At 49.9% G+C, this 56831-nt stretch carries 62 protein-coding genes and 3 pseudogenes (1 of these 65 cut by a window edge); 59 read left to right on the top strand and 6 right to left on the bottom strand.

The genetic code is table 11. The features are described from left to right. Positions 1-1121, top strand: the 3' portion of a protein-coding gene (locus tag BLA28_RS07575) for a relaxase/mobilization nuclease domain-containing protein (protein WP_071698954.1). It extends 292 nt beyond the left edge of the window; the window shows 1121 of its 1413 coding nt (coding positions 293-1413); the start codon falls outside the window, past its left edge; the stop codon is at positions 1119-1121. A 188-nt stretch (positions 1122-1309) separates the two neighbouring features. Here the strand turns inward: BLA28_RS07575 and BLA28_RS07570 are convergent, their stop codons facing one another. After that, on the bottom strand, positions 1310-1624 hold the full coding sequence (locus tag BLA28_RS07570; RefSeq protein ID WP_002576937.1) for a helix-turn-helix domain-containing protein: 315 nt from the start codon (positions 1622-1624) through the stop codon (positions 1310-1312). A 157-nt stretch (positions 1625-1781) separates the two neighbouring features. On the opposite strand from BLA28_RS07570, the gene BLA28_RS07565 reads away from it, so the two are divergent. The 14 genes from BLA28_RS07565 (at position 1782) to BLA28_RS07510 (ending at position 11936) form a co-directional block, all read left to right on the top strand. Then, positions 1782-2324: an SLOG family protein gene (locus BLA28_RS07565; RefSeq protein WP_002588984.1), complete on the top strand. Its 543-nt coding sequence runs from the start codon at positions 1782-1784 to the stop codon at positions 2322-2324. Positions 2325-2431: 107 nt separating this feature from the next. Further along, on the top strand, positions 2432-2602 hold the full coding sequence (locus BLA28_RS33680; RefSeq protein WP_166434156.1) for a hypothetical protein: 171 nt from the start codon (positions 2432-2434) through the stop codon (positions 2600-2602). Between the two features lie 53 nt (positions 2603-2655). After that, on the top strand, positions 2656-2889 hold the full coding sequence (locus BLA28_RS07560) for an immunity 17 family protein (RefSeq protein WP_002576934.1): 234 nt from the start codon (positions 2656-2658) through the stop codon (positions 2887-2889). Positions 2890-2900: 11 nt separating this feature from the next. Beyond that, a complete protein-coding gene (locus BLA28_RS07555; protein WP_002588985.1) occupies positions 2901-3404 on the top strand; it encodes a DUF2004 domain-containing protein in 504 nt (167 codons plus the stop codon). Between the two features lie 36 nt (positions 3405-3440). Continuing rightward, positions 3441-3767, top strand: a complete 327-nt coding sequence (locus tag BLA28_RS07550; RefSeq protein WP_002588986.1) for a DUF5713 family protein — start codon at positions 3441-3443, stop codon at positions 3765-3767. A gap of 5 nt (positions 3768-3772) precedes the next feature. Next, a complete protein-coding gene (locus BLA28_RS33675) occupies positions 3773-3922 on the top strand; it encodes a hypothetical protein (protein WP_006059601.1) in 150 nt (49 codons plus the stop codon). 65 nt (positions 3923-3987) lie between these two features. Beyond that, positions 3988-4719 (top strand): DUF4241 domain-containing protein, encoded by a 732-nt coding sequence (locus BLA28_RS07545; protein ID WP_007862369.1) that lies wholly within the window; start codon positions 3988-3990, stop codon positions 4717-4719. A 27-nt stretch (positions 4720-4746) separates the two neighbouring features. After that, entirely contained in the window at positions 4747-5190 is a 444-nt protein-coding gene (locus BLA28_RS07540; protein ID WP_002588988.1) for an Imm51 family immunity protein, read from the top strand. 10 nt (positions 5191-5200) lie between these two features. Beyond that, positions 5201-5509 (top strand): hypothetical protein, encoded by a 309-nt coding sequence (locus BLA28_RS07535; RefSeq protein ID WP_007862366.1) that lies wholly within the window; start codon positions 5201-5203, stop codon positions 5507-5509. Positions 5510-5527: 18 nt separating this feature from the next. Continuing rightward, complete coding sequence (locus tag BLA28_RS07530; RefSeq protein ID WP_002588990.1) at positions 5528-5827, top strand: DUF6881 domain-containing protein; 300 nt, start codon at positions 5528-5530, stop codon at positions 5825-5827. 15 nt (positions 5828-5842) lie between these two features. Further along, positions 5843-6793: a hypothetical protein gene (locus BLA28_RS07525; RefSeq protein WP_002588991.1), complete on the top strand. Its 951-nt coding sequence runs from the start codon at positions 5843-5845 to the stop codon at positions 6791-6793. Beyond that, positions 6790-7200, top strand: a complete 411-nt coding sequence (locus BLA28_RS07520; protein WP_002588992.1) for a DUF6966 domain-containing protein — start codon at positions 6790-6792, stop codon at positions 7198-7200. Before BLA28_RS07525 ends, BLA28_RS07520 begins: the two co-directional genes overlap by 4 nt. Positions 7201-7433: 233 nt before the next feature. Next, positions 7434-8180 carry a formylglycine-generating enzyme family protein gene (locus BLA28_RS07515; RefSeq protein ID WP_242880231.1) on the top strand — a complete coding sequence of 249 codons (747 nt, stop codon included), beginning with the start codon at positions 7434-7436 and terminating at the stop codon, positions 8178-8180. 42 nt (positions 8181-8222) lie between these two features. Then, on the top strand, positions 8223-11936 hold the full coding sequence (locus BLA28_RS07510) for an immunity protein Imm33 domain-containing protein (RefSeq protein ID WP_016360067.1): 3714 nt from the start codon (positions 8223-8225) through the stop codon (positions 11934-11936). Here BLA28_RS07510 and BLA28_RS34640 read toward each other — a convergent pair. After that, positions 11912-12013, bottom strand: a pseudogene (locus BLA28_RS34640) (MurR/RpiR family transcriptional regulator); the annotation flags it as partial. The gene BLA28_RS07510 and the pseudogene BLA28_RS34640 overlap by 25 nt on opposite strands. A gap of 337 nt (positions 12014-12350) precedes the next feature. Here BLA28_RS34640 and BLA28_RS07500 point away from each other — a divergent pair. The 8 genes from BLA28_RS07500 to BLA28_RS07465 all read left to right on the top strand — a co-directional run bounded on the left by BLA28_RS07500 (position 12351) and on the right by BLA28_RS07465 (position 19747). Then, the gene (locus BLA28_RS07500) at positions 12351-13772 is read left to right on the top strand and encodes an extracellular solute-binding protein (protein ID WP_009255099.1); all 1422 of its coding nucleotides are present in this window, start codon (positions 12351-12353) and stop codon (positions 13770-13772) included. Positions 13773-13865: 93 nt separating this feature from the next. Beyond that, entirely contained in the window at positions 13866-14786 is a 921-nt protein-coding gene (locus tag BLA28_RS07495; protein ID WP_025482055.1) for a carbohydrate ABC transporter permease, read from the top strand. Positions 14787-14800: 14 nt separating this feature from the next. Beyond that, on the top strand, positions 14801-15736 hold the full coding sequence (locus BLA28_RS07490) for a carbohydrate ABC transporter permease (protein WP_009255097.1): 936 nt from the start codon (positions 14801-14803) through the stop codon (positions 15734-15736). Positions 15737-15792: 56 nt separating this feature from the next. Then, positions 15793-16722 carry a dihydrodipicolinate synthase family protein gene (locus tag BLA28_RS07485; protein ID WP_009255096.1) on the top strand — a complete coding sequence of 310 codons (930 nt, stop codon included), beginning with the start codon at positions 15793-15795 and terminating at the stop codon, positions 16720-16722. A gap of 14 nt (positions 16723-16736) precedes the next feature. Further along, the gene (locus tag BLA28_RS07480) at positions 16737-17186 is read left to right on the top strand and encodes a YhcH/YjgK/YiaL family protein (RefSeq protein ID WP_009255095.1); all 450 of its coding nucleotides are present in this window, start codon (positions 16737-16739) and stop codon (positions 17184-17186) included. Positions 17187-17406: 220 nt separating this feature from the next. Beyond that, entirely contained in the window at positions 17407-18102 is a 696-nt protein-coding gene (locus BLA28_RS07475; RefSeq protein WP_009255094.1) for an N-acetylmannosamine-6-phosphate 2-epimerase, read from the top strand. A gap of 14 nt (positions 18103-18116) precedes the next feature. Beyond that, a complete protein-coding gene (locus BLA28_RS07470; protein ID WP_016360066.1) occupies positions 18117-19004 on the top strand; it encodes an ROK family protein in 888 nt (295 codons plus the stop codon). Positions 19005-19105: 101 nt separating this feature from the next. Then, the gene (locus tag BLA28_RS07465) at positions 19106-19747 is read left to right on the top strand and encodes a GDSL-type esterase/lipase family protein (protein WP_009255091.1); all 642 of its coding nucleotides are present in this window, start codon (positions 19106-19108) and stop codon (positions 19745-19747) included. A gap of 58 nt (positions 19748-19805) precedes the next feature. On the opposite strand, the gene BLA28_RS07460 is transcribed toward BLA28_RS07465, so the two are convergent. Then, complete coding sequence (locus BLA28_RS07460; RefSeq protein ID WP_009255090.1) at positions 19806-20282, bottom strand: acyl-CoA thioesterase; 477 nt, start codon at positions 20280-20282, stop codon at positions 19806-19808. A gap of 142 nt (positions 20283-20424) precedes the next feature. After that, positions 20425-20691 (bottom strand): response regulator, encoded by a 267-nt coding sequence (locus BLA28_RS33075; protein WP_330385486.1) that lies wholly within the window; start codon positions 20689-20691, stop codon positions 20425-20427. An 89-nt stretch (positions 20692-20780) separates the two neighbouring features. Here BLA28_RS33075 and BLA28_RS07450 point away from each other — a divergent pair, with 89 nt between their 5' ends. Further along, positions 20781-21560: a hypothetical protein gene (locus BLA28_RS07450; RefSeq protein WP_009255089.1), complete on the top strand. Its 780-nt coding sequence runs from the start codon at positions 20781-20783 to the stop codon at positions 21558-21560. Positions 21561-21998: 438 nt separating this feature from the next. Here the strand turns inward: BLA28_RS07450 and BLA28_RS34085 are convergent, their stop codons facing one another. Further along, positions 21999-22187 (bottom strand): hypothetical protein, encoded by a 189-nt coding sequence (locus BLA28_RS34085; protein ID WP_025487931.1) that lies wholly within the window; start codon positions 22185-22187, stop codon positions 21999-22001. Next, positions 22184-22687 carry an acyl-CoA thioester hydrolase/BAAT C-terminal domain-containing protein gene (locus tag BLA28_RS07440; protein ID WP_009255088.1) on the bottom strand — a complete coding sequence of 168 codons (504 nt, stop codon included), beginning with the start codon at positions 22685-22687 and terminating at the stop codon, positions 22184-22186. Before BLA28_RS07440 ends, BLA28_RS34085 begins: the two co-directional genes overlap by 4 nt. A gap of 430 nt (positions 22688-23117) precedes the next feature. Between BLA28_RS07440 and pnuC the strand changes: the two genes are divergently transcribed. The 35 genes and pseudogenes from pnuC (at position 23118) to BLA28_RS07265 (ending at position 56754) form a co-directional block, all read left to right on the top strand. Next, on the top strand, positions 23118-23798 hold the full coding sequence (pnuC, locus tag BLA28_RS07435; protein ID WP_009255087.1) for a nicotinamide riboside transporter PnuC: 681 nt from the start codon (positions 23118-23120) through the stop codon (positions 23796-23798). 54 nt (positions 23799-23852) lie between these two features. Further along, positions 23853-24062: pseudogene (locus BLA28_RS07430) on the top strand (ImpB/MucB/SamB domain protein); the annotation flags it as partial. Then, positions 24050-26272: pseudogene (locus BLA28_RS07425) on the top strand (DUF7832 domain-containing protein); the annotation flags it as partial. The pseudogenes BLA28_RS07430 and BLA28_RS07425, both read left to right, overlap by 13 nt. A 15-nt stretch (positions 26273-26287) precedes the next feature. Continuing rightward, on the top strand, positions 26288-27151 hold the full coding sequence (locus BLA28_RS07420) for a CbrC family protein (RefSeq protein WP_007862360.1): 864 nt from the start codon (positions 26288-26290) through the stop codon (positions 27149-27151). Positions 27152-27166: 15 nt separating this feature from the next. Beyond that, positions 27167-27946: a hypothetical protein gene (locus tag BLA28_RS07415; RefSeq protein WP_009255084.1), complete on the top strand. Its 780-nt coding sequence runs from the start codon at positions 27167-27169 to the stop codon at positions 27944-27946. A gap of 26 nt (positions 27947-27972) precedes the next feature. Continuing rightward, complete coding sequence (locus tag BLA28_RS07410) at positions 27973-28848, top strand: hypothetical protein (protein WP_007862356.1); 876 nt, start codon at positions 27973-27975, stop codon at positions 28846-28848. Beyond that, positions 28845-29723: a DUF4261 domain-containing protein gene (locus BLA28_RS07405; RefSeq protein ID WP_007862355.1), complete on the top strand. Its 879-nt coding sequence runs from the start codon at positions 28845-28847 to the stop codon at positions 29721-29723. Before BLA28_RS07410 ends, BLA28_RS07405 begins: the two co-directional genes overlap by 4 nt. Beyond that, on the top strand, positions 29724-29864 hold the full coding sequence (locus BLA28_RS33670) for a hypothetical protein (RefSeq protein ID WP_007862354.1): 141 nt from the start codon (positions 29724-29726) through the stop codon (positions 29862-29864). Between the two features lie 28 nt (positions 29865-29892). Next, positions 29893-30855 (top strand): helix-turn-helix transcriptional regulator, encoded by a 963-nt coding sequence (locus BLA28_RS07400; protein ID WP_007862353.1) that lies wholly within the window; start codon positions 29893-29895, stop codon positions 30853-30855. Positions 30856-30986: 131 nt separating this feature from the next. Beyond that, complete coding sequence (locus tag BLA28_RS07395; RefSeq protein ID WP_002569119.1) at positions 30987-31355, top strand: helix-turn-helix domain-containing protein; 369 nt, start codon at positions 30987-30989, stop codon at positions 31353-31355. A gap of 11 nt (positions 31356-31366) precedes the next feature. Then, positions 31367-31981, top strand: a complete 615-nt coding sequence (locus BLA28_RS07390) for an ImmA/IrrE family metallo-endopeptidase (RefSeq protein ID WP_002592912.1) — start codon at positions 31367-31369, stop codon at positions 31979-31981. A 104-nt stretch (positions 31982-32085) separates the two neighbouring features. Further along, positions 32086-32622, top strand: coding sequence for a hypothetical protein (locus tag BLA28_RS07385; RefSeq protein ID WP_002592913.1), 537 nt, complete (start codon positions 32086-32088; stop codon positions 32620-32622). Between the two features lie 300 nt (positions 32623-32922). Then, on the top strand, positions 32923-33471 hold the full coding sequence (locus BLA28_RS07380) for a sigma-70 family RNA polymerase sigma factor (RefSeq protein ID WP_006059623.1): 549 nt from the start codon (positions 32923-32925) through the stop codon (positions 33469-33471). A gap of 487 nt (positions 33472-33958) precedes the next feature. Then, on the top strand, positions 33959-34339 hold the full coding sequence (locus tag BLA28_RS07370) for a type II toxin-antitoxin system PemK/MazF family toxin (RefSeq protein WP_002569115.1): 381 nt from the start codon (positions 33959-33961) through the stop codon (positions 34337-34339). A 30-nt stretch (positions 34340-34369) separates the two neighbouring features. After that, positions 34370-34597 carry a helix-turn-helix domain-containing protein gene (locus BLA28_RS07365; protein ID WP_002569114.1) on the top strand — a complete coding sequence of 76 codons (228 nt, stop codon included), beginning with the start codon at positions 34370-34372 and terminating at the stop codon, positions 34595-34597. Between the two features lie 104 nt (positions 34598-34701). Next, the gene (locus BLA28_RS07360; protein WP_007862347.1) at positions 34702-35139 is read left to right on the top strand and encodes a helix-turn-helix domain-containing protein; all 438 of its coding nucleotides are present in this window, start codon (positions 34702-34704) and stop codon (positions 35137-35139) included. Continuing rightward, on the top strand, positions 35117-36508 hold the full coding sequence (locus BLA28_RS07355; protein ID WP_007862346.1) for a tyrosine-type recombinase/integrase: 1392 nt from the start codon (positions 35117-35119) through the stop codon (positions 36506-36508). Before BLA28_RS07360 ends, BLA28_RS07355 begins: the two co-directional genes overlap by 23 nt. Before the next feature lie 697 nt (positions 36509-37205). Further along, a complete protein-coding gene (locus BLA28_RS07350; RefSeq protein ID WP_009258069.1) occupies positions 37206-38342 on the top strand; it encodes a MarR family transcriptional regulator in 1137 nt (378 codons plus the stop codon). A gap of 16 nt (positions 38343-38358) precedes the next feature. Beyond that, entirely contained in the window at positions 38359-38910 is a 552-nt protein-coding gene (locus BLA28_RS07345) for a hypothetical protein (RefSeq protein WP_009258068.1), read from the top strand. A 333-nt stretch (positions 38911-39243) separates the two neighbouring features. Next, entirely contained in the window at positions 39244-39555 is a 312-nt protein-coding gene (locus BLA28_RS07340; RefSeq protein WP_227123557.1) for a fimbrial protein, read from the top strand. A 40-nt stretch (positions 39556-39595) separates the two neighbouring features. After that, entirely contained in the window at positions 39596-40306 is a 711-nt protein-coding gene (locus BLA28_RS07335; protein WP_009258066.1) for a hypothetical protein, read from the top strand. Between the two features lie 11 nt (positions 40307-40317). Further along, on the top strand, positions 40318-41310 hold the full coding sequence (locus BLA28_RS07330) for a hypothetical protein (protein WP_009258065.1): 993 nt from the start codon (positions 40318-40320) through the stop codon (positions 41308-41310). Continuing rightward, positions 41310-42686, top strand: a complete 1377-nt coding sequence (locus BLA28_RS07325; RefSeq protein WP_071698952.1) for a C39 family peptidase — start codon at positions 41310-41312, stop codon at positions 42684-42686. The genes BLA28_RS07330 and BLA28_RS07325 overlap by 1 nt, the downstream gene beginning before the upstream one ends. 36 nt (positions 42687-42722) lie before the next feature. Next, a complete protein-coding gene (locus tag BLA28_RS07320; RefSeq protein WP_071698951.1) occupies positions 42723-45788 on the top strand; it encodes a VirB4 family type IV secretion system protein in 3066 nt (1021 codons plus the stop codon). Positions 45789-46106: 318 nt separating this feature from the next. Beyond that, a complete protein-coding gene (locus BLA28_RS07315; RefSeq protein ID WP_242955403.1) occupies positions 46107-46733 on the top strand; it encodes a radical SAM family protein in 627 nt (208 codons plus the stop codon). A 238-nt stretch (positions 46734-46971) separates the two neighbouring features. Further along, positions 46972-47499: a DUF5697 family protein gene (locus tag BLA28_RS07310; RefSeq protein ID WP_009258061.1), complete on the top strand. Its 528-nt coding sequence runs from the start codon at positions 46972-46974 to the stop codon at positions 47497-47499. Next, positions 47500-48162, top strand: coding sequence for a DUF6100 family protein (locus BLA28_RS07305; RefSeq protein ID WP_009258060.1), 663 nt, complete (start codon positions 47500-47502; stop codon positions 48160-48162). Positions 48163-48447: 285 nt separating this feature from the next. Then, complete coding sequence (locus BLA28_RS07300; protein ID WP_009258059.1) at positions 48448-49434, top strand: hypothetical protein; 987 nt, start codon at positions 48448-48450, stop codon at positions 49432-49434. 23 nt (positions 49435-49457) lie between these two features. Further along, on the top strand, positions 49458-51368 hold the full coding sequence (locus tag BLA28_RS07295) for a VirD4-like conjugal transfer protein, CD1115 family (protein ID WP_071698950.1): 1911 nt from the start codon (positions 49458-49460) through the stop codon (positions 51366-51368). A 24-nt stretch (positions 51369-51392) separates the two neighbouring features. Beyond that, positions 51393-52973, top strand: coding sequence for a S1 RNA-binding domain-containing protein (locus BLA28_RS07290; protein WP_009258057.1), 1581 nt, complete (start codon positions 51393-51395; stop codon positions 52971-52973). A 180-nt stretch (positions 52974-53153) separates the two neighbouring features. Continuing rightward, positions 53154-54350, top strand: coding sequence for an AAA family ATPase (locus tag BLA28_RS07285; RefSeq protein ID WP_009258056.1), 1197 nt, complete (start codon positions 53154-53156; stop codon positions 54348-54350). Between the two features lie 142 nt (positions 54351-54492). After that, the gene (locus BLA28_RS07280) at positions 54493-54999 is read left to right on the top strand and encodes an RloB family protein (protein ID WP_242955400.1); all 507 of its coding nucleotides are present in this window, start codon (positions 54493-54495) and stop codon (positions 54997-54999) included. Between the two features lie 136 nt (positions 55000-55135). After that, positions 55136-55603 carry a DUF4320 family protein gene (locus BLA28_RS07275; protein ID WP_009258054.1) on the top strand — a complete coding sequence of 156 codons (468 nt, stop codon included), beginning with the start codon at positions 55136-55138 and terminating at the stop codon, positions 55601-55603. 8 nt (positions 55604-55611) lie between these two features. Continuing rightward, positions 55612-56112: a hypothetical protein gene (locus BLA28_RS07270; RefSeq protein WP_009258053.1), complete on the top strand. Its 501-nt coding sequence runs from the start codon at positions 55612-55614 to the stop codon at positions 56110-56112. A gap of 72 nt (positions 56113-56184) precedes the next feature. Continuing rightward, the gene (locus BLA28_RS07265) at positions 56185-56754 is read left to right on the top strand and encodes a DUF6550 family protein (RefSeq protein ID WP_009258052.1); all 570 of its coding nucleotides are present in this window, start codon (positions 56185-56187) and stop codon (positions 56752-56754) included. The last annotated feature ends 77 nt before the right edge of the window (positions 56755-56831 follow it).

Genomic DNA, 56831 nt, shown 5'->3' with positions numbered 1-56831 from the left:
TGGAATTTGCCAAGCGTTTTACCAAGGGCAATCATGCCTTTGTGGTCTGCACTCATATAGACAAATCGCACATTCATAATCACATTATCTGGTCATCGGTCAGCTTAGAATATGACCGGAAATTCCGAAACTTTTGGGGCAGCACCAAGGCAGTCCGACAGTTAAGTGACACCATCTGCATCGAAAACGGACTGTCCATTGTGGAGAATCCGAAACCTCACGGAAAGAGCTATAACAAATGGCTGGGCGATCAGGCAAAGCCCTCTCACCGAGAGCTGCTGCGTGTAGCGATTGACAACGCATTATCACAAAGTCCTGCTAATTTTGAGGAGCTGCTGAGGCTGCTGCAAGAGTCCGGCTGTGAGGTATCAAAGCGCGGGAAATCGTATCGCCTGAAGCTCCCCGGTTGGGAGAAAGCCGCCCGAATGGACAGCCTGGGCGAAGGATATGGATTAGATGATTTGCAGGCGGTTCTCTCCGGGAAGAAAGCGCATACCCCACGAAAGAAAATAGTTACACAGGCAGAGACGCAGAAGGTCAATCTGCTGGTGGACATTCAGGCAAAATTGCAGGCAGGAAAAGGTGCTGGCTATGCTCGATGGGCTAAGGTTTTCAATCTGAAACAAATGGCACAGACCATGAATTACCTGTCAGAGAATAACCTGTTGGAGTATGCGATTTTAGAAGAAAAGGCTGCGGCTGCCACGGCACATCACAATGAGCTTTCGGCGCAGATCAAAGCGGCTGAAAAGCGCATGGCAGAGATTGCTGTTCTGCGTACTCACATTGTAAATTATGCCAAGACCCGTGAGGTCTATGTGGCATACCGCAAGGCCGGCTACTCTAAGAAATTCCGGGAAGAACATGAGGAAGAAATTCTGCTCCACCAGGCTGCCAAGAATGCCTTTGATGAAATGGGAGTCAAGAAGCTGCCTAAGGTCAAAGAGTTGCAGACGGAGTATGCGAAATTGCTGGAAGAAAAGAAAAAGACCTATGCCGAGTACCGGCGTTCTCGTGAGGAAATGCGGGAGCTTTTAACTGCAAAGGCCAATGTGGATCGGGTGCTGAAAATGGAGGTAGAACAGGATGTTGAAAAAGAAAAAGACCACGGCCAGCGATAAGCTGGTCCTGGTCAAAAGCGTTCGCAGAACGCGCAGCCACAGAATGAAATTCTGTGTTCAAAGGGGCTTGGGGGCACTGCCCTCAACAAGCAGTTTGTGGCGAAATGGATAGCCACAAGCATTGCTTGCCACAATATGCTGCGCATAAAATGAAAAACTAACGACGGGACGCTTACTGCCTCCTATCGTTAGTTTTCTGTGTTTAAGCGACTTATAAAACCAATCAGCATAATCAAATCGTCATCTGACATCTTTCTCATTCCGTCCAAAGCCTTCTTGATAAGCTGAGGGTTATTTTCCTGTGCATCAAAAAATTGAAGCGGTGTGATTTCAAAATACTCACAGATGTTGAGGAACTGCTTCATAGACGGCATAGAACGCCCAGAGGAAATCGCCTGAATATAGCTTCTGTTCTGCCCTAACTCCATGCTCATCTGATATTCTGAAACACCTTTTTTCAATCGCAATTCTGTGATCCGATTGCGGATAAATTCTTCGTCCATACGCTCACCTCTCTGCTCTTTTAGCATAGCAGAAAGCAATTCTTGATACTTCGTATGTATTGTGTTATAATTTTATAATACAACCTTTATACGCATTATTATTTGCGTTATTTTTGCTTTATATGCGTAATCAAGGCAGTTATCAAGGGTGATTTATATGAATCAGTATGCCTGCGCCATTACCGGCCACCGACCAACAAGATTTTGCTTTGGATATAATGAGGAAGATCCCCTATGCCAAAAATTAAAAGAATGTCTCCTGGAGCAGTTTCGGATACTTCATGACGAGAAATTTGTCCGTACTTTTTTTGTCGGCGGTGCTCTTGGTGTGGATATGTGGGCTGGAGAACAGCTGCTGACATTGAGGGCACAAACGGGATACGAAGATATTAAAATTGTCGTTGTAGTTCCCTTCATCGGTTATGACTCTAAATGGCCGGATCAGAGTAGACATAGATTGAAAAAGCTGATCCAAAACGCAAACGATTCCATTGTTATTTCACATTCTGCGGATGTTTCCAGTTATAAAAAAAGGAATTACTATATGGTCGATCATGCAGAGTACCTTATCGGTGTGTTTGATAATCAGAAAAAGCTGCGCTCAGGTACATCACAGACAGTCAACTATGCCTTGCATCAGGGAAAAGTAATCACTCTGATCCATCCAGACACTATGGAGATAACAGCCCCTGCGCCTTAACAAATTCACAAAAATTTTTCATTAGCATTTCCAACAAAATATTTTCATTGAAGGGGTGCTGTGATATAATAAGATATAAAACTACGCTCAGAACAAATGGTGCCGCTATGAACAAATATATTGGACAGCAATTTGCTGCTTTAAGATACGAAAAAAATATTTTGGTTGTTGAAGAAACTACATCTGCTGGTGGATGCGGCTCCTTCAACGCGGCTTCTTCATGTCCTGCGTCAGCCTGTCTTTATGACAGTGCGGCGTGGGGCTTTTTTATTGTTTGAAAAGAGTATGAAAAGAGAAATACCAGCAGGTATTTGCGTGAGGAGGAAGTAGAATGAACAGTGAACAGATCACAGCATTTTTGCAAGAGCATTGGTACATTGCCTCGGTGCTCATCGGGGCCGTGATTTTAATTGGGGCGATCCGCAACTGGAACTGGCTCTGCGACCCCACTGGTACGCGGGATGCCCACCGCCACAGCAGAGGATACCGGCGGGTGGTGTTCTTCCTGCTGGGCGTCCTTTTGATCGTGGTGAGCATCTGGGGATTTGTGCTGAAATTGAAATAAGAGGTATATCTATGAAACTGAATTGTAAACGCATTGATTTTACATATACACCCGGTGAGGAAATCTTCAACTTTCCCGAGGAATCGGGACTACCCTTTATCTTCGATGTAGAGGAAGAACTGACCGGCGATCCTGCTGTCATGGATGCGGTGGGAGAAATGCTGGATGAGGCGGAGAAATTGGCGGAGAAGGCCAAAGCCGCCATCAAAGCGGCGCTGGCAGACGAGGACAGCCGCTACCATAGCGTTGTGACATTTTTCATGGAGTTCCATCGGGACGATGTAGGCCCGGATATTGTGGCGGAACTTTTTCCGGGAACCGACCCAGCCAAACTGTCCTTTGCTGAGATGGTTGACTTTTTGAAGCTCAAGCGGTTCGGCAGTCTGGTGGATAGCGAGATGAACCAGCAAGTTTTCATTCTGGATCTGTCCTTTAACCCGGAGATTACCGACGAACTGATGGTAATCTACTTTGATTTGAACAAGGAGATTTTCTGTATCACACATGAGAGCTGAGCGTGACTGACATACACGAGGAAAGGAGCAATCCCTATGAAAGCATTTGACCCCAATTACAAGCTGCTGGACGAGATGTATCAGGACGATTACTATCCTGCTTTTCTGGTGGACAAGGTAAAGGACGAGCTTCAGAAGGTCATCGCCCTGCTGGAGAGTGGCGAAACCGACACCGAAGTGGTGCAGGAAACGCTGGACGAGGCGGTCTGCGGCATCAATGATCTCCAGGAGGAGTTTGACGAGAACGACAGCGAGATCGAAACGGTGGCGCGGGAATGTATTGCGGCAACCGTGGCCTACATTCTGGAGTGGTTTGGCATCCCCATTGACACCGAGGAGGCCATCCGGGAACGGGACTGGTGAACCCTATGGCAGAAAAAGAACTGGCCCTTTGTGATGAGTGCGGAAGCCTGTTTTTCAAAGGCTCCTCACAGATGATGGGGCTGTGCCAGAATGTGCCCATGTTCTCTATGGCTACCCGAATTGTGACCATCATTTTCAGGATGGCCGGTGTGTGAACTGCTATTGGGACGGCTCAAAGAGTGTGTACATCAAGAAGCAGAATCAACAGGAGGAAACTGATATGCCTACAACTGAATGGCTGAACAAATACGAAGCAATCAAGGATAAATTGACCTGTAAAGATGACTTGGAGGCCCATTTCACAGAGAAAGTGATTGGGAACATGGCGGTGGATGTGCTGGACATCGGCACCGTCCATTTCCCCACCGGGCAGATTTTCGCCTGTGATCCGCTGGTGGAACTGGAGGACACTCTGCCGTTCCTTCAAACGATCCCCGCCGGAACTTATCCCGTAAAAATCTGCGTGGTGCCCAGCGAACAATACGGCGACCGCTACGCCTGCGTCAAGGTAGAGGTCAACCAGGAAAAACCTGTCCGCTATGAGCTGGGCATGGTGGGCAACGAGGATCTGGACGAGGAACTGGGCGAGGACGAGTATTTTGGCTTTGGCGTAGACGCCGGGATGGGCTGCGTTGCGGACATCCAGACCCAGGCGGCCTTCAAGGCATACTGGGCCAAGCGGCTGGAGGAGGACCCTGACATTGACCCCTATAACAACCTGTTCTGCGACTTGCTGGAGGAAAACGCCAAAGCTCACCCCAAATATCAGGGGGACTGCGGCGACTGGCTCAACTGGACAGTGCCGGACACGGACTGCAACCTGCCCATCTTTGCCTCTGGCTGGGGTGACGGCTACTATCCCGTCTACTTTGGGTATGACGCAAAGGGCGAAGTCTGCGCCGTGTATGTGCGGTTCATCGACATTGAAGCCAGTTATCAAGAACAGGATTAAAAATGTGACAGAACAAAGGAGAACACTATGAAAGACCTTTGCCAATACGGAAACCGACCGGAGGACGAATGGGAAATCTTGCCCTGGATACCTGACCCGCGCCCGCCCTTCAAAATTTGGGTGAAGCTGGAGCAGATCGCGCCATTCTTTCTCATTCCCCACCACCCCTATGCAATCTCCCTTCTGCTGAAAATCAGCGATGGGTTTCGGGCAGAAGAATTCTGCCGGCTGGGACTGACCGGCAGCAGCGGAGACTGGGAACGGCTGGTCCGGGGCGTGATCCGGGAGTTTGAGGAAAATAACAGCGGCGTGGATCTGTTTCACTTCGACTCCGACGAAGATGTGTTCTGCGTGTACTCCCAATACATCGACGATTTGATGCTACTGTCCAAAATGATCCGGGCGGCCTGTGACAATGAAAAAACGATGGGGACTTATCTGGGTATAGGTGAGGTGGAAGATGAGAAATAAGGAGCAGGAGATGGCATGGCGAAAAGTAATAGAAGCCTGCATGGAGGATGTGAAACACCACTTCGATGACATCCAGCAGGCCATTGAGTTTGGCTGCTACATCCAGCCGGACAACTACTTTGTGTCCTACATCTTTGCCACGGACTCGCAATTAGAGACGGCGCGGCAGAGCGGCCTGACGGAACAGATCAATTCCTATCACAGAGAGCAGCTGATAAAGAGTCATTACCCCATTGAGGGAATCAAGGACTGCACCTTTGCCTCACAGGAGGAATGTGACCGGGAATTTGGCGGGAATTGGTATTACTATTTCAAATGATACGATGAAGGGATCGAGATGATCGAGTACATCAAGCTCTTTTGGGCGGGCGCACCAGAGGGTGAACCATCGGTCATCCTCTATGAAGTGGATACCGAAAATGAGCGGCTGGCCCTCCGCTCCATTGACATCTTTGCGGATGGCCGCACCCGCAACATCCCTGACCTTTACGACGGTGTCATCGAGATCACGCCGATCCCCACCGTGGAGGAATTGAACGCCCATGTCTGGGGCGAGGAATTCCACGCCTGCATCATAGAGCAGGCGGAATTTGAGGCCATCTGGGAAACTCACACCTATGATGGAGCGTTAAAGTAGCCAGGAGGAGACACTATGAACAAACCTATAAAAGCCAAAAATCTGCCGTTGTTCTCCATCATTGACCTGAACCAGCTGCGCCGGGAAAACCATCTGGAGGGCACAGAAGTGACAGACTTTTTCACGGAAAGGGATGGAAAAGTCTATCTTCTCATGGAACAGCCGTCCGAAACACAGGGTAAGGACTGGCTCAGCACTCCTTCCACCTATACCGCAGTGGAAATCCAGCTGGATTGGGCGGAACAGCGGGTGCTGGAAACGACGCTGTTTCCTCTTGGCCTCTTGAAGTTCCAGTTCCATTATTTGCGGCCCGCAGGTGACCACTTCCTCCTGCTGGGGGCAAGATGCGCCTATCGGGAAAACGGCCCCGACCAGAACGCCTGGATCGTCAGCCGGGACGGAGCTGTGCTGTCCCGTTTCTGCCTGGGGGATGGCATTCAAGACTGTGTGGTAAAAAAAGATGGCACCATCATTACCAGCTACTTTGACGAAGGTGTATTTGGTAATTACGGTTGGGATGAACCTCTGGGTGCTTGCGGTCTGATTGCATGGACATCGGAGGGAACTCCTCTCTGGAAGAATGAGAACTATTCCATCTATGACTGCTACGCCATCAGCCTGGACGAAGAAGAAAACCTGTGGTTTTATTATTACGATGAATTCCGGCTGGTGCGGACGAACTTCAAAGAGGACTTTGTATTTGAACTGCCAATCGAAGGAAGCGGAGCTTTTTCTGTTGCCCCGTCCGGCAATACCTTCCTGTTTCAAGGCGGATACCAGCAACGGGATAAATTCTACTTCCTTACCGCTCATGGTGATCACCTTGGGAAAAAACAGGAGGCTATTCCCACCTGTGACGGAAACAAGGTCGCTGTGGAGCAGTGCAGCCTGCTTCGCAGCCGGATGTTGTTCCTTGGAAAAGATGGTGTGCTCTATGGAGGTATTTGGGGGAGCGATGGCCAATGAAACAGTCTGATATTTATACCGAGGCTCTGACCTGTCTGCGCTCCATCCTTCTGGCAGACCATCCAGAGTTCCAAAACTGGATCGACTGGTTGGAGCGGGACATTCAGGACTGGAACCAGCGGCGGGAGGTTGCCCACCATCTTCGGGCATACGGAGGTATGGGCTCGTTCAACGACCTGCCCAGTATGCGTGGAAATCACGACTATATTTTCGACTTTCTCAAGTCCGTGTGCTATGCCTTCGGCCATCTTTATGGCAAACGGGAAGGCATTTCTCCGGAGGCATTGATGGAGGAGTGCCTGCACGATGTAGAGCAGGCAGCCTATCACCCCCATAAGGCACTGAACCAAGCCATTGCCCAGCACTTGATGCAGGGCGATTTACAGGAAAACCTGGATAGGCTGTAGGAGGACTTGTTATGAACAAAAGACTATTCCGCACCCAATTCAATCAAATGGAAAACATCGAGAAGCAGGTGCTGATGGAGAGCCTGGCTGCCCGTTATGATATGACCTTTCTCGGTCTACATACTTTTGACCGCTGGGGCCAGAGCTGCACCACCGGCATCTTCAAGAAAGATGGTCGGGAGTTCGTCTTTGTCCCCGGCGATACCGTCACCCTGGGCTGGGAGCAGTTTGCCGTGGGACTGAATCAGGAGAGCTGGGAGGAATTGGAGTATCTGTTCCGGGAATGGGAAATGGAGCGGGACCCGGAGGAGATGATTCGGGAAAGCATGGCTCCTGTTCGGCAGGTGGCCATTGGACCCATGCTGGTGGGCCGGGAGCTGGAGGAAATTAACTGGGAGCCAGTCAAACTGGAGGACCCACGACTGCGCTCGGAATGGTTGGAAGATTTTCGCCAATTCGCTTTGACCGACAGGGACAGTCTTACTCTGGCAGGTCGTGCCCGTTTCGAACGGGATAGTGACAGCTGGCAGGTCAGCCTCTATCACGAGGTGGACTATCTGGACTTTCAAAACCGGCTGCAAAAACAGGGCTTCTCCCTGCCCACGGCGGACGAGTGGGCCTACTTGTGTGGCGGCGAGTGCCGGACCCTGTTCCCATGGGGAGATGGGTTAGACTACTCCATGCGTCTGCGCTGGTTTGAGGATATGGATGAGGATGAGAACCGGCCTTATGACATGGAGGAACCCAACTTCTTCGGCCTGTCTATCGCCTACGATCCCTATATGCGGGAAGTGGTGCAGGCTGATAGACTTACCACCTGCGGCGGTGACGGCGGGTGCAATATCTGCGGCGGGCTGGGCCCATTTCTCGGTTTCCTACCCTGTTCGCCCCACTGTAAGCCGGAAGTGCAGGAGGACAAGGAACTAAACGGAGATTATGACTTCTACCGGCCCATTATCCGGGTGGAGAACCATGATTGACAATAGAAGCTTGATACGAAATAAAGAAAGAGAGGTGCCGACATGGGAGCATGGGGTATAAAAGCATTAGAGCGTGACGAAGGGCTGGATGTACTGGACATCCTCAAAAATGAATATGTACCGGAGCATCCGGTAATGGATCTGGGCGAGATGATTGAACTGATGAAAGAGGAAGTCATGCTGGGATCTGACTTCTCACAAATCGACTTTCTCTTTGACAATACTGCGATGGCTCTGGCGGAGCTGTATTTTCAATGGAAGGATAACGGCAAGCTGGACTACGATCATGAAGAAGCTATATGGGATAAAGTCACCGGTTTCACAGCATCCAAAGAAGCACTTGCTTTCCTGCTGCGGCAGCTCACCGACATCAAAAACGAGGTGCCGGACGAGGACGGCATCCGTGAGATTATGGATCTTTGGAAGAACGAGGATAGCGGTGAGATCGCTCCTGCGTGGTTGGAACACTTGAATCAGCTCATTGATCGACTGGATTCAGAACAGGAGGCACGACAAATGTATATCAAAAAATACTGGGGCAACTTTATTGGCGGTTCCGATGACAGTCTGAACCTTGTGGCATTTTTAGAGGATCAGAAAAAGGAGGAGATCCCCCTCAGCGAGATTTTCGCCAAGATCGGTCTGGACAAGCAGAACTGGGACTTTCGCCAAACCGTGGAGTACCTGGAGTTTACACATTCCGATGGCGTGGAAATGGACTTCCACTTCGCCATTGATGTGGTCACCGACCTGGCCGCCATCCTGCTGGAGTGCAGCGTCAGTGGCAGTGTAAACCTTCAGGATCTGGACGAGTACAACACCCCCATCCGCCGTATCCGCATCACTGCTACGCCGGAGGAGCACGAGGCCATGGACAAGGCCCTGGCGGACTTTGCCCAATCCCCCCTGACCTATGACCTCCATGAAATGATGGACGACGAGGAGATTCAGGAGATGGCACATCATGTGGAGGCGCTGCGGAAGGAACTGTACGAGGCCGCTGGCCGCAACCGGGACTACCATGTGAAAGCGGAGGATGTGAAATCTCTGCTCCCTGACTGGAAGGGTGCCGATGGCTGCATCGCCACCAACCGCATCACAGTAGAGGGCCGCAAGGTGGGTTACTGCTATCGTGAGATTCCAGACGGTAACTGGGACAGCGGCTGGCGCTTCACTGCCGGTGACGAGAGCGATGAGTACATGGACGACCCCAACAATGCCGGGATTTACAAGCTGAACACAATTTGCAACGACGATCCCGACATCATTTCTCTGCTGAACACCCCCGCCCCCTGCGCCTTTGAGCGGGATGAGAACGGTGTGTTCCAGCAGATCAAAGACTGGAAACCGGATGAGGACGAGGAGGACCCTGATATGGACATTTTGAAGCAGTGCCAGAAGTGGCATGAGGAGAGCAAACAACATAAAATTATTGATGCGCTGGAGGCCATCCCCGCCGAGGAGCGTACCCCTGAGATGGACAGTGAGTTAGCCCGTGCCTATAACAATCTGGCAGACCCACATAAGCCAACTTGCAAAGAAATGCTCAAAAAGGCCCTCGCTCTGCTAAAGCCCCATGAGGAATACTTCGAGGACGATTATTACTGGAACTTCCGCATGGGTTACTCCTACTTTTATCTGGATCAGGAGGGCCGGGCTCTGCGATATTTTGAAAAGGCATTGGAAGTCCGCCCTGGTGACGATGACACCAAAGAGTTTATCGACCGGTGCAAGCAGGGTATTTCTCTGCCGCAGTTCTGGGAGTGCTTCCGAGAGCGGACAGAGAACTGGTGGGAAACCTTTGCCGAGATGGAAGCAGAATTGCGCCAGATGATGGATGAGGACAAAGATCATACCCGCGGCGCAGAACTCGTGGCCCAAATGGAGGACACCCTGAATCTGGTTTTTGATGAAATTTCCTTCGAGCTGGGCTTCAATGGCGAAAAGCATGAGCTGATCCTCACCCCGGAGGGTAATAAGGTCAAGCTGTTTGAGCTGGTCTACTTCCAGAAACACGCCCCAAAGGAGGTGCTGGAGCACTGGAACATCCTTGTGGGCCGTCAGCCCTCCCAGAATATCGGCCTGCGTACCGACGACAGCTGGGACATCTCCGGTGAGGATGTGCAGATCTGGCTGGAGGAACAGGGCGAAAACAGTTTCAACATCTCCGCCTACTGTGAAAAGCTGCTGCCTATGCTCCGGGAGGCGGAAGGCCGAGTCTGGTGGATGCTCACCACCCTCACCGATCAGATACTGGGCGAGATCCCCCACATGAGATACATAGACAGTTTTGATGTGCTGGAGGAACCCAAGGCAGAGCCGTCCTTCCTCCTGTCCCAGCTGCCCGACAAACTGCGGGAGCAGGGCCTGGAGCTCTCCACCGATCCGGAGGCCTATCTGGAGAGCTATCTTGGCTACGAAATGAAACCCAATGAAGACCCCAACGCCGATTGGCGGCTGGATGTAATGGCCGGTTCCACCTGCTGTGTGCCGCTCATCAACGGCTATCTGAATGCCGACAACGACTTTATGGACGATCTCCATGCCGACGGAGCGGTAGCGGGCTTTTTCTGCTATCCCCTGGATACCTTGCGGGAGGAGGAAGGATCGGAAAAGATTTTCGACTTCCGGGACAAGCTGGAGGAATTGTTCACCACCGTGGACGGATCGGAGATGCTCGCCCTCATCGGCGGGGCCACCGGCCTCTACTGTGGCTATGTGGACTTCATCGCCTGGGACATCCGAGAGGCGCTGAACATGGCGAAAGAGTTCTTTGAAGGCACGGATATCCCATGGGCCATCTTCCACACCTTCCGCCGTGAAGCCGGTTCTGTACCTCTAAAGCAACAAGATGATGGGACAGAAACTGAAAATCAGGATGACGAGTTGGATGAAACGCTTACGGGCATGGACTATATTCCTTATACCCAACAGGACGCCGAAGCATTCTTCGCTCAGCTGGAGCAGTGGAACGACGAGGACGAGTACACCCGCTGCATCCAGGCACTCAATGCCATCCCAGAGGACTGGAGGAACTATCGCACCGCCTACGCCCTGGCACGGGCGCTGGAGAACTACGCCATCATCGGGGACCATGATGAGGGTACTTTGAAATTCAAGAGAGACAAAGCCCTCCAGAGGGCCATTGAGGTGCTGGAGTCCGTCCGGGAGGAAGGTCAGGACAAGGCGGAGTGGAATATGCGGATGGCCTACGGCTATCAGTATCTCTATGGTCAGGAGGAAAAGGCCATTCCCTACGCCCAGCGGTGGGCAGAGCTGGACCCGGAGGATGAAAATGCCCCGGCGGTAATTCGGGAGTGTAAGGCGGAGATCCGGAAACGCCAGCGCAGCCGGAAGAAGAAGGCCAAATTCGTGCCCGGTGATACCCCATTTGAGGGTTTCGACCTCACCAACTTCTGGGATGATAATTGGTATGCACTGAAAGAATATGTCAGTGATCCGCCTTCCGATGAGCTGATTGCCAGCGTGGAGGAGGAACTGGGCTACAAGCTGCCCGCCGCCTACATCTGGCTGATGAAGCAGCACAACGGCGGCATTCCGGTGAACACCTGCTATCCCTGCGATGAGCCTACCTGTTGGTCAGATGATCATGTGGCCATCACCGGCATTTTCGGAATCGGACGGGAAAAGAGCTGCTCCCTCTGTGGAGAAATAGTAGCCTCTGCCATATTACACTCTTTTGCCAGCGATGATATGGAAAGAAACTGTGCCTCCTCCGCGTGTCTGGTGAGGTAGTCAGCAATAATCGTGCCGGACTTTGTCAGGGTGCCCTGTTTTTCCCGTAACAAATCCCAGAAGTTCTTGTTTACCATAGTAAATACCCTTTTTGAAATACTTTCTCTTTTTATTTTGAAAAATTCCTTCTATTTATATAGAAAGAATAAATCAAAATGACAGTGTTTGCAAGCAGAATCTATATTTGCGAAAATATTTTTCACGCCAATAAAATCCAGGAAAGCACATGACTTTGCAAATCCTTTTCCCCGATTTCAACTACTTGTTTGGTATCGAACATTTTTTCTTCATTACTTTGTGCAACTCTAACAAATTTTTATTTAAAAACATATACACTACTGCCATAGACAAGATGAAAAATATTTTCTAAAATGAAATTACTCTAACAAATACTTGATAAAAAGGAGAGAGAATATGAAAAAGAAAGTAATTGCAGCTTTACTGACAAGTGCAATGGCTGTCAGCTTACTGGCAGGCTGTGGCACAACTGTAGAAAGCACCGGAAGCAGCCAGTCTACTTCCACCACTGAAACTAAAGAAACCGCAGCTCCCGCTGAGACCGAGACTGCTGCTGTTGAGACTGAAGTTGCTGAGGAAGACAACACCGATCTTTCCGCTAACATTACCTTATGGACTTATCCTATTGGTAAATGGGGCGATTCCGCAACTGTTGATTCCCTGATCACCAGTTTCAATGCAAAATATCCCAACATCAACGTAACCGTTGAGTATCTGGACTACACCAACGGTGATGACCAGGTCAACACCGCAATCGAAGGTGGGCAGGCTCCCGACCTTGTAATGGAAGGACCTGAGCGTCTGGTTGCTAACTGGGGTGCTAAGGGACTGATGGTTGACTTATCCGACATTATGGATGACGAAGACCAGTCCGAGATTTACGGCTCCGTATTAGCTGCCTGCATGACAAAAGAGGGTGCGGTTTATGAGTATCCTCTGTGTATGACCGCTCACTGTATGGCAATCAACAAAACTGTATTTGAGGCTGCCGGCGCAATGCAGTATGTTGATGAAGATTCCCATACATGGACAACCGAAGATTTCTTTAAGGCAATCGATGCTGTTTACGCTCATACCGGTTCTACTGTAGGTGCTGTTTACTGTAGTGGACAGGGTGGTGACCAGGGTACAAGAGCTCTGATTAACAACCTGTACGGCGGTACCTTTACCGATGATTTACACACCAAATATACCGCTGATTCCGCAGAGAACGTAAAAGCAATCCAGGCACTGGCTGATACCGATGGAAAAATCGCTTTCGATGCCTCCATCGCCGGTGGTGATGAAATCAACCTGTTCCGTCAGGGCGTTTTAAATGTAGCTTTCTGCTGGAACATTGCACAGCAGTTAAACTCCGATAACAACGATGCCGGTCTGACCAACAACGGCGACGAAATCGTATTCATGGCTTTCCCCGCTGAGAAGGCTGATGCTACACAGCTCTGTGGTGGTATCTGGGGCTTTGGTGTATTCGATAACGGCGATGCCGATAGAATCGCAGCATCCAAACTGTTCATCAAATACATGGCTGACAGCGCAGATGGAACCGCTGATGCAGTTCTGTCCTCCACCTACTTCCCTGTACGTGACACCGTTGAAGGCACAGATTTAACCGGTCTTTACAACGATGTTCCTACCATGCAGGAGTACAGCAAACTGATGCAGTTCCTTGGTGACTACTATCAGGTAACTCCCGGCTGGACCGAGGCTCGTACCGCATGGTGGAATATGCTTCAGCAGGTTGGCAGCGGCGCAGATGTTCAGACTGCAGTTGATGAGTTCGTTTCTACTGCAAACGCAGCAGCAGCAGCTCAATAAGTCTACAACTAGTTGAACCCTATAACTATACCAGAAAACCCTCCTCAGGATTTCCGGAGGAGGGTTTTCTTATCAAAAAAAGTAACTGAAAGGATGGTGCTTTCCGTGAAATCAGCAGTGAAACCATCAAAACGCAGCCGTGTATTAGTGCGTAAGGAGACGACTGCCGCATACCTTTTTCTGCTCCCCAGCTTAATCTTCTTCCTGGGATTCGTTATCTACCCCATCGTTTTATGCGTGTGGACCAGCTTCTTTGACTCCACTATGAACGCCAAAGATGTATTTGTTGGATTTGCCAACTATAAAGAGTTATTCCAAGACAAAGTTTTCCTCGGAGCGTTGAAAAACACCTTCATTATTGTTGTCGTTTCCGTTCCGATTACCGGTGCTTTTTCCCTGTGGGTATCTTCTATTATTGTAGATTTAAAGGGATGGGCAACTTCTTTATTCCGAATCATCTTCTATCTTCCTGTTGTAACCGGTTCCGTAGCCGTTACCGTTGTATGGAAGTGGATGTTTAACAACTACTACGGAATTTTCAATTACTTAGGGACTACTACCGGTCTTATCGAAAAGAACATTAACTGGCTGGGTGACGAGCGTTATGCCCTTGCCTGCATCATTATCATCCTGCTTACCACTTCCGTAGGTCAGCCCATTGTCTTATATGTATCTGCCCTCGGCAACGTGGACGCATCTCTGGTCGAGGCTGCCAATGTAGACGGCGCCACCAGATTTCAGGCTTTCTGGAAAGTTAAATGGCCGCAGATTATGCCGACCACTTTATATATTCTCGTTATTACTACCATTAACAGTTTCCAGTGTTTCGCACTGATTCAGCTGCTGACATCCGGCGGACCGAATCACAGCACCGACACTATCATGTACTACATTTACTATTCTGCATTTAAACTGTACCGTTACGGTTACGGCGATGCAATGGGCGTTGTTCTTGCCATCATGATTGCTATCCTTTCCGCTATACAGTTTAAACTCGGAAACAGCAACGATTAGAAGGAGGAGAGAAAATGAAAAAAGAGAAAAAATTAAATCATCCTTCTGTCTATAGAATTATCAGTATTATCATCATTGCCATTTTAGCGGTTTTATTTACCTTCCCGTTATACTGGATTATTACAGGTTCCTTTAAAACCAACGCAGCTATCAACTCTACTACCCCGATTTGGTGGCCCCAGGAGTGGACTCTGGCAAACTACCAGAAGCTGTTCAGCCGTCAGACTGCACCGCTGTTCCAGTTTACCATCCCCTTCAGCAGCCTGTTTACCGGCAGCAGCGACTTGAAACTGATTGTATCCGGTCCCTCCGTGCCCGCTGCAATCCGTTGGTTAATCAACACTGTGGTAATGGCTGTACTGTCCATGATTCTTACCTGTATCACTGCTTCCATGGCTGGATACGCTCTGGCAAAGAAAAGATTCGTAGGACGTCAGTTCCTGTTCACCATGATTGTATGTGCAATGGCTTTACCGAAACAGGTTATCTTAGTCCCCCTGCTGCGTGAAATGTCCAATTTAGATCTGTACAATACCATCTGGGCAGTTGTATTCCCCATCGTTGGCTGGCCTTTCGGTGTGTTTCTGATGAAACAGTTCTCCGAGGGTGTTCCTTCCGAGATGATTGAGGCAGCATCCATTGATGGTGCAAGTGAGGCAAAGACCTTTGTCCGAATCATTGTACCTATGATTAAGCCCGGTATCGGTGCGCTGGCTATCTTTACCTTCATCAACAGCTGGAACGATTACTTCATGCAGTTAATTATGTTATCCAGCACAAGCAACCTGACCATCTCCCTTGGTATCGCGAAGTTACAGGCAGAGAACGCTACGGACTTCGGTCTGATTATGGCAGGTGCTGCTCTGGCCGCTGTACCTATCATCATCGTATTCCTGATTTTCCAGAAATACTTTACAAAGGGTATTGCAATGGGAGCTGTAAAGGGTTAATTATTTCTATATAGAAGGATATGCGCCGTTGAAGGCGTGGAAATGAGGCAAAATAAATGAAAGACATTACAAAGTATCAAGGCGTCATCCCGGCATTTTATGCCTGCTATGACAAAGATGGAAATATTTCTGTAGAAGGTGTAAAGGCTTTAACCCGCCATCTGATTTCCAAAGGTGTGAAGGGTGTGTATGTGGGCGGTTCTTCCGGCGAGTGCATTTACCAGCACGTGGATGAGCGCAAAAAAGTCCTGGAAGCTGTTATGGAGGAGGCAAAGGGAAAGCTTACCGTCATTGCTCATGTAGGCTGTAACAACACCGCAGACAGCGTGGAGCTGGCTGCCCATGCCCAGAGCGTTGGTGCTGATGCCATCGCATCCATCCCTCCCATTTACTTCCACTTACCGGAATATGCCATCGCAGAATATTGGAACGCTATGAGTGCTGCTGCACCTGATCTGGATTTCGTTATTTATAACATTCCTCAGCTGGCAGGCACCGCTTTATCCATGAATTTATTAAAAGAAATGCTGAAAAACCCCAACGTTATCGCTGTTAAGAACTCTTCCATGCCCACTCAGGATATCCAGCTGTTCAAGGCAGAGGGTGTACATCAGCGTGGCGAAAATGGATTCGTAGTGTTCAACGGCCCCGATGAGCAGTTTGTTTCCGGACGCGCTATCGGTGCTGACGGCGGAATCGGTGGAACCTATGCGGTTATGCCGGAGCTGTTCGTAACCATGGATAAGCTGATTCGTGAGAACAATTTTGCGGATGCCATGAAAATCCAGTACAAGGCTGATGCTATCATCTACAAAATGTGCGAGGCAAAGGGTAATCTGTATGCCGTAATGAAGGAAATCCTCCACAGAATGTACGGTCTGGAGCTTGGCAGCGTAAGACTTCCTCTCGCTCCTCTGGCACCGGAGGATGAGGCTGTTGTTGTAGAGGCACAGAAAATGATTGAGGCAGCGATCGCTGAACTTTAATCCGAGGAAATACTATGATTGCAGATTCTATCAAACACATAACCCTCTATCGCGGGATGCAGCCCTATCTGGACACAGCGATTGACTTTTTGCTGAAAACAGATTTAAGCACACTCCCCGATGGAAAAACCGTGATTGACGGCGACCACGTTTTCGTCAATGTCATGGAGGCAGATTTGCGTGAGGCAGAGGGTGCCACCTTTGAATATCACAAAAAATATGCAGACTTACAGATTAACATAACCGGAGGTGAATATTGGGAATGTACTCTTTCCGGTGAAACCGCAGAGGAATACAGTGAGGAAAGGGATTGCGGTCTTATGACCGGAACTCCCACCTGTACCGGAACTCTGGGCAATGGAAGGTTTACTGTCTTTTTCCCCATGGAATACCACAAGCCCAGTTGTATCAACGGAGACTGTACCCATGTACGGAAAGCGGTCATTAAAATTGAAGTTTCCTAAAATCCCTCATAAACTTTTTATTTCGTAGGGAAAATTTCCTATGAAATAAGGAAAATCCCAAGGCAGAAAACCTTGGGATTTCTCCAATTATAATTACGATTCAGAGCCAGGCAGATTTGTCTTCTGTAAATGCTGGCATTTAGACAGAAGGGCAGATTTATATGGCGTATGGTGTCTGGATAGTTATTCCATTATTTAAAAAGAAAGGCAGGACTACATTATGGACAAAGAGGCAATATTTAAACAGATTAAGGGAGGACTCATCGTCTCCTGTCAGGCACTGGAGCATGAGCCTTTGTATACAAAAGAAGGCGGCGTTATGCCTTTGATGGCAAAAGCGGCTGCACAGTCCGGCGCAGTGGGCATCCGCGCCAACACTGTCCGGGATATTACCCAGATTAAAGAGGCAGTTGACCTTCCCGTTATCGGTATCATCAAAAAGGATTACGAGGGAACTCCCATGTACATCACGGTTACCATGAAAGAGGTAGATGAGCTGGTGGCATGTGGCGTGGATATCCTGGCAGTTCAGGGAACCAGCGCACTGCGTCCCGACGGCAGCACGGCTCCCCAGTTTATCGCAGCCATTAAAGAGAAGTATCCTGACCAGCTTGTGATGGCAGACTGCGCTACCCTGGAAGAGGGTATCGCCTGTGCCGGGGCTGGGGCTGATTTCGTAGGCACCACCATGCGGGGTTACACTCCCGAAACCAAGGGCATTGACGATATCGACTTTGATTTTATCCATGAGCTTTCCGAAAAATGTCCTGCAAAGATTATCGCAGAGGGACACATCCACTACCCGGAGCAGGCAAAGAAGGCTTTAGAGGCTGGTGCCTTTGCACTGGTTGTGGGCGGCGCTATTACCAGACCCGCTGAGATTACCGCAAGATTTGTCTCCGCAATCCAGAAATAAAGGAGTAACTTCTTATGAAAATTGTCGCAGTGGATATTGGCGGTACTGCCATCAAAGCAGGTCTTTGGGACGGAACAGAACTGACCGACATGAAAGAATGGGACACCGAGGCATCCCAGGGCGGTGCCCATCTGATGGAGCGGGTAATGCAGCTCCTCCACACTTATTCCGGTTTTGATGCCATCGGTATCAGCACCGCCGGAGAAGTGAACACTAACAATGGCACGATTTTTTATGCCAACAGCAATATTCCCGGTTATACCGGCATGCCGGTACGGGACATTATAAAAAATGAATTCCATGTCCCCGTGGCAGTGGAAAATGATGTAAACTCCGCTGCTCTGGGTGAACTCCATTCCGGAGCAGGCGTGGGCTATCCGGATTTTCTCTGCCTCACCTACGGAACCGGCGTGGGAGGCTGTATCATCATCAACGGACAGGTTTACTCCGGTGCATCCTTCTCTGCCGGCAGCTTCGGCGGCATTGTGATTCACCCGGAAGTCAAGAATGGCACGGATACCCTGGAGGGCTGTTACGAGCGCTGCGCCTCCACCACCGCACTGGTGAAACGGGCAAAGGCTGTGGACGAAACCCTGGACAACGGCAGAAAGATTTTTGACGCCATGGAGCGCCCTGAAATCAAAGCCGTGATTGACGACTGGATTGGGGACATCTGCACCGGTCTGGTTACCTTAACCAGCGTCTTTAACCCTTCCCGCATCATTCTGGGAGGCGGTGTCATGGCACAAAGTTACGTGCTTGCCCAGATAAAAAGCCGGGTAAAGGCACAGCTTTCCCCGGGACTTTCCCATGTGGAAATCGTTCCTGCAAAGCTGGGAAATACCGCAGGTCTGATGGGTGCTGTCAGTCTGGCTGAGAAATTATTAGACAAGGAGAAGTAAGCAGATTGAAAAATAAAATTTTTCAATCGCGAGTTTGTGTCTGTGCGCACTTGACACAAACTCGTTATGCGCAGAAAACGTGCGCAGAAATGTGGAAAAACATGCAGAAGAATATTTTATGTTTCGGAGATTCCAATACTCATGGATATAATTCCAAAACCGGCGGTCGTTTCGATGTGAACGAGCGTTGGACCAAGCTTTTACAGAAAAATCTGGGGGATGATTACTATATCATTGAAGAAGGACTCAGCGGAAGAACCACTTCCTTTGAGGATCCGGTTTTCGAGGGACTGTGTGGCTTAAATGTCATCTATCCCTGCATGATGTCCCATGAGCCTCTGGATTTAGTCATTATCATGCTGGGCACCAATGATACCAAGGATCGCTTTAATGCCAATTCCTTTATCATCGGGAAAGGTCTGGAGCGTCTGGCACAGAAAACCATTGACACCCACGCTGCCTGGAGAGGCGCGCCTAATGTGCTGTTGATTGCTCCGCCTCCCATCCATCCCGATTATGCCAAAACCGCGGTTGCCGGTGAGATGGGAGACAAATGCGTAGAGCGTTCCCGGGGTCTGGCAAAGGAGTTTAAGGATGTGGCAGACCGTCTGCATTGCCATTTTCTGGATGCAGGCTCCATTCCCGGCATTGAGATGTACCCCTACGACTGGATGCACTTGAGCCTGGAAAGTCACAAACTTCTGGCAGACGAGCTGACAAAAGTAATGAAAGAGATACTCTAGGGATTTTGTTGTATACAAAAGCCAGTGGGTGTTTTGCCCACTGGCTTTTGTCATGGTTTTAAAACCCTTCTTTCCGTCTCATCAGCCGCAGTTCCCGGCGTTTGAGTGCGTTGTCCCACTCCATCTGCTCTGCCGGGTCGTCGGGGTTTAGCAGAAGGGGCGGCGCTTCCGTGGGCTTGCCGTCCTCTCCCATGTTGACCATGACGAAATACGCACGGTTAATGGGATGACGGGTGCCGTCCGGGTTCTCTTTATAAGTGTCAACCCGTACCTCCATGGAGGTTTTCCCCACATAGGTTACCCGCCCGGTAAGTACCAGCACATCGTTGATAAAGGCACCTGCCTTAAACTGCAGATTATCGATGGCTGCGGTGGTAGCATTATTCCCACAGTGGCGTCTGGCGGTAGCACCTGCCACTTCATCAATCCACTTTAACAGTTGTCCTCCAAACAGCCGTCCGAATCCGTTAATGTCCGGATAAATTACTACATGAATCTGTTCCGTCAGAGAGTCTGTCACTTTTTTCGGTTCCATTTATTTTCCCCGCTTTCTTTGCTTTCTTTTGCTTAAATCTCTATTCCCATCATACCACCCCGGTCAATGCCCGGTTTTGAACTATAGCACATGCTGCTCCAGGCGGCGCAGTGCCTCCTCTACCCGGCTTTTGGGCAGATAATCATCTGCTCCGGCTAAAGCCTGCAATGCGGTCATCCGTCTGTCCTTTTGCGGTAAGCATCATAATGGGAACCTGGACGCCTTCCTTGCGGAGCCGCTGTAACACCTCGATGCCGTTCATTTTGGGCATCATCACATTCAGAATGATGGCATCATAGCCCCCGGAAAGGGCATAGTCGTAGGCGTCCTGTCCGTTGTGTACCGCAGCCACACTGAACTGGTTTTTTTCAAAAAAGACGGTAAGCGCCTCCGGAAAATCTAATGAGATTTTCCACGATTCTTTCCTTATAGTATAGGAGGAAACGCGGAAGAAATCAATATTTGCAAATTTTTTCCTGTCTTTAGGCAGGCTTTAGGATGGGGCGCTACAATACGTTTGACAACAGAAAAACAACAGACTTTGGAAAGGAGAAAACTTATGAAAAAATCACTTTGTATTTTATGTTCCACCGCAACCGCGTTATCTCTGTCTGCCTGCGGAACTGCACAGGTTTACTCCAGCGAGGCTGCGGAGACAACCACTGTTTCTACCGAAGAATTGACCACCGTTACCGGAAAGGTAACAGAAATTGGGGCGCCAGCGTCACACTGGCACTGGGAGAGGTTTCGGAAAATTCTGATGGGAACACCGCACCGGACAACAGCAATAATTCCGACAGTACTCCGGAGATGCCCAGTGGCAGCGCTCCTGATGGAAACGGCGGTTTTGGGGGCAGCAGCGAGGTAACCCAGGGTGACAGTGCCAACACCATCACCGAGGATGGCACTTACACCGGCACCACCTACACCTCCACCGGGGATGATGAAAACGCTCTCCGGGTGGATGGAGCAACCGTCACCATTAAAAACGCAACCTTGACCGCCAACAATTCTGAGGCGCTGGTTATCGAGGGACAAAACTCCATCGCACTGGAAAACTGCGATGTCATTGGAAACATGAGCGACACCAAAGGCTCCAGTGGAAGTAACGGCGCACAGGTGGAATTTACCGCAGACAGCCAGACCATCAATGGAGACATCATCGTGGACAACATTTCCACTCTGGATTTCTCCTTAACCAATGGCATTGTCCTCAACGGCACCATCAATTTTAACGGCTACACCATCACCCTTGCTGATGGTACGGTTCTGAAATAAATATAGGTCAACAGAAGAAGAGCCCTTCCACGGCTATAGGGAAAGGCTCTTTCTCTTTATCAATCTCTGAAACACTTTGAGTTTACATAATTTTCATTTTTACCCATAAACATGATTGAATTCATACCTTATAGGTGGTTTTTTAGAGCTTTCATAGTAGTCCAACCCATAAGCAGCACCAAATCAAGTTCTTATATGTCTGATTTCAAGAAAATTTGACATTTTCCAGCTTACAAGGCTTACAAAAGACCCATAAAGGATTACAAAAAGTATATTCTATGGGTTGATATCCCGCACGCAGTGCTTTCAGAAGCCTATAGGAATCACAGTAAATCCGCTCTTATGGGTTAGAGGCTTGCATGCCTTTCTCCCGGTAACCCATAGACAGCAACGCAAATTTCTCCTTATAGGTTGCCAGTCAGTACACGCCGTCATTTTTTACTGCCTCCACTCCTCAAGGACTTTGCTTATCCGGCGGTCAATGTCCTCTCTGGTGGTTTTGCACTCTTTTGGATATTCTCTGGCGGCATGTAAAGCAAGTTTCACAAAAAGTCCGGAGCCGATGGGCAGCATGGTCTTTATCATGCTCTCCAGGAAAACAAAATGGGTTCCGTGCTGGTAGGTCAAGGCCTCCACTTCGCAGACGTGAGTCTTTGCGCTAATCGGTTTTTCATGCGGCGAACATATTTTGCAGCATCCCATAGCCCGTCATCCTCTGCACCGATGGCAAGCAGTTTTCCCTTGATGTTTTCCACTGGAATCATTTCTTCCTCCTGTAGGGGATGTGCCGCCTCGGAGTCATCGAAAAGTTTTCTGGAATTCAGCATGTCCCCAGCGCGTTTCGATTCCGCCTGAACCACTTGCCAATACTTAGGATGCTGGTACACAAAGGGCATATAGGGCAGGGGCTTGCCCAGGTAAGAAAACAGGGACTCTCCCTCGATGGGCCACTCTTTACAGCCGTCCTTTTCTCCCTGCATAAAGCCCTGCCAGATAAAATCACTGGGAGTCATGGCAATGGTGAGGGTAATGTCCGGGAAGTAAGCTGCCGCTGTCAACGCCAGGGTTCCGGTGGTGGAGGCTCCGTAAAATCCCTCTGTTTCCACATCAAAATGAATCCGTTTCATGTTCCGTTACCTCGTATAGTCTCAAGTTACCAAGATTAGATACATCTAACTTTCATATTACCTTCATTGTAATGCGGTAAATTTCCTCTATCAAGGAGTAGAACACTCTTGCAAAATTGAGATTTTTCCATTAAAATAACCGCATATTTGTATCTGAAACAGAAATGTTTCACACGACTGCCACCGGGTAGGAATGCACAGAGCATTCGCTACACATCGTTAGGTCTCAGAAGATGTGTGCGGATGCTTTTTTATGCTATGCATACCGCTGGCGCACACAAAGATCCGGCAATGGACTCTTTGTTCCCGGAAAAATTTAAAGGATGTTCATAAATGATACGAGATAAGCGCACACTACCACTATTGGATCCTTGGACTTCTTCTTTTTGTCATAAACAAATTACCAGATAAGAAAAAGGAGTTTATAATCATGAGTAATCCCGTAAAAGATTTTACAAAGAAAGAATGGAGCCTGTGGCTTGGCTCCCTGTTGATTGTTGTTGTTTCCAATTTATTTTCCGGGGATGTGGATCTGCCGACCCTGGTGGCGGCACTGGTGGGCGTAACTTCCCTGATTTTTGCCGCAAAGGGAAATGTGTGGGCACAGATCCTTATGGTGGTGTTCAGCATCCTCTACGGCATCATCTCCTGGCGGTTCCGCTACTGGGGTGAGATGATGACCTATCTGGGTATGACCCTGCCCATGGCGGTGTGGTCTACCATTACCTGGCTGAAAAATCCTTCGGAGACAAACGGCAGCGAAGTGGCGATCCAGCAGTTGAATCGATGTCACGTTTTCGGTCTGTTTGTTTCCGGCATCATTGTAACCGTTATTTTTTGTTATTTTTTGTGGGTTTTAAAAACCCCCAATCTTCTGTTCAGCACGATTTCCATTACCACCAGCTTTGTGGCGGCGGCACTGACCATGCTGCGTTCTTCCTATTATGCGGTGGGGTATGCTGCCAATGACCTGGTGCTGATTGTGTTGTGGTCACTGGCTGCCATGGAGAATCCGGCGTATATTCCGGTAATTGTGAATTTTGTAATTTTCTTCTTTAATGATATGTACGGCTTTATCAGTTGGCGCAGACGGGAGGCTGTTCAGGGCTGACCTGTTGAGAATTGCACGTTATTTTTCCAGAAAGGAGACAGGGAACCGTTGTCTATTGCCGAAGAACATACCTATATCGCTATCGACCTAAAATCTTTCTATGCCTCCGTGGAGTGCCTGGGGTTAGGGCTTGACCCCCTGGACACCAATCTTGTGGTTGCAGACGAGATCCGCACGGACAAAACCATCTGTCTGGCGGTGACTCCTTCCTTAAAAGCCTATGGAATTTCCGGACGTGCCCGTCTTTTTGAGGTGCGGCAGAGGTAGTCCATGTGGATCAGGAAAATGACTATAAAATTACCCATCTGGCAGACAGCTTTGAGGAATTTATCCGCGGACTGGAGCATGAATCCCTCTATGATCCGGATGAAGATGCAGAGGATCTTGAAGATGACGCCGACGAGGAGGAAACCGACCATAAGGGTTCCTTTGCCGGATCTGTGCTCCTCTCCAAAGCAGAGTGGGACAAGGAGCAGTTGATTCGAGATCTGCGGGAAGAATGGGGTATCGTAGATGAGGAGCCGGATGAGGGCGACGAAGATGTTGAGAACAGCGATGACGCTGTGGTAATGCGGGTCGGCAATATGATGCTGATTGTGACACTATTCCACGGTCACATCCCGGACAATGAAGCAGAGATCAACGCCGAAAACAACTATATGTGGCCAGAGGCCGTAGAAGTGGCCAAAGCGCACAAGGCCCATATCATGGTGGCTGTGTTGGGCGAGGAGGAAAAACTGCTGGAACGAGGTAAGCTGTTCACCAAGGCGATGGCAGTGTGCTGCAAGCAGAAATACGCCACCGGTGTCTACACCAGCGGCGTGGTATTTGAGCCTCGTTTCTATGAGGGCCTTGCCGATATGCTCAAAAAGGACGAACTGCCCATCTTCAACTGGGTTTGGTTCGGCCTGTACCGGAGCGAGGGGGGCCTAAACGGCTACACCTACGGCATGGATGTGTTTGGCAAGGAGGAAATGGAGGTGTTGAACACCGACGCTGAGCCGGAGGAACTACGGGACTTTTTGGCAAGCCTTGCCTCCTATGTGCTGGCGTGTGATGTGACGCTGCAAGACGGCGAGACCATCGGTTTTTCTGCGGACGATAAGCACACCATCACCCGCAGCCCCGGTGTCTCTCTGCCAGAGGAACAGATGACCCTGAAGATCGGTTACGAGCCTATAAAGGGAGATCCGGAGGATGACGATGACAGCATAGGAATGGATGATGTTTCCTATCATATTGAGAACCTTGAGGAGAAGGAGCTTCCCATTGACCCCATCAACGCCTACAACCACATGGCGATTTATTTGCGCTGGTGCATGGAGCATGACCTGATGGGCGGGAAATTCCTGGCGGAGCATGGCGAAGTGGTAAATCAGGTCAAAGCCGATCCAGGCAACACAGACCTACGAACATTCATCCGGGAGGAGCTGTTCGGCTGTCTATTCTCGGCTCTGTTCAATCAGAAAGGCCGTGCCTTTGCCCATTATTACTATGGAGAAATTGATGCGCCCTATTATCCTGCCGACATTGATGACTATGCCCTGAAATATTTTGGTCCGTCCCGATACCACTCCAATGAATTTCAACAGGAGGCATACTTATTCATCCCCTTTGACGAGGACTACTATCAGGCTATGGCAGAGGTAATTGAGGAACGCTTCACCAACTGGCAGGGACAGGACTTTGACGAGGATACGCTGGAGCCTTCCGAGGTGGCGCAGGCCATTATGGAGTATCTGGACTGTGAGTGTACCTATTTCCCGTCTATGGCAGATGATGATCCCATCATGTCAGCATACAGCTACGCCCGGCGGCTGGGGGTACGGGAGGGCTTTGTTCCCGTACTTATCCAGGCGGATGATGAAACGCAGTTGGAGTGTCTGGTGATGAACGCTGACCCGGAGCATGATGCGGACTTCTATGAATTTGACCTCAAAACCGTGGAGGAGTATCGAAAGAAGATGCTCTCCGCTCCCATCAAGGACGGAAAGGCGATTTTGGAGGAATTGACCGGTCAGCGCAAGGAAGAAGCCGAGGACGATGATCTGGACTGGGATGAGGAAGTCCTGGGCGAGATGGAGGGCGGAGAACCCAACGACCGCTTCGCAAACTATTGGAACGATGATACCGGAATGACATATCCGCTCATTCTGGCTAAAATTCCGGTAAAGAACCCCTGGGAGATCTTCGCCTACCTGCCCTTTGGAAATTGGAATGAGTGTCCCGACACACCGGACCTGATGGCAGTGGCGAAATACTGGTTCGAGCAACATGGTGCCATCCCTGCCGCCATGAGCCACGATGAATTGGAGTTTGAACTTCCAACTCCGATTTCCAAGGAAAGAGCTATGGAGGTGGCTGTGGAGCAATATGGTTTCTGCCCAGATCTGGATCAGAATGAGGATGGAAGCATTGGCTCCTTGGCAGCTGTCCTGTGGCAGTCCACCGTCTGGTATTTCTGGTGGGATTGATGGGAGGTGCGACCAATGACAGAATATCAAAAAACCTATATCGAACTAAAAAAACAGTTTGTTGCGACCAATGAAGGTCCGGACAGTGTCCGCGCTCTATATACCTTCAAGGAAGAACTTGAGCAGAGTGAGGATCAGCAGGCCAAGGAAGTGCTGGTGGATGTGTATGATCTACTGGACTTCAAGAAGGATGCCTATGAACTGCTCTGCCAAATCGGAAATCGTTCCGATAAAAAGACCCTCAAGCGGCTGGGCACGCTGAAGGACTATGCGGAAAACTGGGGCAATCATTATGCTCTCCCCAAGCCCAAAACGCCGGAGGAAAAGCAGAAAGAGAAGGAACGGCAGGCCCAGCTGGGCCTGCCCGCCTTCCGGTATCACCCAAACCCTCTGGAAACTGGGGCTTTTGAGGAATCCGCAGACGGCGTTGTCTGCGACTGCTGTGGCAAGACGACCCATATTTTCTATACCAATCCGTTCTTTTCAGTGGAGGATATTGCATATCTGTGCCCAGAGTGCATCGCCAACGGCGAAGCAGCCCGGAAATATGACGGTAGTTTTCAAGATGATTTCTCTGTGGACGATGGTGTAGACGATCCGGAGAAGCTGGACGAGCTGATCCACCGCACCCCCGGCTACTCCGGCTGGCAGCAGGAATACTGGCGCGCCCATTGTGGTGACTATTGCGCCTATTTGGGTAATGTGGGAGCCAGAGAACTGCGGGCACTGGGTGTGCTGGAGGAGGTGCTGGACGACCCGATGTGGGACGATGAGCAAAAAGAAATGATCCGGGAATCTGTCAATGGCGGGCATCTGCAATGCTATCTGTTCCAGTGCCTCCACTGCGGAAAACACCTGGTCTGGATGGATTTTGATTGAAAAGGAGACATTACTATGGGACTTGACATCTACGCCGGGACGCTGACCCGGTACTATTCTCACAACTGGAAAACTGTTGTGCAGCAGTGGGCGGAGGAAAACGGATACTCTTTCAACCGCATCACCCCGGACGGGGAACCTGCTGATAAGGAGGAAGAAATGTCCCCGGCTGAGGTCCAGGCGGCGGTGGAGAACTGGCGGGATCAGATCTTGAGCGCCATTTCTCAGCCGGGCCAGCCCCCCTACGCTCCCTGGCTTGAAAATAATGAGAAACCTTATTACACCGACAAGCCGGATTGGGATGCCTTCGGCGCTATGCTGCTGGTGGCCGCCTGTCGTACATACGAGGAACCGGTGCCTTCCACCGTGGAGAAGGACTGGATCTTCGGGGAGCATCCTCTGGTCGCCCGCCTTGCATCAGATGAGGAGCGGGTGTGGTCCCTGTTTCGTGGGGCTACCTGGTGGCTCCCTCTTTCTGACAGCTTTCTGTTCCAAGGGTCCTTGCCTACCGATGACACCGCCGCTATCGCCACCTTGGGCGGACTGCGGAAGGAGCTGGAAAAGCTGAACCAGCTGGCGTGGCAGGCCGATGAGGACACTATCCTTGGCTGGGCAGACACGGAGGGATACCCGGTAGACGGAACCGTAGACTCAGATGGACAGTACAGCAAGGCAGACATCCCGGAACACACCCAGTATGACACTCAATCCCTTGCCAAGTTTGCCTTCTCCATGTTCTGGCGGGCCATGCGATTTGCCGAGGAGCAGCAGGTGCCTATCCTGCTTGACTATTAAAGAGAATTCGTCAGGGGGTGGAGACCGTGGAACAAAAACGGCCGGCAGATATAATTCAGGAACTTCTGGACTACCTGTGGAACGGCCTGGGCCTGGAGGAAAAGGGCTGGAAGCGTCTGAAAAAGGGCGACTTCAAAAAGAAAATGAAAAACGGGCTGACCTATCAGATCTGGTTTGACCGGAGCCGCTACAACTACATAGACTACGAAATCGGCCATGGGAATGTGGAGGTGGGCTTCAGCTGTATCATAAAGCAGGGAGATGACTACCTCTACTCTTTCAGAATTGAACCCACAACAGGCGGTTCATTCTTTCGGATGCTGACAGAGGACCTGCGGCTGAACACCGGGCTGCTGGACACCTTTCTGCCCCTGGTCAAAGCCAACTACCTCGACTTCATCGACCGCTTCGAGGCAGACCCCGTGGAGGCATTACAGCCGGTCTGCGCCCCCTTCACCGAGGCGGAGGACTACAGCTGGTTCATCTATGTGCGGGAGCAGATGGTGGAACGGTACGGAACGGCGGAGCAGATGGAGGAGTACCGCCGTCAGGCGGAATTGCGCGGAACGCCTGGACACAAGGCAAAGAACTGGATGGGTTCGATGTTGTTCCACCTCTCCCACGCCAATGATGTGGATCAAGCCTGGGCCTCAAGCCGCACCAGAGAGGAACTGGACCAGGTGGTGGAACCCTTTGTGCAGGCCAAGCGGCAGACAGGACAGTGGACACAGGAGGATGAGGCGGGCTATCAGCTCTACCGGCAGGAAACAGATCCGAAGAAGCGCACCTTTCGGGTATGGTATCTCATCGCCAACCCCCGCGGCCTGCCGAAAGAGTTTGTCCAGAAAGAGCTGGAGTTTCGGTGGAAACTGTTCCCAGAAAAGAAGGAGGAACCCAAATGAGCAATAAAGCTTTCCAGCAAAATCTGGACGACAAAAAAGGCCCCCAGCCCGGAGGTCCCTATCTCATTCAGATGCTGTTCAAAGAGCCGGTAGAAATGCCGGATAAAGAAAAAATGACTGCCATAATGGAGAAGCACATCGGATCAACAGAGTGCTTCTGTTATGATAAGAAAATGGCCGGCTTTGCCGCCCTGGATCATGTCGCGGAATTTCAGGACGGCAAGTACCCGGTACAGCTGATGGTGATGAAATGCGACAAGTTCAAGGGCAAAGGCTTTGATGCCTTTCTGATGAGCCAGATGTGGGACTGCCAGGAGGACCGTGACCGGATCTTCCGGGAGTGCAAATATCAGGTGGTGGCCACCGATATGCTGACTGCGGCGCTTCCAGCGCTGGAGCGTGCCAACCTGGATGCCGACTTTCTGGAGGCTCTGGCAGAGCTGTACCCCACCTGTGAGGCGTTCTATTTCCAGAACTGCGGCAAGCTGTTTCTGGCAGAGGATGTGCGCTCCCATCAGATTGAGGGGCCGGATCGGTTCATCCGCTTTGGCGTCAATGTCCGTTTCTTCAACATCGAGGGCACGGAGGATATGCTCATCGACACGGTGGGCATGAGCACCCTGTTTTTGCCGGATCTCCAGTACCACTTCCACGGCATGGACCCCAACTGGGTGGTAAACCACGCCTATAATGCAGCGTCCTATATTCTGGAGCATGATAACCCCATTCAGGATGGGGAAACCATAGACGGCGTGGCGGATAGCCAGATGTGCCGGGAGGTCCAGTGGAAGTGCCAGTATGAGGACTCCCTGATCCAGCCGCCCAGAGGGGTGCTGGACATCAACATGGGAAACTATGCTTCGGGAGGACGCTGAATGAATGGCGTTGTGCTCCTGGCAGGCGGACTTCTGCTTGTGGCGGTGATCAAGCTGATTATAGATCGAAATTGGATCGGCCTGCTTCTCTGTGCTGTCGCCCTGCTTCTGGTCTTTGGGGCTGGACACCATACAAAATAGGCCATTTTAAGAATCGAGGAGGTGAAGTATGCAGAATTCAACAAATATGCGGATACTGGAATTACTCCGGTTTCTCTATGAGAGGACCGATGAAAACCATCCCGCCACAGTATCTGACATCATTGCCCATCTGAATGGAAAAGGAATTCAGGCAGTGCGGCAGACTGTTTACGCAGATACCAATGCGCTGATCGATGCAGGGATTGATATTGTGGTGGTCAAGAGTACCCAAAACCAATATTTTATGGGAAGCCGACCGTTTGAGTATCCTGAACTGAAAATGCTGACAGACGCAGTAGCATCCTCGAAGATCATTTCTGCCAAGAAATCCGAGGAACTGGTACAGAAATTATGCCGTCTGACCAGCACACATCAGGCAGAACAGCTTCAAAAATTTGCTGCTTTATCCAGCCGTGTCAAACCGCATAATGAAAAGGTTTACTATATCATTGATAATATCCAAACAGCGATTGGAAACCATCAGCAAATTCGGTTCCAATACTATGAATATACTCAGGAAAAAAAGAAAATCTTAAAGCACGATGGATATTATTATGTCGTAAATCCCTATGCGCTTGAATGGAAAAATGACCATTACTATTTGATTGGATTTTCTCTGAAGCATCAGAAAATTGCTCACTTCCGTGTAGATCGGCTAACAAGTGTAGAAAATCTGGAAACTTACTTTATGCCGATAGAGGGATTTGATGTAGCCTCCTATACAAATAAAATGGTTGATATGTTTACATCGGAGTCATCGAAGGAAGTAACCCTTCTATGTGAAAACGAATTGATGAGAGTAATCATAGATCATTATGGAGAAGATGCTGCTGTTGATAGGTATGATGATACACACTTCACAGCCAAAATTGAAGTGAACCCCAGTGGAACTTTTTATGGCTGGATATTCAAATTCAAAGGGAAAATAAAAATTCTCTCTCCCAAAGAGTGCATTACGGAAATGCAGCAAATCGCTCAGGAATTTATATAGCGCAAAAGAGGTGTTATTGATTTTTAACACCTCTTTTCAAATGAAATTTTTATCCTTGAAGTGAACAGATGTTCGATATACAATATAAGCAAGATGTTCGCAGTTCGTCGAACAAATGAGAGGTGAATGCTGTGGGCAATATAACTTTTGGATCATTTATAGCCGAGAAACGCAAGGCGCACAAATTCAATTTACGCGATACAGCCAAGCATTTGAATATTGCTTACGGTTATCTGTGTGATATTGAGCAAAGCCGCCGTCCTGCACCCAATGGAGATTTTGTGGAACGCATCTCTGCCTTTCTGAATTTGGATAAATCAGAACATGAGTTGCTTTTGGATCTGGCTGCAAAATCACGCAATACAGTATCTGCTGATTTGCCAGACTATATCATGGAAAAAGATATTGTTCGGGCAGCCTTGCGTGTGGCAAAAGAAGTAGATGCTACCGATGAAGAATGGCAGACATTTATGAAAATGCTAAAGGAGCGTAAACGATAGGGGGGAGAGCTTTGTCAATTCCACAAATCCGTACAGAAGCAATCGAGGCAGTAGGGCGAAAAATCCTGATGGAATATGATCCCTCTCTGCTATCCGGGCAACCATGTCCTGTGCCAATCGAAACCATTATCGAGACAAAGTTTGATCTAATCCTGGAGTTTCATACACTAAGAAAAAACCCCAAGATATTAGGGGAAACAATTTTCGATGACGGTGCTGTTGTCTTATATGACCAGATACAGAGACAGTATCGAATGATTGCAGTAAGAGCCGGTACAATCTTAATTGATGAACGGCTTTGTGATCCGTCAAAATTAGGGCGGCTCCGTTTTACCTGTGCCCATGAGCTGGCTCATTGGGTACTACATAAGAAGTTGTACTCTGGTACTGGAGATGTTGCTGCTTATAACGGAAATGTTTCTTCCGACGAAAGTCATGGCATAATTGAGCGTCAGGCGGATACTCTGGCTTCTGCTCTGCTGATGCCTTTACCGCAGATCAAAAAATGTTTTTACCGGCTTAAAATAGGCCGGACAGATGAACAGCTCATTGCTGAAATGGCAAATATTTTTGAGGTTTCCAAGCAAGCAATGCAGATTCGTCTAAAATCCAGAAACCTGATATAACCAAATGGGGGAATAGAGAGAGGCACTGCCCTCTCTCACGCTCCTCTGCTATGCTATTTTGTACCTAATATGTTCGCAATATTGCGAACAAGGAGGGATGTTCTATGAGAAAAGAAAGCACAACAATCCAAAAATGTAACAGCAGGCTAACAGCTTTGGGGCTTAACAGCGACGCTGCGTTTCATAGAAGTAAGCTGATTCTAAAGATTTACCGTGATGTAGTCTGGGTTCTGAGTGAACGGGCAGAAGAATTACAAGAAACTGCTTGGATTATGGGAGAACAAGATATAGAGTCTGGCCTCTGCTATCTTGAAAATTTTGCACCAGATATTGAACTGCAAGCCTTTGAAGAAAAAGTTTGCTGCCTTGTTCAAAATCAAATGCTAGTCAATATTATTGACCGTGCACTCCTTCGTCTGAAACGGTATCCGGATCGAGGAGAACTTTACTATGAAATTTTGACTAAGCAATTTATCTATCGGTTCAACAGTACAGAGAAAGAATTGCTGGAAGAACTAAATATAGAGCGCAGTGTCTTTTATGACCGAAAACGAGAAGCCATCTATTTATTTTCTGTTTGCTTGTTTGGATATTCTATTCCAGAAGTCCTGGAGGAGCTGCCCCGACTAAATCCCGACTAAATCCCGACAAATCCCCGACCTAATCCCTACTCCCTTCCGACTTCCGACCTGCTATACTTGTTATAGTGGCAGGAATGCGCTAAATTGAATACTTTTCTACATAAGGCCCGGCATTAACCGGGCTTTTTTCATTCCTGCTGCAATATGGCGGCAGGAACATGGCTGGAGGTGAAAACACTTCCGGCCTTTTTCTTTGCCCGGTATTAGGAGGCCGGTATGCGCTGGGAGGCGTACATAGCAAAATATCCATGACACCGTTCAAATTCGCTGACTACCAAGAATTTGAACGGAGGAAAGGATATGACGAGAGTATTCATTTGGAAAAATAACAGCCCACAGGAATGGGAGGAAATCAGTTTTTCAGCGTTCAGTAAGGCACGCCGCAATGGTTGCTTTACTGGGCGCTTTTTTGTTGAAACAGTCAAAATGTTCCGTGATGAAGATGACCGCATTATCATGGAATGTTCTCGCAAAGATTTTGAAAAATACCAACAGGAGGACCGCCACAGCCGCTATCTCCAGGAACATGAGAAAAGTCGCTCTATATTCCCGGCTTCTCATGTGGGAGATCGTGACGGCACAGAGGAAGGTTATCAGGATACAGATTTGTTTGTGGATGAATCTGTTGATACTGCGGAACAAGCTATTCAGAATTTACTTCTTGAGGATTTACACCAAGCTCTATTGAAACTGAGTCCAGCAGAACGAGATTTTATATTGTCCTATTATGAAATGAAAATACCAAATGCAACTTGTTTAGCCCAACGATATGGTATTACTCGGCAAGCCGCAGATAAGCGATTGAAAAAAATTGAAGAAAAAATAAAAAAGTTGGTTGCGATTTTCTAAAAAAGTGGCAGTAGCAAGTGAGAGGGAAATCCTTTCACTTGCACCTTGACAACCTCATATACGAATCATTAAGTTTGATCCTCTTTGGGCGTAATAGCCGCTACATCAGCGGTATATTTTCTGAGAGCTGCCACTCGCATAACAGGCCAACCCATTTTTGCTGTATAGATGAGTTTTCGGTTTATCAGAAATATATCAGGCTGGAATACATCGGATGGCATCCGGTCATGGCATAACAAGGAGGAAAGCTCTCTTACAGCCATAGTCCGAGCGTGATAATAACCGTCGCAGGCCATGGGTAAGACCAAACGAAGTGGAGGTGAAACTCCTGAGAAGCAGGCCAGCCACCTGCGGCTTAATGATTACCCAAATCCCTGGGGTGTCGTGGACAAGTAAGGGATAAAACAGGCGCTAAATTGAAGGAGACTCTGTAATTTGCAGAGCCTCCTTCTTACATAATCAAATCTCAAAACATAGGAGGATGAACATGAAAGAAGATTGGATTTATAAGCGTGGGGATTTATATTATGCCAATTTGAACCCTTATTTTGGATCAGAGCAAGGCGGCACCCGTCCTGTCCTGGTTCTTCAAAACAATGTGGGGAATTTTTTCTGCCCCACTTTGATCGTAGCTCCACTCACCAGTAAATGGATTAAGAAAAAGGAGCTGCCCACACACTATGCACTGGAGAGCGTTCCAGAGCTTGGACTGAAATCTGTTGTTCTGCTGGAGCAAATTAAAACGATTGATAAAAGGCGTGTTTTATCGTACATTGGGCGCGTATCTCGCGAAGAAATGAGAGCGATTGATGATGCTCTGCAAGTTAGTTTAGATATTCATATTCCGGAGGAAATGGAGGCTCCGTAAGGCCACTTACCGGATAAAGGAGGCGTTTTTATGTTTGAAGCAAGAATTGCGGAATTGAACCGCTTTAATGAACAAAATCCTGTCAGCTATGACAAAAGAACCTATACGGTCGATGAGATTCAGGACATTCTGGGTATCAGTCGTCCCACAGCATATAATCTGGTAAAACAGGGTGTATTCCACAGCGTCAGAGTCGGCGGTCATATCCGCATTTCCAAAAAGAGCTTTGATGACTGGCTGGATCACGCAGATGAATGATTTGTCAAGGATGCCGATCTCCAAATCGACATCCTTAACTTTTTTTCTGCTTTCTCTTACAATGAGGCCATAGCAAGAAAAACTTTATAGAGGAGGCAAAAGCCATGCGAAAACAAAGAGTAAAGACCAGTATGTCTGTACCAGAGATGGGCAAAATGCTTGGGCTTGGTAAAGTAGAATCCTACTGGTTGGTTAAAAAGAACTATTTCAAAACAATTCAAGTGGCCGGACGAATGAGAGTTATGCTGGATAGCTTTGAAGATTGGTATGCCGGCCAGTTCCACTATAAAAAAGTGGATGGTACACCGCCCGGAGAGAAATGGAGGCATACTACGATGTCAGTTCCGGAAATGGCGGATCTTTTGGGGCTGAAATCTGGCACAGCTTATGACCTTGTTAAAAGGGGCTATTTTGAGACGACCTTGATTGATCGAAGAATTCGTATCATTACCAGCAGTTTTGAAGCCTGGTATCAAAAGCAAACTCATTATGTGAAAATCTCAGAAAGGAGCAATGAAAATGGCATCTATCGTGAAGCGTAAAAGCAAATATTCTGTGGTGTATGATTACACAGATGAAAACGGAAAACGCAGACAGCGTTGGGAAACCTTCAGCACAAATGCAGAAGCAAAAAAACGAAAAAAGCAAATTGAGTATGAGCAGGACTCTGGAACCTTCTTTATTCCTACGGCAAAGACCCTGAACGATCTGCTCGATGAATATATGTCCATCTATGGTGTAAATACCTGGGCAATGTCAACATATGAAAGCCGCCGTGGTCTGGCGAGAAACTACATAACTCCTATTATCGGAGATATGTTACTATCCGACATCACTCCAAGGATGATGGATAAGTATTACCGTGATCTGCTCTCTGTGAAAACGGTAAGCGTCAACAACCGCAAACCCACAAGCGAATATCTGACCCCGCATACAGTAAGAGAAATTCACAAGCTACTTCGCAGTGCCTTTAATCAGGCGGTGCGTTGGGAACTAATCAGCCGTAACCCTGTCCTGAATGCGACACTTCCCAAAGAAGAACATAAAGAACGGGATATATGGACTGCCGAAACGCTGAGCAAGGCTATGGAAGTCTGTGATGATCCTATCCTCTCCCTTGCCTTAAATCTGGCGTTCTCCTGCTCTTTACGCATTGGTGAAATGCTGGGCCTTACCTGGGACTGCATTGATATTGCACCACAGAGCATAGAAAATGGTTCAGCTTATATATTCGTCAACAAAGAGCTGCAACGGGTTACACGAGGTGCATTGGACGATTTGAGCGACAAAGGTGTTATTAAGAAGTTTCCACCTTGCATAGCCAGTACCCATACTGCTCTGGTCCTGAAAGAGCCTAAAACCAAAACCAGTATTCGCCGCGTGTACCTGCCGAAAACAGTTGCCTATATGCTGGTAGAGAGAAAAAAAGAAATTGATGAGCTGATGGATCTGTTTGGAGATGAATACATCGACAATAACCTGGTCTTTTGCTCCAGCAATGGCCGTCCGATGGAAAGCCAGGTGATTAACCGTGCTTTCAATAAACTTATCAAAGAAAACGGACTGCCTCATGTTGTATTCCATTCTCTCCGTCACTCCAGTATCACCTACAAGCTGAAACTCAATGGTGGCGATATGAAATCCGTCCAGGGCGACTCTGGTCATGCTCAGGTAAAAATGGTTGCAGATGTCTACTCTCACATCATCGACGAGGATCGCTGCATAAACGCTCAGCGATTGGAGGAAGCATTTTACTCATCCAAGACTCCTGACCCTGTTGAAGATACAGAGCCTAAAACTGCGGATACTGCCGTCACTGAAAGTGATGAAAGTGATGCAGCGAAGATACTGGAACTGCTTAAAAATCCCGAAACTGCCGCACTGCTCAAGCAGCTGGCAAAAGCTTTATAAAGTCCCTCCCTCAGAAGAACGCCTCTCACTTTGTGAGAGGTTTTCTTCGTTTGAACCACTTTGCACAGTGACCAAACACTTTTTTTGTTAGCAAGGTTCTGAAAGCATTTTTGAGCGATGTTAGCAAATTCGCGATTTTGTTTGCAACTTCCTCTAATTTCTGCTAACAAATGTTTGCAAGTTCCTTTGGTAAAAATCGAACCTCTGACTTACCGCCTTTCTTAGCAAAAGGCCAAATCTCGTTAGCAAATGTTAGCAAACCAAGGTTTTTTGCAAAAAAGCCACAAAAGCCGCAGAAATAAGAAAAGCCGAAAACCCTGATAAATCAAAGGTTTTCGGCGTGTTTGCTGGCGTCCCTGGCGGGATTCGAACCCACGGCCTTTCGCTTAGGAGAACAAATAACTCTTTGTCCTACGATTCCCTTACACTACATTCCGCTTCGTTTTGTGTCAATTTAGCCCAATGAATTTTTGGTTTCTCACGCCGTTTTGTGTCATTCTGCACAGTTTCAAGGCGCTGGAATACCTTTCGCGCAATTAGCAAAAAATTAGCAGACGGCATTTTTGAGCTTTTGTAAAAACGCAAATTAGCAGATTATTAGCAGAGCGGCCCGCCCGGGGTGTGTTATTTTTATACGCATCCCGGGCTATTTTATCATTTTTATGCAATAGAATCAATCTTAAAATAGGAGGTTTCCATGCCGGCTTATCAATTACAGATCAAACAGGTCGTGGATTACCCACGATGCCGGATTTATCGGCAATTCGTCCATCGGCTGATGGCAGACCGGAGCATTCGCACAAGCGGAGGCTCTGGTCTTTTTTATTTTACCGTGCTTTGCAGCTACGCAAACTTCCGCACTTCATACCGCCGCATTGATGGTATTAGCTATACCATCTATCCGGGCGAATGGGTCTGCACACTCAAGGAAGTGTCCCAATGGTTTCGCACACGGTTTCAATGCCAGGCGTTGACAGTGCTGGAACAACTGCAGAAACAGCACTTTATCACTTTTCATACACTGGATCGCGGCAATGTGATCCGCTATAAAATTTGCGACTGGGCGCGGCATAACACGGTGCTTGAATATAATGCTCCCTGCCAAAAGGATACCGGCTTTTTCTTTCTGCCCGTTTCCGTTGTCACAGATCTCATCAGCACAAGCCGATGCTCCGAAATGGATATTATTCTGGACCTCTGGGTTTCAGCCGTCTACAACGATAATCAGGTACAGGGGTCAGACCTGGGGCCAGTAGTCTATTTCCGCAACGGCACCGGCAATCCTCTTGTTGCCTACACTGAACTGGCTGTCCGCTGGGGGGTGTCCCGGGCGACAGTCGGCCGCGTCCTCAAAAAGCTGGCCGCACTGGACTATATCTCCCTTATGTCCTTCCCGGGCCGACACGGCAGCGTGGTCTATTTGAAAAATTACCTGTCCACCATGTTTGAAATATCGGATGTTATGGTGGACAAAGAGGAGGTCGCTATGACGCTCAACATCCATTTGGAACTCCCCGATGAATCAGGCTCCAGCCAAAACACACCAAGTATAGAGCATGAGGTTATCGTTTCAAACGAACTCAATAGCGTTTCAAAATCGCACATTGAAATTATCATCCAAAAGATGGCTCAAATCCTGATGGCACAAGGGATTTCGTGCTTTGGTTGTCCCCTCTCCCGCTATAAGTTATATCCCTTATCGGGCGACTGCCGGGAAGATTTACTACCCCGCGCACGGGAACAGTCAACGCTCTGTTTTGGCTTGTCCATTCTGTGCGGGAACAGGCAGGTCACCACTTTTGAACTTACACTCTCTCCCGTCGCGGAGAATTGAATAAGGAGGTCTTACCATGAAGAAATTTGTTGAAAAAGATGTCGCAGAAAACCCGCTGTACCATGATACCTGGAAACTGTTGAAAAAATACCGCGATGTGGTGTGGAGCCTGGAAATTTCTGTCCAGCATGTGCGTTCCAAGTTTGAGATCGAATACGGCACATCCATCGAGGAATTTCTGGATTCCATCTATCTGGCCGGCGCCGATCTGAATGGGAGCGATATTGAACACCATGCTAAGTGCATTGAGCGCAGCCACAAAATGCTGAAACTTTTGGATTCAGCAGTCGAATTGCTTCGTACCCGCCACAAGAACGGCGAGGCCTATTACTGGCTGCTTTACTACTCCTTCCTCTCCCCGCAGCAACTCAAAAATGTGGAGGAGATCATCGAGAATTTGCGTCCGCATATCCGGGACATCTCATTCCGTACTTACTACCGCAGGCGCAGGGAAGCCATTGACGCACTCAGTTCCGTACTATGGGGGTACACCTCCAAAGACAGTTTGGATATGCTGGAACAGTTCTTTCCAGCGCCAAAACCAGATGAAAAGGCCAAGGGCAAATAATTGGCAGAATACGGGAATGAAATTGGCGCATTCCTGCCCTTGAGCCGTAAATCCTGGTGTGCTAAACTGAATATGCTCAAACTTGCACCCAAAACTGAATGCAGGCAGTGAACGGCACCTTTTTCAAGGTGCTTTTTTGCTGCCCTAATGACCGGCCGATTGGGGAGGGAGCCCGCATCTATTACAAGAGCTGCGGGCTCCTCTTTTGTTTGAGTCCCGCATATTACATTTGGATTGGAGGTCCGAAAATTGAAAAAACGCAAGATTCCTCACCAAAAGCGAAACGGCGATACCAGCCCTCCGCGCCGTTTTTCCATTGGCAGAATCGCTTATATGGCGTTTCTGTGTCCCACCGTCTCATTGATGTTCAGCCAGCCGGCCTTTGCCGCAACCGATGTTTGGACAAAGGCCACAGAAATCATGCAGGATGTCTACACGCAGATCCTCGCTATCTCCACGATTGCGGCCATTGTGACCGCTTCGGTAGCATTGCTGCTCATGAATTTCTCCCGTTCTGGTAAAACGGTGGATGAAAGCAGAGCTTGGCTCAAACGAATTGTTATCACCTGGGCCATCTTAAACAGTCTGGGCTTTATCATGTCCTATATCGTCCCCTTCTTTGAGGGTGGTCAGTGGGCAGGTTGATCGGCATCACATTGATACCCGACGAAAGGAGGCATGACCTATGGGTATTCTGGACGGCATTGTTGAATGGATTGCAGAGCAGGTCATGGCGGGCCTTGACTTGATAACCACCTCGGTTTTGGGGGCACTGGGCTGCGATATGGCGGTATTTCTGCGCTACTTTCCCGCAGCCGAAACGATGTACAGCGTTTTTGTGGCACTGGGCATCGGTATCATTCTCCTTAACTGGGTGTGGCAGCTGTTCAAGAACTTTGGCCTGGGAGCCGGTATTGAAGCGGAAGACCCGCTCAAATTGAGCATCCGGTCCGTCATTTTTATTCTTTTAGCGTTCTTCTCCAATGAGATTGTCAGCATGATCCTGACCATCGGCGGCACACCGTATAACTGGATTATGGATTCGGAGCTGCCGGCACTCAGTTTTGCGGATTTCAATTCTGTCATGCTGGTCATCATCGGGGTGTGCGCCAATGGGGCTGTGGCCCTTATCACTCTGATTTTAGTCATCATTCTGGCGTGGAACTACCTGAAGTTGCTGCTGGAAGCGGCAGAGCGATATGTATTGCTCGGCGTGCTGGTCTATACGGCTCCAGTAGCCTTTTCCATGGGGGCAAGCCAGACAACATCAAACATCTGGAAATCCTGGTGCCGGATGCTGGGCGGTCAGATTTTTCTTCTGCTGATGAACGCCTGGTGCCTGCGCCTGTTCACGAGCATGGTTGGTTCGTTTATCTCCAACCCGCTCTCTTTGTAAGGAGGGCCATTTTGAAAAGACTCAAGAAAATTTTGTTCCTTGCGCTGATGGTCGCAGCTCTCTCCTGTCTGTTCTGCCAGCCTGCTTTCGCTATTTCGGAGGAAGAAGTCCAGGCACAAGTGGACGCCGTAGGCAAAGAAGCCGTTTCGGGGAATGTGCTGATCTGGTTTATGTGCGCAATCGGATTTCTTAAAGTATCACAGAAGATCGATTCTTTTATGGCAAGTCTGGGCGTCAATGTCGGCCATACCGGAGGCAGTATGCTGGCGGAGGCTATGATTGCGGCCAGGGGATTCAGCGGATTTAAGAGCTTTGCCAGCAATCACTTTGCGGGAGGCCGCAGCAGTCATTCCTCCCATGTCCGTGCAAACGGTGGCGGAAAAGGCGGTGCTGGATTCGGCGCTGGTTTTGCCAGCGGTGGCTTGGCCGGCGTGATTAAAAGGAATGTTACCAATAATGCGGTCAAAACGGCCACAACGCCCCCGGATGCCAAGCCCTCCGGATTAAGTGGGCTGGTCGGCGGCGCTGCAGGCGGCATCGGTGGACATATCTACGCCTCCTCCGTAAGCAAAGGAGGCAATTTTGCCAACAATGTCATAGGATCGGTTGCTACCGGGAGTATCACCCAGATGGGAACTATGACCGGGGATAAAGCTGTAGAAGCTCTGCATTCCTACATGGGTCATGCGGCATTGGAGCCCGGGGCCGAGAATATTCCCACTTATCAGAATGTGGAGATTGGCGGCGGCCGCATTACCGGCACAGAAGTCACTCCGGAGCATCCAGAAGGCATCGCTTTTGGTATGTATCATGCAGACCAGTATGTGGCGCCGGAAGGCCAATACACAACCGTTCACGCTGTAGATGGTACTGCCTGGTATAAGCAGTATGCCGCGGATGCGGTTGAAAAATCCCCCTATATGGCACCGGACGGCTCGATTGCCTATCACGAATCCATCGTGAAGAAACTGCCGCCTACTCCCAAAAGAAAGGACAAACTCTAATGGCTGAAGAACAAAAAAACAGCTCCGCCGAAACAGTAGATGCTGCGGCCTCTGCCGCACATACGGTCAAAGGCGCTATCAAAGCTGGCAAGGCCATCTCTGGAGCAGCGAAAGGCGCTGCCGCCGCCGGCCCCTATGGGGCTGTGGCTGGGGCCGTCTGGGCCGGCCGAAAGCACATCGGCAAAATCATTGCCGTCATTGCCATTCTGCTTTTGCTGCCTGTCCTTTTCCTCCTGATGCTGCCCGGCCTGATTTTTGGAGGGCTGGTCAATGCCTTTTCACCAGCTGATCCTGACACGCCTATCCTCAACAGCGAAACCGCCATCGTAGAAAACGCCAACGACATTACCTTTGCCATCAACGCCATTCTGGGTGAGGCGCTGGATGATGTGATGGCCCGTATCGAAGTGGACTTTGCCTCTTCTGGCGCCGACAAAATGGAGGTCAAAAACCCCTATTCTTCCGGCCTGGTCTACAACGCCAACCTCATCGTTTCACAGTATTGCGCTGCCCGGGATGAAGACTTTGAGAGCATTTCGCTGGATGACCTGTCCACTGTCCTGCGGGAGAACAAAGAGCATCTATACTCTTATACCAGTGTGCGGGAGAGCCGTGAGGTCACATCCGAAGATCCGGAGACCGGTGAGGAAACCATCTCCACCGAGATCTGGATGATCTATACCATTCGCTACAACGGCGAGTCTTATCTTGCCGACCATGTTTTCGCGCTTACGGATGAGCAGAAAGAACTGGCGTCCGATTATGCCTCTAACCTAAGTCTCTTTTTAGGCGACGGCCTGCTGCAAAATGTGGACGAGTGGACAGGGAACAGTATCCCCTCCCTTGGAGATGTAACCTTTACCGACGGCGGGACCCCGGTTGTTTATTACAATCAGCTGGATGAACGCTATGCCAGTCAACCCTATGGCACCGATAACATCGGCGGCTATGGGTGCGGGCCCACCGCCATGGCAATCGTGGTTTCCTCCCTCACGGACGATATGGTAGACCCGGTGGAAATGGCAAAGTGGTCATATGACAATGGCTATTGGTGCAAAAGCAGCGGCTCTTATCACGCATTGATCCCTGCTGCTGCGGAGGAATGGGGCCTTCCGGTATCCGGCTGCACGACTTCCGAGCCCCAGCGGATTCTGGACGCTCTCGCAGATGGCAAGCTGGTCGTGGCAATTATGTCCGAAGGCCATTTTACCTCATCCGGCCACTTCATTGTTCTCCGTGGCGTAAAAGACGGCCAGATCATGGTGGCTGACCCGGCCAGTTACAAGCGAAGCGGGCAGTTGTGGGATCTGTCCATCATCTTAAATGAAGCAAGCCGCCGTGCGGCAGCAGGCGGTCCTTTCTGGATTATTGGCTGACCGCACCGCACCCCGGCATCAGAAACGAGGTAATACATGAGCAACAAGAATGACCATGATATTTATATCATACCGCCGAACTTCATAGAAACAGGCACTTTTTTTGGCGGTATGTTCCGTGCGCGGAATGTGATTGAAGCCGGCATCCTGGCACTTGCCATTGGGACGCCGGTTTTTTTGTGCCTTCCATTTGGGCTGACCGCCCGCATTATTGCTTTATGCCTGACTGCGCTCCCGGTGGCATTGGTTGCCCTCATTGGCATTTCAGGGGAAAGTCTCTCGCAGTTTCTGATCACTTTTCTGAAATACCTGCGGAATCGCCGCGTTGTCGGCGGTGACGGTGAACAGCCCTGTGAAAAAACGGCTCCCTCCAAATCAGCCGGCAAGCATCTCAAACAGAAGCCTCCAAAGGAGAGAAAGCCCAAGGCGCCGAAGCGCCGGCGGTCTGGTGAAGCAGATTTCCCCGCTGAGTTTGATGAAGTCCGCGGATATGAAATCCGTGAAAAGCTCCGGCCCAAGAAAAATGCTAAAAAGGATCGTCCTGCCAAGGGCAATAAGGCAAAAAAGAACGCAAAAAAGCGCCATGAAAAGGAACGCCTGCCCAAACGCCCCGCCCGTGTCAAGGAGCAGAAGCCCGCCTGCCTCAATCCAGTGGCGGATTATCTGCCCATTGAGAAAGTGGAGAACGGCATTATCTATACCAAAGACCATCGCTTTGTCAAGGTGGTCGAAGTTGTCCCCATCAACTTTATGCTGCGCAGCGCCCGGGAACAGAGGAATATCATCTACTCCTTCGTTTCGTACCTGAAGATCTCGCCCATCAAGCTCCAAATCAAGGTTCTGACCCGCCGTGCGGACATCAACCGCCACCTGGACACGGTGCGCCAGGAGATGGCCCATGAGGAAAACGAGCAGTGCCGCTTGATGCAGGAGGATTACCTGAACTTTGTGCAGCAGGTCGGCTCCCGGGAAGCTGTGACCCGGCGGTTTTTCCTGATTTTCGAGTATGAGCCCTGGGCCAATACCCGGCGCTCCGAACAGGAAGATGAGGCAATCCAATCTCTCCAAAGTGCTGTCCACACGGCATCCAATTACCTGCGTCAATGCGGCAACGAGGTCGTTGTCCACGAAAACGAGGACGAATTTACCGTAGATGTTTTCTATAATTTGTTGTGCCGAAATGAAAGTGCGGTCAAGCCCCTGTCGGTACGGGCACAGGAAATTGTGGCACAGTATCTCGACAAGGGGCGGGAGGGCGAGATTGACCGCATCCCGGCGGCTGAATTTGCTGCTCCCAAAAGCATCGACTTCACCCATGGACGGTATCTCTGCATAGACGGGCTGTACTATACTTATCTGCTCGTCCCATCAGATGGTTACAAAACACAGGTGCCCGCGGGCTGGCTGAGTTTGATCGTCAATGCCGGTGATGGCATTGACCTCGATATGTTTCTTTCACGCCAACCCAAAGAGCGCATTATTCAGCGGGTCGGCCAGCAGCTCCGCATCAACCGGTCAAAAATCAAGGATGCCAGCGACACGAACACGGACTTCGATGATATAGACGGCGCTATTCGGAGCGGCTATTTTCTGAAGGAGGGCCTTGCGAATAACGAAGATTTCTATTATCTCAACTTGTTGATTACTGTGACTGCCCCTTCTGTGGAGGACCTGGAGTGGAAGGCCAGCGAAATAAAAAAGCTCCTGCTTTCGCAGGATATGGATGTCTGCAACTGCCATTTTCGGGAGGAGCAGGCATTTTGTTCTGCCCTCCCGCTGGTTTCCATGGAAAAGGGACTGTTCGAGCGTGGTAAGCGCAACCTGTTGACTGGAGGCGCGGCCAGCTGCTATCCGTTCACTTCGTTTGAGATGTGCGATGACAATGGAATCCTTCTGGGGGTCAACAAATATAACAGTTCCCTCATCATCGTGGATATTTTCAACTCTGCGATTTACAAGAACGCCAATATGGCGATCCTGGGTACCAGCGGCGCAGGCAAGACCTTTACGATGCAGCTCATGGCGTTAAGAATGAGGCGGAAAAACATTCCCGTTTTCATCATTGCACCGTTGAAGGGGCACGAATTCCACCGTGCCTGTGCCAATGTAGGCGGGGAGTTTATCCAGATTTCCCCGGCCAGCCCGCACTGCATCAATGTGATGGAGATCCGCAAGGTGGATCGGTCGGTCAGTGAGCTTCTGGACGGGCCGGGAATCCAGCTCTCCGAACTGGCCGCCAAAATCCAGCAACTCCACATATTTTTCAGTCTGTTGATCCCTGATATGTCTCACGAGGAACGACAGCTGTTGGATGAGGCTCTGATCCGCACCTACAATTCCAAAGGTATCACTCATGACAACGCCTCATTGGAAGACCCGGCCAATCCGGGCTACTACCGGGAGATGCCGGTGCTGGGCGATTTATATGAGATTTTGAAGGCCGCCCCGGAAACCACTCGCATGGCCCATATCCTCAACCGTCTGGTGAATGGCTCCGCCAGTACCTTTAACAAGCAGACCAATGTGCGGCTGGATAATAAGTACACCGTACTGGATATTTCCTCGCTTACTGGTGATTTGCTGACTGTGGGGATGTTCGTGGCCCTTGATTTCGTTTGGGACCGCGCCAAAGCTGACCGCACCGAGGAAAAAGCCATTTTTATTGACGAGTGCTGGCAGCTTCTTTCCGGCGCAGGCGCCACGGGTACCAGGCTGGCCGGTGATTTCGTTTTGGAAATTTTCAAGACGATTCGCGGCTTCGGTGGATCAGCGATCTGCGCCAGCCAGGACCTTAACGACTTTTTCAATCTGGACGAAGGCCGTTTCGGGAAAGGCATCATCAACAACAGCAAGACTAAGATCATTCTCAATCTGGAGGATGACGAAGCGGAGCGTGTCCAGGAAACCCTCCATCTCTCTGACGCAGAAACGATGGAGGTCACACACTTTGAGCGCGGCAGCGGTCTGATCTCCACCAATAACAACAATATCATGGTGGAGTTCAAGGCCAGTCCATTGGAAAAAGATCTCATAACCACAGACCGCAGGGAACTGCGGGAGCTTTTGGAGCGCAAGCGCCAAGAACAAGCTGATTCCGCTTAAAAGGCATTTTCTCTGGGAGGTGCGGAAGCGCCTCCCTTTATTGCGCGGAGTAGTGTAAAGAACATGGTTGGATGCTTTACCAACAGACGGCGGGGCAGTACCGTCCTCCGCAACCATTTAGAATTTTATATGAGGTGAGTCCAATGTATTCGACAATAAAGTAATCAAACAATGAATTTAGAGGTGATATAAAGCGAGTTTAAGAGTTTCTTTAAGCAAGTTGGAGGCAATGAAGGCGACAAATGCAAATATAACACCCGTTTAGATACTTACGGCTGCGGCTGTCAACACAACTGTAACTACTGCTATGCCCGTTCATTGCTTCATTTTCGTGGATTATGGGATGCGGCGCATCCTCGTGTTGCAGACATTGAAAAGGTCCGGCGGAAAATCCGCAGTCTCCCATCCGGAAGCATCATCAGGCTTGGAGGCATGACAGACTGTTTTCAGCCCTGTGAACTCCAGTACCGCACTACCTACCAGACCATCCAGGAGATGAATCTATGCAGGGTAAGCTATCTCATCGTCACGAAGTCTGCACTTCCCGCTGCCCCGGAGTATTTAGAGATCTTGGACAAGGAACTGGCCCATATTCAAATTACCGTGACCTGCCTGGACGATGCACAAACCGCCCAATTTGAAAAGGCCAGTCCTCCCAGCCAGCGCATCCGCGCAATTCAGGCTCTGCAAGCGGAAGGGTATGATGTGGCAATCCGATTAAGCCCCATCATCGAGGAATACATGGATTTCGACAAGCTGAATGATTTGGGAATTGAGCGGTGTGTGGTTGAATTTCTGCGCGTCAATTCGTGGATTAAGCAGTGGTTTCGGGGTGTTGATTTCTCTAAATATACCGTGCGGCAGGGAGGCTACTATCATCTTCCTTTGAAAGAAAAGCAGCGGATCGTGGAAAAAAATCCATATTCCGCAGAAGACAATCTGTGAAGATGTAACGGAACACTATCAATTCTGGAGGGATTTTGTAAATCCCAATAAAGAGGATTGCTGTAATCTCCGGAAAACGCATCATTGACAGTTCCAATACGCCTATAAGACGCCTTTTTTTCCTACTATTCTCGAAAAACGCCGGATTGACGCTCTAATGGCGTCTTTCCACAATTCCTATTTAACAATGCGCTTTGAAGGCGTCTGATTGGCGCCTTTAATAAAGGAGGTGAGCCCCATGAAGACCAGGGCTGAAATCTATGGGAACGAGGCTACGGACTTGCTACGGATCGTGACGATGTACCCCGGCCTCTGTGAACACCAGCTTCTTTGTTTTCACCCTGGCAAAGAAGATACTACAAAGGCCCTGCTCTCTCATTTGGAGAGGCAGGGCCGCATTTTTCAAACAGACGGCGGTGGTTATTTCCTGGCAGGGCAAACACCAAAAACTGACCATGCGCTTGTCCGGGCAGTGTGGGTCCTGCTGGACTTCATCCGGCAGGTAGATTACCACGCTCCGGCTGATTTTCCCGTTAAACTCGTGTTTTTTGCCGACGGTGAATTATATGAGATTGCTTATATTGCCGCCGGGCAGGAGGCACTTGTCTGCCATGCTCTGCGGGGCAACAAAGGGGGAAGCCGCCGTATCATGCTGGTCGATACTCCGGCGCAAATCGCCCAAATCGACTGTCCGGGCATATCCGGATTTTGTACTGTAGACGAGGAAGGCCAGACAAATTATTTCAAGAAAGCAGGAGGCACATGATTGGATCGAAAACTAATATCCCACCGCATTGGAAGCATTCTCGACGATATATCCCGTCTGAGTAATGCGCTGTACGCGCTGGACACCACTGACATCCAGCGTTACCCCGACAACTATGAAACACTTTCCATAGATGCCGCTTTACGGGCAGAGCGGATTGCCTGCCGGCTGCGGCATCTGATTTATTCCAGCACAACCATCCGCAAAGGTGACTATCTCAAATCCGCCGGTGCAACGCACGGCATCACTGTCAACTGCGAGGACAGGGTGCTGGAGGTGACGCTGCCCTGTTTGCTGCCAAAGCGCAAACAGCGGCAAAGCGATGAGTTCCTGTTGGACCCGCTCTATTTTGTCCTTGATCAATACGCAAGAGAACACCCACTTCCGTATTACCGCGATTGCGTTGTCTGTTTCGCCCAGGTCTATGACCGGGCACTTCCCGACAGGCGGATACGCGATTACGATAATTTATCGGAAAAGCAATTACTGGATCTTCTCTCTTCCTTTGTGATGGCTGATGATACCGGCCTGTTGTGCGATGCCTATAACACGGCCGAACTGGGCGACCAGGATTGCACAAAAATCTATATCATGGAGAAGCAGCGTTTTCCGCAATGGCTGACGGAGCATAAAACGAGTCTACAATCCATCTCGGATTTTTGACCATTTTGGGCCTTCTCCGGCCCGACATCCAGCGAAGCGGCTGAAACGCCCGATTTTCCGGGCTTTTTCCCCTCATGGGGAGGCCCATTTTTACCGAAGTCCTCAGTCATTACGGTAAAAATCCTGTGCTTTCAAGGGAGGTGACTACTTGGGAAAAGCACCAACTATTTTCCACAGCCGGATACGCTTCCGTTCCGGCTTTTATCGCTGACCGCTATTTCGGGAGAGTTCCCCACCAGCCAGCTCAACCGCCTTCCCGCCAGCCCTTACTACTTGGAGGCGGTCGTGACTGCGCTCAAAAAGGCCGGACTGCTGCGCACCTACTACCGGGATCGGCTCCGGGGCTATCGGCTGGGGATCAAAGCCAAGTCAGCTCTGCTGGACGGATGGCCCGAGCGTTTTACATTCTGCCTTACAGGAGACGCAGAAACCAACCGGCTCAAAAGCGAAGCAAACCGGAGGTTTCGGCTCCACCGCCTCGCGGAAACCTATATTACTATGGGCAATGCCGGGGTATTGCTCTACCCGGATGAAAAGCCGAAGGTCTTTGCCCAGACCGGTTTTGGCGGCGAAACTGTAACATATCCCGCGTTTTACAGTTCACGCGAAGTCAAGGAGTTGGGGGCTGATGCCACCCAGATCCGAAGCTCCCGCTTCGCAGGGGTGCTGCTGGTCCCCACCGGCATCTTTGTGACCTACAATAGCGGGAGCGCTCTGATGAAGTGGCGCTACAAATCCGAACTGCGGGTAAAAACACTCCTCTGGAACATTCTATGCCAGCAGCGTCTGGCCCAGCAGTACCGTGTCGAACAGGTACATGGACTGGTATTGGGGGACAGCATGGACCTGGCCTACCAGATACTCACCAGTACCGGTGGGGCCAAGCATGACTACTTCATGCTGGACGGCAGCTACGACCACTTTTATTTCCTAACCAATGACCATCAGGGGGAGGTGATACTGGCGTTACTGTGTGACCCTGTGAAAACCGCGGAACTTGACCGCATTCTGTCACAGGGCCTCTACGCCGGCAATCCCGGCAGGGCCATGGAGCAGGATGCCGCAGAGCCGGATGGAACGCCGGTGCTGTTCGGTTACTTCTGCGATCTGCCGCGGATCGTGCGTTTCAACACCGCCCTCGAACTGATGGAACGCCCCGGTACGCTGATCTGCTTTGATTTTCAAGCAGATGTGCTGCGCCGCTATTGCAGTGACCGGGTACACCTGCAAACCATTGACTTTACAAAATTCGAGGGGAGGTTGTTCCCATAAACAAAAAGAAACTAATCATAGGCCTGGCAGCAGCGCCGGCCGCCGTATTTGCGATTCTATACGCAGGCGGTTTCCTGGCACAGCTGTTTGGCAATTACGCGGCGTGGAAACAGGGCGGCGGCATCCCCGGAGACGGAACTTCTCCGGCGATGGCGTCGCCTGATTTTTTTACCTGTCTGGCCTCCGTGTTTCATCCACCCTATGGAGTGTACGGTGTCCTGATCTGCATCGGCCTGTTGGCAATTTTGCTGCTCATGGTCATGCGCATGGGCTACAGCGATACCGGCGAATATGATACTGACCGGAATTTCATTTACTCGGCCAAGGGCACTTACGGTACTTCCGGCTGGATGAGCCGCAAGGAGATGGCCGGTGTGTTGGATCTGGTGCCTGACCTGCGCAAGCATAAAGGCGTTGTACTGGGAATGCTGGACAACAAGGCTGTCTGTATTCCCGAAAATCCCCATATCAACGGCAATCTGGCTGTGTATGGCTCCAGCGGCAGCATGAAAACCCGGTCCTTTTGCATGAATCGTATCCTTCAGGCGGCGGTCCGCGGAGAATCCCTGATTATTTCAGATCCGAAAAGTGAGCTCTACGAAAAATCCAGCGAGTATCTGCGGGATCAGGGGTACTGTGTCAAGGTGTTCAATTTGGTCAATCCGGAAAACTCGGACAGTTGGAACTGCCTTTCCGAAGTGGAGGGGCAGGAACTGATGGCGCAGCTTTTTGTAGATGTCATCATTAAGAACACCATCAACAACGGCAAGGGTGACCATTTCTGGGATTCCTGTGAGATGAACTTGCTGAAGGCCCTCGTCCTCTATGTGGACCAGAGTTATGCTGAACAAAACCGCAATATCGGAGAGGTGTACCGGCTGCTGACTTTAAGCGGCGAGTCCGATTTGGACAGCCTGTTTGAGAACTTGCCGCCCACCCATCCGGCCAAAGCGCCATACAGCTTGTATAAGCAGGCCAGCGATACAGTTCGTAGCGGCGTCATCATCGGCCTCGGCTCCCGTCTGCAGGTGTTCCAGTCGGAACTCATCAAGAAAATCACCACCCGGGATGAAATTGACTTGGAGCTGCCCGGCCAAGAGCGGTGCGCCTACTTCCTTGTTACCAGCGACCAGGACAGCACCTTTGACTTTCTGGCAAGCCTGTTCCTGTCCTTCTGCTTCATCAAGCTGGTGCGGTATGCAGACAAGAACTGCGAAGGAGGCAAACTGCCGGTACCGGTGCATGTCCTGGGTGAAGAATTAACAGCCTGCGGCACCATTCCAGACCTCTCCCGCCGGTTAAGCGTCATTCGTTCAAGGAATATCTCCATGAGCTGCGTATTTCAAAATCTGGCGGGCCTGCAAAACCGATACCCGCTCAATCTCTGGCAGGAAATTCTGGGCAACTGCGACGCGCAGTTGTTCCTGGGCTGCACGGATGAATTGACGGCGGAGTTTATTTCTTCCCGCACGGGACTGGCTTCCGTGTCGGTATCCAGCAAATCCAAGCAGTTGGGTACCTGGCGTATCTCCAACTACACGCCGGAATACCGGGAAACCTCCGGCGTCGGCAAGCGGCCTGTCCTCACCCCGGACGAAGTTCTGCGGCTGCCCATCACACAGGCGTTGGTCATCATCCGGGGACAAAAGGTACTCAAGGTAAACAAACTGGACTATTCCAAGCATCCGGAGTCATCCAAGCTCCGTTCCTGCAAGGCATCCGCCCATATCCCCGAATGGCGCAGGCTGGAACAGGAGCAACCGAAACCCTCTGCGGCGCAGCCAAAGCCGCAGGCTCCCGCGCCTAAAAAGCCAGTGAAGAAAAAGCCGAAGGCGGCCAGCACATCTACCAACACCAAGCAGACCGCAGCCGTTCCTACCGCAGAGGCTCCGAATGGCATCATCACGACAGATAAGGACTCGATCCTTTCTTAATACAAAACATAGGAGGTTAATTTTATGGCAACCAAGAAAAAAGTATTGCTGGAGCAGGAAACTCCTGTTCCTGAAAACACCGCCCCCGCGGACGGTACCATTTCTTCCGCCGGCCCCCCGGCTGATGCGGCGGCGCCGCCTGACAGTGACGATTTGAGTGCGCTGCTGGCCTCTATGGGTCAGACCAATGACAGCGCCTCTACGGATCAACCTGATGGCGACGCCACTTTGGAAGGCTCTGACCCTCCCCTTGAGTTTATGGAAACGGAGGCGTCTGATGAAGCTGCCCCCGAGGGTGACGGCACGGCCTCTGGCGCCCCTTCCGATTCGGATGAGCCTGCCGGATCGGCGGCCGGTGAGGAAGAGACTCCTTCCAATTTGTCTGCTGAAGGTGCAGATGACACCCCGGCGGAGACGGTTTCCGAAACTGCTGGGGAGCCGGCTCCCCCCAAGCCCAAGCGGGCACCCCGGCGGAAAAAGGCGGCGCCTGTGGAAGCTCCCGTACATGGCGAGAATGAGGACTCTGCGGAGGCTCCGGCTGCTGAAGAGCAGGCTGTGGAATCTTCCGCCTCTGTTGAGAATACGGCGCCGCCTGATGAGGGAGAAACACCCATTTCAGAGGATACCGCTCCCCAAGAGGAGGCGCCGGTAGATACTGCGTCTGCTCTGCGCCGGACCGCCGTAACACACCGCAGTGACACCTCTATCCTGACCATCCGCAGTCGTGAAGAGGTGGAAACACAGGAAGACCGCGAGGATGTCATTTGGCACGAGATCCACAACGCCTACCGCACCCGCCGCATCCTCACAGGTCAGCTGGGCGGCATTGAGCAGCTGGACAACCGCAAAACTGTGGCCGTAGTGGATTACAAGGGATTCCGCATCATTATCCCCATCAAGGAGATGATGATCAATCTGGGCCGCAGCCCTTCCGGCCAGGAGTATGCCGACCTGATGCTGCGTCAAAACAAGATTTTGGGGAATATGCTGGGGGCGGACATTGACTTTGTGGTACGCGGCATCGACTCCAAGACCCGCAGCGTTGTCGCAAGCCGCCGTGAAGCTATGATGCGGAAGCGCCAGACCTTTTATTTCGATTTGGACGCCGAGGGGAAGTACCGCATCTACGAGGGGCGTATTGTTCAGGCCCGGGTCATCGCTGTTGCGGAGAAGGTCATCCGCGTCGAGGTATTCGGCGTTGAAACCTCAATTCTGGCCCGTGATTTGGCTTGGGACTGGATCGGCGATGCCCACGAGCGTTTCTCCGTGGGCGATGAAGTGCTGGTCCGCATTCTCAATGTGCGGCGCAACAGCCTTGAAGACCTCGGAATCCGTGCCGACATCAAGAGCACATCTGAAAATACCGACCGGGACAATCTCCAGAAGTGCCGAATCCAGGGTAAATACGCCGGAAAAGTGACCGATGTACACAAGGGTGTGGTTTATGTCCGGCTTGCCAATGGCGTCAATGCGGTAGCTCATTCCTGTTATGACTACCGGATGCCCGGAAAGAAGGATGATGTATCCTTTGCCGTCACCCATTTGGATGTGGAGCGCGGCATCGCTCTTGGAATCATCACCCGGATCATCCGGCAGAATCTGTAAACCGAAAACCGCCTGGGAAGTATCAAATAACTGCTTCTCGGGCGGTTATTTTATTATTTCAATCCTAACGCATATACATCCTTCCAACCCTCTCTATTTTTAATTTTATTTTCCGTTTGCGTTGATTTTTCACAAAATACGGGATATAATATATAAAAACACTGGATTAGGAGGTTGTTTATGCTGATTCAATTTAGTGTAGAGAACTATCTGTCTATCAAAGATAAAGTTGTCTTATCCCTGCTGTCCAGTAGGGACAATGAGCATCCAGAGCATCTCATCGCAGATGGAAACAAAAACTATCTGAAATCCGCTGTTATCTATGGAGCCAATGCTTCTGGGAAGTCTAATGTCTTGAACGCATTCTGGTTTATGGTAAACTATGTGCTGACTTCTCATAACCAGCAGCTCCATAAAACGATTGCGCGTTCACCATTTAAGTTCGATCCTGAAACACCTGCTCGCCCCAGTAGTTTTGAGGTCATCTTTACCACAGAAGGCGTTCGATATGCGTATGGCTTTTCTGTAACAGATAAGGCTGTCACGGAGGAATACCTATACTACTATCCCAACGGCAGACAGGCGCTTATTTTTGAGAGAAAAAACACCAAGGATTTCCGTTTTACGGTCGATGTTGATGAGCAAAACACACTCAAGGAGCGCACCTCTGCAAACAAGCTCTACTTGTCAGTTGCATCAAACTGGAGTTACGCCAAAGTGATCCCTGTCCTGGAGTGGTTTGCCTCCTGTCAAATCATCACGAAGAATTCCGTGGCGGATGCCTATGGAATTGAAGCAGAGCAGTTGAAAAATGACGACTACCGGCGTGTAATCGCATCTATGCTGCGTGTTGCAGATTTGGGAATACAGGCGCTCCAAATGCGCGATTCAGACCCTGCGCCTTCTCAACGCAGTGACATTTTTGCAAATATTGATGCCATTCATACGGTACATGACGCCAACGGAAATGCGTGTTCCTATGCCTTGAATATGGCAGAGGAATCTGACGGCACCAACAGTTATTTCAAGCTGATCGGTGTTGTGAAAAAGGCTTTAGACCTGGGGACGCTTCTTGTGGCTGATGAAATGGACGCACACCTCCATCCACTTCTGACCAAGCATCTGGTGTCCCTTTTCGACAGCACAGAATTTAATCCCAAGGGTGCTCAGTTGATCTTCACATCACACAGCACCAACCTTCTTGATTTGGATTTCTTGAGAAGAGATCAGATTTGGTTTACAGAAAAAGATGAGCAGACCGCAGCCACAGACTTGTTCTCCCTTTATGATTTTTCCATTCGCAAGGACACCAAAGTAGAAAAGGGATATTTGATCGGCCGTTTTGGTGCAATTCCTTTTATCAAGGGAGGGCTGTAAAATGGCACGGGGACAGATTGAAAAGCGTGGACAGCGACGCAGGAAATTAAAACCCGTCATTCTGATTGTGACGGAGGGCTCGCAAACCGAGCCAAAGTATTTTTAACATTATCGCAGCCGCCAGACCAACATTGATATTCGCGTGGTCGGCAGCCACACCAAAGGGGGCGAAACCGATTACCTCGCTCTGATTCGGAAAGCTGTGGAATACCAAAGCAAAAATCAGCTTTCTGTATCCAATGGCGATGCTGTATGGGTCGTTGCAGACGGTGATGTGAACTATAATACCCCTGATCCTATCGCGGCCAAAGACAAATTGCTCTCCAAAGCACAGAAAATGGCTGATGCAAAGGGCATTCATATTGCGCTCTCTAATCCTTGTTTTGAATTTTGGTATCTGCTTCACTTTCAGTACACCACTAAGTTTTTCAAGGATTATCCTGCAGTAAAGAATGCCTTGACCACTTACCTTCCGGATTATGAGAAAACCGGCGATGTGTATTCCCAGTTGTCTGCTCATACAACCAATGCTCTCCAGAATGCCAAGCGTGTAGAGCAATATCATCTTCAAAATGGCAGCAGCAAACCGTTTGGAATCGCCGTCAATCCATTCACCGATATTTATCAACTGGTGGAATCGCTGCTGTAATTGGCACAGGATTGTCCTTGCATTGGCACAGCCTTGCCCTTGAGCCGTAAATCCATATCTGTTATACTTGGTACAGTCAAAAATTTGTAATGCAGCCGCTCCGGCCGGGAGCGGCTGTTTTTATTTCTGAGTAAAGGTGGTGGTTTTTATCCATAGCATACTGCAAAAGCTCCGCAGTGCATTAAAAAATGAGCGGGGCGAGGCCAACTACTTTTCCACGGTGGTGTTTATCTTCATTGCCGTTGTTTTGCTGGCCTTTATCATCGACTTGTTCGGTATTATCTCTACAAAACAGGAGCTTGACCATGCAGCCGATCAGATGGTCAAGCAGATCCAGTTGTCCGGCGGCATCAACAGCGAGACGGATGCTCTCTTTGATTTCCTCTGTTCGGAGATCGAGGGGGCCGACAATATCACCTATTCGATTGACGCCACATATAAATCTCCCACACCTTCCGGGATGTCCCGGGCCATCCAGTTGGGAACGCCCTTCTATATTACCATTGAGGGGGATGCCAAGCTGGGCGGCTTCTGGAATCTGGATCTGGTCAACATCACGGTGGTGGCCCGCGGCTCCGGCGTTAGCGAACATTACTGGAAGTGAGGTGGCCTATGAAGCGTTTATTCTCACAGCTGCACCGGCCGCTCCGCAACGAGCGGGGGGAGATCACCTTCTTCGCCTGCTTCTTTGTGGTTGGAGTTGTCATGCTCATTTCTTTCCTGCTACTGTATGCTTCGGTGAGAATTACTTGCATCAACATCCGCAACGGGGCTAAAATGGAGCTGAACAATCTGAGCGCCACCATCTACGCAGATACTTACCGCTCCCAGAGGGAAACCAATTTTGAAGAGTATTTACGCACCCTCTACTCCAGCCGGGACTACACAGAAATGCTGGAGGCCACAGTTGCCGGCGGCCTTGCTGAAAAGGTCCCTCTCTCTACCGATGACTACACGGTTTCCGACATCAGCCTTGAATTCAATGTGGTGGGCGACCGTGTGGAATACATCTTTTACTGTGATGTTGACTTCTATGTGCGGATGTTTGGACACAGTTACCCCACCATTACCCAGCGGGTAGAACTGACCGGCTACCACAACACCAAATTTTAGCCGTGCTGTTGAAAATTCAGCCAGAACTACAGTATAGGCTTTATATAACAGCAAAAAAGGAGTGTATCACACATGAAGAAGTTTTTCCAATCCAAAGGCTTTATCGTTACTTCGCTGGCCGTCCTCTGTGTTGCCATCCTGGGTGTCTGCTGGTTTGCCAGCCGGGATCGCACAGAAGATTTCAAGCCGGAAGAATCCCCGCCCAGCAGCACGACCAGCGATTGGTCGGATGGCGGCACACAGACAGACGGTGAGAGCGGCGCCGGAGCCTATGCGCCCGGCCAGTCCTCCAGTCCTGAAGAGGAGTACCCCAAGGTGACCTCCGAAACTGAGGATGAAGTCGTGATCGACTTCACGGACACGGAGAAACCGGAAACAACGCCTCCGCCCGTGCCAGAAGGGAAAACCGAGCGGGAAGACCCCGGTGAAGATCATCCGGTCAATCCTGACCCGGAAGTGCCCAAGGTCACCACTCCCCCTGCGGAAAAGGAGCCGGCCAATAATGAGCCGGCCCCCGGGGCCAGCAATGGCAACGGTGCCGTATATGATCCAGTGTTTGGGTGGATTGTCCCCGGTAATGGACAAGAAACTATTGGAGATAGCGATGGAGACATCAACAAGCAGGTCGGCAATATGGGCTGACCAATCTATGACTGAATATACCCCTGATTGGCCGTCACAGAATTGTGGCGGCCTTTCTATTTTAAGAAGAACGGAGT

The organism is Eisenbergiella tayi, from assembly GCF_001881565.1.
GTDB lineage: Bacteria > Bacillota > Clostridia > Lachnospirales > Lachnospiraceae > Eisenbergiella > Eisenbergiella tayi.
Note: the sequence above shows the minus strand (reverse complement) of the source record. Positions and strands in the feature narration are given on the sequence as shown.

What these genes read in the sequence shown, in the direction of transcription:
- BLA28_RS07570 (WP_002576937.1), bottom strand. Translation starts at nt 1,624, where the DNA reads ATGGACGAAGAATTTATCCGCAATCGGATCACAGAATTGCGATTGAAA.
- BLA28_RS07565 (WP_002588984.1), top strand. Translation starts at nt 1,782, where the DNA reads ATGAATCAGTATGCCTGCGCCATTACCGGCCACCGACCAACAAGATTT.
- BLA28_RS33680 (WP_166434156.1), top strand. Translation starts at nt 2,432, where the DNA reads ATGAACAAATATATTGGACAGCAATTTGCTGCTTTAAGATACGAAAAA.
- BLA28_RS07560 (WP_002576934.1), top strand. Translation starts at nt 2,656, where the DNA reads ATGAACAGTGAACAGATCACAGCATTTTTGCAAGAGCATTGGTACATT.
- BLA28_RS07555 (WP_002588985.1), top strand. Translation starts at nt 2,901, where the DNA reads ATGAAACTGAATTGTAAACGCATTGATTTTACATATACACCCGGTGAG.
- BLA28_RS07550 (WP_002588986.1), top strand. Translation starts at nt 3,441, where the DNA reads ATGAAAGCATTTGACCCCAATTACAAGCTGCTGGACGAGATGTATCAG.
- BLA28_RS33675 (WP_006059601.1), top strand. Translation starts at nt 3,773, where the DNA reads ATGGCAGAAAAAGAACTGGCCCTTTGTGATGAGTGCGGAAGCCTGTTT.
- BLA28_RS07545 (WP_007862369.1), top strand. Translation starts at nt 3,988, where the DNA reads ATGCCTACAACTGAATGGCTGAACAAATACGAAGCAATCAAGGATAAA.
- BLA28_RS07540 (WP_002588988.1), top strand. Translation starts at nt 4,747, where the DNA reads ATGAAAGACCTTTGCCAATACGGAAACCGACCGGAGGACGAATGGGAA.
- BLA28_RS07535 (WP_007862366.1), top strand. Translation starts at nt 5,201, where the DNA reads ATGGCATGGCGAAAAGTAATAGAAGCCTGCATGGAGGATGTGAAACAC.
- BLA28_RS07530 (WP_002588990.1), top strand. Translation starts at nt 5,528, where the DNA reads ATGATCGAGTACATCAAGCTCTTTTGGGCGGGCGCACCAGAGGGTGAA.
- BLA28_RS07525 (WP_002588991.1), top strand. Translation starts at nt 5,843, where the DNA reads ATGAACAAACCTATAAAAGCCAAAAATCTGCCGTTGTTCTCCATCATT.
- BLA28_RS07520 (WP_002588992.1), top strand. Translation starts at nt 6,790, where the DNA reads ATGAAACAGTCTGATATTTATACCGAGGCTCTGACCTGTCTGCGCTCC.
- BLA28_RS07510 (WP_016360067.1), top strand. Translation starts at nt 8,223, where the DNA reads ATGGGAGCATGGGGTATAAAAGCATTAGAGCGTGACGAAGGGCTGGAT.
- BLA28_RS07500 (WP_009255099.1), top strand. Translation starts at nt 12,351, where the DNA reads ATGAAAAAGAAAGTAATTGCAGCTTTACTGACAAGTGCAATGGCTGTC.
- BLA28_RS07495 (WP_025482055.1), top strand. Translation starts at nt 13,866, where the DNA reads ATGGTGCTTTCCGTGAAATCAGCAGTGAAACCATCAAAACGCAGCCGT.
- BLA28_RS07490 (WP_009255097.1), top strand. Translation starts at nt 14,801, where the DNA reads ATGAAAAAAGAGAAAAAATTAAATCATCCTTCTGTCTATAGAATTATC.
- BLA28_RS07485 (WP_009255096.1), top strand. Translation starts at nt 15,793, where the DNA reads ATGAAAGACATTACAAAGTATCAAGGCGTCATCCCGGCATTTTATGCC.
- BLA28_RS07480 (WP_009255095.1), top strand. Translation starts at nt 16,737, where the DNA reads ATGATTGCAGATTCTATCAAACACATAACCCTCTATCGCGGGATGCAG.
- BLA28_RS07475 (WP_009255094.1), top strand. Translation starts at nt 17,407, where the DNA reads ATGGACAAAGAGGCAATATTTAAACAGATTAAGGGAGGACTCATCGTC.
- BLA28_RS07470 (WP_016360066.1), top strand. Translation starts at nt 18,117, where the DNA reads ATGAAAATTGTCGCAGTGGATATTGGCGGTACTGCCATCAAAGCAGGT.
- BLA28_RS07465 (WP_009255091.1), top strand. Translation starts at nt 19,106, where the DNA reads ATGCAGAAGAATATTTTATGTTTCGGAGATTCCAATACTCATGGATAT.
- BLA28_RS07460 (WP_009255090.1), bottom strand. Translation starts at nt 20,282, where the DNA reads ATGGAACCGAAAAAAGTGACAGACTCTCTGACGGAACAGATTCATGTA.
- BLA28_RS07450 (WP_009255089.1), top strand. Translation starts at nt 20,781, where the DNA reads ATGGGGCGCTACAATACGTTTGACAACAGAAAAACAACAGACTTTGGA.
- BLA28_RS07440 (WP_009255088.1), bottom strand. Translation starts at nt 22,687, where the DNA reads ATGAAACGGATTCATTTTGATGTGGAAACAGAGGGATTTTACGGAGCC.
- pnuC (WP_009255087.1), top strand. Translation starts at nt 23,118, where the DNA reads ATGAGTAATCCCGTAAAAGATTTTACAAAGAAAGAATGGAGCCTGTGG.
- BLA28_RS07420 (WP_007862360.1), top strand. Translation starts at nt 26,288, where the DNA reads ATGACAGAATATCAAAAAACCTATATCGAACTAAAAAAACAGTTTGTT.
- BLA28_RS07415 (WP_009255084.1), top strand. Translation starts at nt 27,167, where the DNA reads ATGGGACTTGACATCTACGCCGGGACGCTGACCCGGTACTATTCTCAC.
- BLA28_RS07405 (WP_007862355.1), top strand. Translation starts at nt 28,845, where the DNA reads ATGAGCAATAAAGCTTTCCAGCAAAATCTGGACGACAAAAAAGGCCCC.
- BLA28_RS33670 (WP_007862354.1), top strand. Translation starts at nt 29,724, where the DNA reads ATGAATGGCGTTGTGCTCCTGGCAGGCGGACTTCTGCTTGTGGCGGTG.
- BLA28_RS07400 (WP_007862353.1), top strand. Translation starts at nt 29,893, where the DNA reads ATGCAGAATTCAACAAATATGCGGATACTGGAATTACTCCGGTTTCTC.
- BLA28_RS07385 (WP_002592913.1), top strand. Translation starts at nt 32,086, where the DNA reads ATGAGAAAAGAAAGCACAACAATCCAAAAATGTAACAGCAGGCTAACA.
- BLA28_RS07380 (WP_006059623.1), top strand. Translation starts at nt 32,923, where the DNA reads ATGACGAGAGTATTCATTTGGAAAAATAACAGCCCACAGGAATGGGAG.
- BLA28_RS07370 (WP_002569115.1), top strand. Translation starts at nt 33,959, where the DNA reads ATGAAAGAAGATTGGATTTATAAGCGTGGGGATTTATATTATGCCAAT.
- BLA28_RS07365 (WP_002569114.1), top strand. Translation starts at nt 34,370, where the DNA reads ATGTTTGAAGCAAGAATTGCGGAATTGAACCGCTTTAATGAACAAAAT.
- BLA28_RS07360 (WP_007862347.1), top strand. Translation starts at nt 34,702, where the DNA reads ATGCGAAAACAAAGAGTAAAGACCAGTATGTCTGTACCAGAGATGGGC.
- BLA28_RS07355 (WP_007862346.1), top strand. Translation starts at nt 35,117, where the DNA reads ATGGCATCTATCGTGAAGCGTAAAAGCAAATATTCTGTGGTGTATGAT.
- BLA28_RS07350 (WP_009258069.1), top strand. Translation starts at nt 37,206, where the DNA reads ATGCCGGCTTATCAATTACAGATCAAACAGGTCGTGGATTACCCACGA.
- BLA28_RS07345 (WP_009258068.1), top strand. Translation starts at nt 38,359, where the DNA reads ATGAAGAAATTTGTTGAAAAAGATGTCGCAGAAAACCCGCTGTACCAT.
- BLA28_RS07340 (WP_227123557.1), top strand. Translation starts at nt 39,244, where the DNA reads ATGGCGTTTCTGTGTCCCACCGTCTCATTGATGTTCAGCCAGCCGGCC.
- BLA28_RS07335 (WP_009258066.1), top strand. Translation starts at nt 39,596, where the DNA reads ATGGGTATTCTGGACGGCATTGTTGAATGGATTGCAGAGCAGGTCATG.
- BLA28_RS07325 (WP_071698952.1), top strand. Translation starts at nt 41,310, where the DNA reads ATGGCTGAAGAACAAAAAAACAGCTCCGCCGAAACAGTAGATGCTGCG.
- BLA28_RS07320 (WP_071698951.1), top strand. Translation starts at nt 42,723, where the DNA reads ATGAGCAACAAGAATGACCATGATATTTATATCATACCGCCGAACTTC.
- BLA28_RS07310 (WP_009258061.1), top strand. Translation starts at nt 46,972, where the DNA reads ATGAAGACCAGGGCTGAAATCTATGGGAACGAGGCTACGGACTTGCTA.
- BLA28_RS07290 (WP_009258057.1), top strand. Translation starts at nt 51,393, where the DNA reads ATGGCAACCAAGAAAAAAGTATTGCTGGAGCAGGAAACTCCTGTTCCT.
- BLA28_RS07285 (WP_009258056.1), top strand. Translation starts at nt 53,154, where the DNA reads ATGCTGATTCAATTTAGTGTAGAGAACTATCTGTCTATCAAAGATAAA.
- BLA28_RS07270 (WP_009258053.1), top strand. Translation starts at nt 55,612, where the DNA reads ATGAAGCGTTTATTCTCACAGCTGCACCGGCCGCTCCGCAACGAGCGG.
- BLA28_RS07265 (WP_009258052.1), top strand. Translation starts at nt 56,185, where the DNA reads ATGAAGAAGTTTTTCCAATCCAAAGGCTTTATCGTTACTTCGCTGGCC.